Source organism: Rhizobium sp. X9, assembly GCF_018873185.1.
Lineage (GTDB): Bacteria > Pseudomonadota > Alphaproteobacteria > Rhizobiales > Rhizobiaceae > Agrobacterium > Agrobacterium oryzihabitans.
In genome coordinates this window covers 1,597,591-1,654,947 of record NZ_CP071312.1, presented here as the reverse complement: position 1 = coordinate 1,654,947, position 57,357 = coordinate 1,597,591, and the positions used below count along the sequence as shown (strand labels likewise).

At 59.3% G+C, this 57,357-nt stretch carries 52 protein-coding genes and 1 pseudogene (2 of these 53 cut by a window edge); 22 read left to right on the top strand and 31 right to left on the bottom strand.

The window, feature by feature from the left end; translation table 11 throughout:
* Together ptsP and JZY08_RS22505 are read right to left on the bottom strand one after the other, a co-directional pair.
* Positions 1-1,014, bottom strand: partial view of a phosphoenolpyruvate--protein phosphotransferase gene (gene ptsP, locus JZY08_RS22510; RefSeq protein WP_003498545.1) — the 5' portion only. The gene continues 1,254 nt to the left of window position 1, outside the view; the window shows 1,014 of its 2,268 coding nt (coding positions 1-1,014); its start codon is at positions 1,012-1,014; the stop codon falls past the left edge of the window.
* A gap of 175 nt (positions 1,015-1,189) precedes the next feature.
* The gene (locus tag JZY08_RS22505; RefSeq protein WP_035243307.1) at positions 1,190-2,467 is read right to left on the bottom strand and encodes an aspartate kinase; all 1,278 of its coding nucleotides are present in this window, start codon (positions 2,465-2,467) and stop codon (positions 1,190-1,192) included.
* Positions 2,468-2,855: 388 nt separating this feature from the next.
* Here JZY08_RS22505 and JZY08_RS22500 point away from each other — a divergent pair, with 388 nt between their 5' ends.
* Positions 2,856-4,703 (top strand): DEAD/DEAH box helicase, encoded by a 1,848-nt coding sequence (locus tag JZY08_RS22500; RefSeq protein WP_003498539.1) that lies wholly within the window; start codon positions 2,856-2,858, stop codon positions 4,701-4,703.
* Positions 4,704-4,800: 97 nt separating this feature from the next.
* Here the strand turns inward: JZY08_RS22500 and JZY08_RS22495 are convergent, their stop codons facing one another.
* Positions 4,801-5,250 carry a hypothetical protein gene (locus JZY08_RS22495; protein WP_216331761.1) on the bottom strand — a complete coding sequence of 150 codons (450 nt, stop codon included), beginning with the start codon at positions 5,248-5,250 and terminating at the stop codon, positions 4,801-4,803.
* Positions 5,251-5,353: 103 nt separating this feature from the next.
* Here JZY08_RS22495 and JZY08_RS22490 point away from each other — a divergent pair, with 103 nt between their 5' ends.
* The gene (locus tag JZY08_RS22490; RefSeq protein ID WP_216331760.1) at positions 5,354-5,995 is read left to right on the top strand and encodes a TetR/AcrR family transcriptional regulator; all 642 of its coding nucleotides are present in this window, start codon (positions 5,354-5,356) and stop codon (positions 5,993-5,995) included.
* A gap of 66 nt (positions 5,996-6,061) precedes the next feature.
* Here JZY08_RS22490 and JZY08_RS22485 read toward each other — a convergent pair whose 3' ends face one another.
* Positions 6,062-7,300 carry a saccharopine dehydrogenase family protein gene (locus JZY08_RS22485; RefSeq protein WP_216331759.1) on the bottom strand — a complete coding sequence of 413 codons (1,239 nt, stop codon included), beginning with the start codon at positions 7,298-7,300 and terminating at the stop codon, positions 6,062-6,064.
* A 60-nt stretch (positions 7,301-7,360) separates the two neighbouring features.
* Positions 7,361-8,458 (bottom strand): carboxynorspermidine decarboxylase, encoded by a 1,098-nt coding sequence (nspC, locus tag JZY08_RS22480; protein ID WP_003498532.1) that lies wholly within the window; start codon positions 8,456-8,458, stop codon positions 7,361-7,363.
* Between the two features lie 300 nt (positions 8,459-8,758).
* Between nspC and JZY08_RS22475 the strand changes: the two genes are divergently transcribed.
* From JZY08_RS22475 to galE, 3 genes are all read left to right on the top strand, one after another.
* Positions 8,759-9,103 carry a YqjD family protein gene (locus JZY08_RS22475; protein ID WP_003498530.1) on the top strand — a complete coding sequence of 115 codons (345 nt, stop codon included), beginning with the start codon at positions 8,759-8,761 and terminating at the stop codon, positions 9,101-9,103.
* Between the two features lie 9 nt (positions 9,104-9,112).
* Positions 9,113-9,547 (top strand): hypothetical protein, encoded by a 435-nt coding sequence (locus tag JZY08_RS22470; protein ID WP_003498528.1) that lies wholly within the window; start codon positions 9,113-9,115, stop codon positions 9,545-9,547.
* 196 nt (positions 9,548-9,743) lie between these two features.
* Entirely contained in the window at positions 9,744-10,727 is a 984-nt protein-coding gene (galE, locus tag JZY08_RS22465) for a UDP-glucose 4-epimerase GalE (protein WP_003498526.1), read from the top strand.
* Positions 10,728-10,834: 107 nt separating this feature from the next.
* Here galE and JZY08_RS22460 read toward each other — a convergent pair whose 3' ends face one another.
* Positions 10,835-11,410, bottom strand: coding sequence for a PRC-barrel domain-containing protein (locus JZY08_RS22460; RefSeq protein WP_003498523.1), 576 nt, complete (start codon positions 11,408-11,410; stop codon positions 10,835-10,837).
* Between the two features lie 238 nt (positions 11,411-11,648).
* Between JZY08_RS22460 and JZY08_RS22455 the strand changes: the two genes are divergently transcribed.
* Complete coding sequence (locus tag JZY08_RS22455; RefSeq protein WP_003498520.1) at positions 11,649-13,367, top strand: sensor histidine kinase; 1,719 nt, start codon at positions 11,649-11,651, stop codon at positions 13,365-13,367.
* A gap of 265 nt (positions 13,368-13,632) precedes the next feature.
* Here the strand turns inward: JZY08_RS22455 and JZY08_RS22450 are convergent, their stop codons facing one another.
* Both JZY08_RS22450 and JZY08_RS22445 read right to left on the bottom strand, forming a co-directional pair.
* Complete coding sequence (locus JZY08_RS22450; RefSeq protein WP_035243025.1) at positions 13,633-14,616, bottom strand: sensor histidine kinase; 984 nt, start codon at positions 14,614-14,616, stop codon at positions 13,633-13,635.
* A 101-nt stretch (positions 14,617-14,717) separates the two neighbouring features.
* The gene (locus tag JZY08_RS22445) at positions 14,718-15,512 is read right to left on the bottom strand and encodes a response regulator (protein WP_035243023.1); all 795 of its coding nucleotides are present in this window, start codon (positions 15,510-15,512) and stop codon (positions 14,718-14,720) included.
* Positions 15,513-15,649: 137 nt separating this feature from the next.
* On the opposite strand from JZY08_RS22445, the gene JZY08_RS22440 reads away from it, so the two are divergent.
* Entirely contained in the window at positions 15,650-15,856 is a 207-nt protein-coding gene (locus tag JZY08_RS22440) for a NepR family anti-sigma factor (RefSeq protein WP_035243021.1), read from the top strand.
* Positions 15,856-16,422, top strand: a complete 567-nt coding sequence (locus JZY08_RS22435) for an RNA polymerase sigma factor (protein ID WP_035243019.1) — start codon at positions 15,856-15,858, stop codon at positions 16,420-16,422. Before JZY08_RS22440 ends, JZY08_RS22435 begins: the two co-directional genes overlap by 1 nt.
* 67 nt (positions 16,423-16,489) lie before the next feature.
* On the opposite strand, the gene JZY08_RS22430 is transcribed toward JZY08_RS22435, so the two are convergent.
* The gene (locus JZY08_RS22430; protein ID WP_003498512.1) at positions 16,490-16,960 is read right to left on the bottom strand and encodes an Lrp/AsnC ligand binding domain-containing protein; all 471 of its coding nucleotides are present in this window, start codon (positions 16,958-16,960) and stop codon (positions 16,490-16,492) included.
* Positions 16,961-17,134: 174 nt separating this feature from the next.
* On the opposite strand from JZY08_RS22430, the gene putA reads away from it, so the two are divergent.
* The gene (putA, locus tag JZY08_RS22425) at positions 17,135-20,809 is read left to right on the top strand and encodes a trifunctional transcriptional regulator/proline dehydrogenase/L-glutamate gamma-semialdehyde dehydrogenase (protein ID WP_216331758.1); all 3,675 of its coding nucleotides are present in this window, start codon (positions 17,135-17,137) and stop codon (positions 20,807-20,809) included.
* A gap of 39 nt (positions 20,810-20,848) precedes the next feature.
* Here the strand turns inward: putA and JZY08_RS22420 are convergent, their stop codons facing one another.
* From JZY08_RS22420 to JZY08_RS22405, 4 genes are all read right to left on the bottom strand, one after another.
* Positions 20,849-21,676, bottom strand: a complete 828-nt coding sequence (locus JZY08_RS22420; protein WP_216331757.1) for an ABC transporter ATP-binding protein — start codon at positions 21,674-21,676, stop codon at positions 20,849-20,851.
* 8 nt (positions 21,677-21,684) lie between these two features.
* A complete protein-coding gene (locus tag JZY08_RS22415; protein WP_216331756.1) occupies positions 21,685-22,464 on the bottom strand; it encodes an ABC transporter permease subunit in 780 nt (259 codons plus the stop codon).
* Positions 22,465-22,486: 22 nt separating this feature from the next.
* The gene (locus JZY08_RS22410; protein ID WP_216331755.1) at positions 22,487-23,440 is read right to left on the bottom strand and encodes an aliphatic sulfonate ABC transporter substrate-binding protein; all 954 of its coding nucleotides are present in this window, start codon (positions 23,438-23,440) and stop codon (positions 22,487-22,489) included.
* Between the two features lie 254 nt (positions 23,441-23,694).
* Positions 23,695-25,224, bottom strand: a complete 1,530-nt coding sequence (locus JZY08_RS22405) for an aldehyde dehydrogenase family protein (protein ID WP_216331754.1) — start codon at positions 25,222-25,224, stop codon at positions 23,695-23,697.
* A gap of 211 nt (positions 25,225-25,435) precedes the next feature.
* Here JZY08_RS22405 and JZY08_RS22400 point away from each other — a divergent pair, with 211 nt between their 5' ends.
* Positions 25,436-26,338 carry a LysR family transcriptional regulator gene (locus tag JZY08_RS22400; RefSeq protein WP_216331753.1) on the top strand — a complete coding sequence of 301 codons (903 nt, stop codon included), beginning with the start codon at positions 25,436-25,438 and terminating at the stop codon, positions 26,336-26,338.
* A 4-nt stretch (positions 26,339-26,342) separates the two neighbouring features.
* Here the strand turns inward: JZY08_RS22400 and JZY08_RS22395 are convergent, their stop codons facing one another.
* Positions 26,343-27,320: a glutathione S-transferase family protein gene (locus JZY08_RS22395; protein WP_216331752.1), complete on the bottom strand. Its 978-nt coding sequence runs from the start codon at positions 27,318-27,320 to the stop codon at positions 26,343-26,345.
* Positions 27,321-27,435: 115 nt separating this feature from the next.
* Positions 27,436-28,321 (bottom strand): annotated as a pseudogene (locus JZY08_RS27805) (DMT family transporter).
* A 377-nt stretch (positions 28,322-28,698) separates the two neighbouring features.
* Here JZY08_RS27805 and JZY08_RS22385 point away from each other — a divergent pair.
* Complete coding sequence (locus tag JZY08_RS22385) at positions 28,699-30,030, top strand: UDP-glucose/GDP-mannose dehydrogenase family protein (RefSeq protein WP_003498488.1); 1,332 nt, start codon at positions 28,699-28,701, stop codon at positions 30,028-30,030.
* Positions 30,031-30,116: 86 nt separating this feature from the next.
* Positions 30,117-31,139 carry an NAD-dependent epimerase gene (locus tag JZY08_RS22380; protein WP_216331751.1) on the top strand — a complete coding sequence of 341 codons (1,023 nt, stop codon included), beginning with the start codon at positions 30,117-30,119 and terminating at the stop codon, positions 31,137-31,139.
* Position 31,140: 1 nt separating this feature from the next.
* On the opposite strand, the gene JZY08_RS22375 is transcribed toward JZY08_RS22380, so the two are convergent.
* The 3 genes from JZY08_RS22375 to JZY08_RS22365 are packed head-to-tail and all read right to left on the bottom strand — an operon-like array spanning position 31,141 to position 34,910.
* Positions 31,141-32,187 carry a glutathione synthase gene (locus tag JZY08_RS22375; RefSeq protein ID WP_216331750.1) on the bottom strand — a complete coding sequence of 349 codons (1,047 nt, stop codon included), beginning with the start codon at positions 32,185-32,187 and terminating at the stop codon, positions 31,141-31,143.
* Positions 32,188-32,205: 18 nt separating this feature from the next.
* Complete coding sequence (locus tag JZY08_RS22370) at positions 32,206-34,083, bottom strand: flavohemoglobin expression-modulating QEGLA motif protein (RefSeq protein ID WP_216331749.1); 1,878 nt, start codon at positions 34,081-34,083, stop codon at positions 32,206-32,208.
* A complete protein-coding gene (locus tag JZY08_RS22365) occupies positions 34,080-34,910 on the bottom strand; it encodes an N-formylglutamate amidohydrolase (protein ID WP_216331748.1) in 831 nt (276 codons plus the stop codon). The genes JZY08_RS22370 and JZY08_RS22365 overlap by 4 nt, the downstream gene beginning before the upstream one ends.
* A 290-nt stretch (positions 34,911-35,200) precedes the next feature.
* Here JZY08_RS22365 and JZY08_RS22360 point away from each other — a divergent pair, with 290 nt between their 5' ends.
* From JZY08_RS22360 to JZY08_RS22335, 6 genes are read left to right on the top strand one after another with little or no spacing between them, the layout of a single operon-like run.
* Positions 35,201-35,422 (top strand): hypothetical protein, encoded by a 222-nt coding sequence (locus tag JZY08_RS22360; protein WP_035223556.1) that lies wholly within the window; start codon positions 35,201-35,203, stop codon positions 35,420-35,422.
* 18 nt (positions 35,423-35,440) lie between these two features.
* On the top strand, positions 35,441-36,001 hold the full coding sequence (locus tag JZY08_RS22355; protein ID WP_216331747.1) for a DJ-1/PfpI/YhbO family deglycase/protease: 561 nt from the start codon (positions 35,441-35,443) through the stop codon (positions 35,999-36,001).
* A gap of 57 nt (positions 36,002-36,058) precedes the next feature.
* Entirely contained in the window at positions 36,059-36,499 is a 441-nt protein-coding gene (locus JZY08_RS22350; protein ID WP_080839048.1) for a PPC domain-containing DNA-binding protein, read from the top strand.
* Between the two features lie 52 nt (positions 36,500-36,551).
* Positions 36,552-37,412, top strand: coding sequence for a TIGR02587 family membrane protein (locus JZY08_RS22345; protein ID WP_216331746.1), 861 nt, complete (start codon positions 36,552-36,554; stop codon positions 37,410-37,412).
* Between the two features lie 7 nt (positions 37,413-37,419).
* Positions 37,420-37,830, top strand: coding sequence for a TIGR02588 family protein (locus JZY08_RS22340; RefSeq protein ID WP_216331745.1), 411 nt, complete (start codon positions 37,420-37,422; stop codon positions 37,828-37,830).
* Between the two features lie 19 nt (positions 37,831-37,849).
* Positions 37,850-39,076 (top strand): FAD-binding oxidoreductase, encoded by a 1,227-nt coding sequence (locus JZY08_RS22335; RefSeq protein ID WP_216331744.1) that lies wholly within the window; start codon positions 37,850-37,852, stop codon positions 39,074-39,076.
* A gap of 7 nt (positions 39,077-39,083) precedes the next feature.
* Here the strand turns inward: JZY08_RS22335 and JZY08_RS22330 are convergent, their stop codons facing one another.
* On the bottom strand, positions 39,084-39,539 hold the full coding sequence (locus JZY08_RS22330; protein WP_253204090.1) for an MgtC/SapB family protein: 456 nt from the start codon (positions 39,537-39,539) through the stop codon (positions 39,084-39,086).
* A gap of 198 nt (positions 39,540-39,737) precedes the next feature.
* On the opposite strand from JZY08_RS22330, the gene JZY08_RS22325 reads away from it, so the two are divergent.
* On the top strand, positions 39,738-40,238 hold the full coding sequence (locus tag JZY08_RS22325) for a ferritin-like domain-containing protein (RefSeq protein ID WP_216331742.1): 501 nt from the start codon (positions 39,738-39,740) through the stop codon (positions 40,236-40,238).
* Positions 40,239-40,315: 77 nt separating this feature from the next.
* Here JZY08_RS22325 and JZY08_RS22320 read toward each other — a convergent pair whose 3' ends face one another.
* The 11 genes from JZY08_RS22320 to JZY08_RS22270 form a co-directional block, all read right to left on the bottom strand.
* Positions 40,316-42,652 (bottom strand): glucose/quinate/shikimate family membrane-bound PQQ-dependent dehydrogenase, encoded by a 2,337-nt coding sequence (locus JZY08_RS22320; RefSeq protein ID WP_003498464.1) that lies wholly within the window; start codon positions 42,650-42,652, stop codon positions 40,316-40,318.
* 90 nt (positions 42,653-42,742) lie between these two features.
* Positions 42,743-43,099: a hypothetical protein gene (locus JZY08_RS22315; RefSeq protein ID WP_216331741.1), complete on the bottom strand. Its 357-nt coding sequence runs from the start codon at positions 43,097-43,099 to the stop codon at positions 42,743-42,745.
* An 88-nt stretch (positions 43,100-43,187) separates the two neighbouring features.
* Positions 43,188-43,973: a 3-hydroxybutyrate dehydrogenase gene (locus tag JZY08_RS22310; RefSeq protein ID WP_216331740.1), complete on the bottom strand. Its 786-nt coding sequence runs from the start codon at positions 43,971-43,973 to the stop codon at positions 43,188-43,190.
* Between the two features lie 4 nt (positions 43,974-43,977).
* A complete protein-coding gene (locus JZY08_RS22305) occupies positions 43,978-45,933 on the bottom strand; it encodes an acetoacetate--CoA ligase (RefSeq protein ID WP_216331739.1) in 1,956 nt (651 codons plus the stop codon).
* Positions 45,930-46,814, bottom strand: a complete 885-nt coding sequence (mmsB, locus tag JZY08_RS22300) for a 3-hydroxyisobutyrate dehydrogenase (protein WP_216331738.1) — start codon at positions 46,812-46,814, stop codon at positions 45,930-45,932. Before mmsB ends, JZY08_RS22305 begins: the two co-directional genes overlap by 4 nt.
* A gap of 13 nt (positions 46,815-46,827) precedes the next feature.
* A complete protein-coding gene (locus tag JZY08_RS22295) occupies positions 46,828-48,423 on the bottom strand; it encodes a GMC family oxidoreductase (protein WP_216331737.1) in 1,596 nt (531 codons plus the stop codon).
* A gap of 74 nt (positions 48,424-48,497) precedes the next feature.
* Entirely contained in the window at positions 48,498-49,505 is a 1,008-nt protein-coding gene (locus JZY08_RS22290) for a branched-chain amino acid ABC transporter permease (protein ID WP_035243012.1), read from the bottom strand.
* A 1-nt stretch (position 49,506) separates the two neighbouring features.
* Positions 49,507-50,394: a branched-chain amino acid ABC transporter permease gene (locus JZY08_RS22285; protein ID WP_082185075.1), complete on the bottom strand. Its 888-nt coding sequence runs from the start codon at positions 50,392-50,394 to the stop codon at positions 49,507-49,509.
* A 2-nt stretch (positions 50,395-50,396) separates the two neighbouring features.
* Positions 50,397-51,098, bottom strand: coding sequence for an ABC transporter ATP-binding protein (locus JZY08_RS22280; RefSeq protein ID WP_216331736.1), 702 nt, complete (start codon positions 51,096-51,098; stop codon positions 50,397-50,399).
* A 1-nt stretch (position 51,099) separates the two neighbouring features.
* A complete protein-coding gene (locus tag JZY08_RS22275; protein ID WP_216331735.1) occupies positions 51,100-51,885 on the bottom strand; it encodes an ABC transporter ATP-binding protein in 786 nt (261 codons plus the stop codon).
* A gap of 29 nt (positions 51,886-51,914) precedes the next feature.
* On the bottom strand, positions 51,915-53,123 hold the full coding sequence (locus JZY08_RS22270) for an ABC transporter substrate-binding protein (RefSeq protein ID WP_216331734.1): 1,209 nt from the start codon (positions 53,121-53,123) through the stop codon (positions 51,915-51,917).
* A 233-nt stretch (positions 53,124-53,356) separates the two neighbouring features.
* On the opposite strand from JZY08_RS22270, the gene JZY08_RS22265 reads away from it, so the two are divergent.
* Positions 53,357-54,274, top strand: a complete 918-nt coding sequence (locus JZY08_RS22265; protein WP_082185078.1) for a LysR family transcriptional regulator — start codon at positions 53,357-53,359, stop codon at positions 54,272-54,274.
* A gap of 134 nt (positions 54,275-54,408) precedes the next feature.
* Entirely contained in the window at positions 54,409-55,431 is a 1,023-nt protein-coding gene (locus JZY08_RS22260; protein ID WP_137039442.1) for an LLM class flavin-dependent oxidoreductase, read from the top strand.
* Positions 55,432-55,618: 187 nt separating this feature from the next.
* Here JZY08_RS22260 and JZY08_RS22255 read toward each other — a convergent pair whose 3' ends face one another.
* Positions 55,619-56,737, bottom strand: coding sequence for a mandelate racemase/muconate lactonizing enzyme family protein (locus tag JZY08_RS22255; protein ID WP_216331733.1), 1,119 nt, complete (start codon positions 56,735-56,737; stop codon positions 55,619-55,621).
* Positions 56,738-57,014: 277 nt separating this feature from the next.
* Between JZY08_RS22255 and JZY08_RS22250 the strand changes: the two genes are divergently transcribed.
* Positions 57,015-57,357, top strand: the 5' portion of a protein-coding gene (locus JZY08_RS22250; RefSeq protein ID WP_216331732.1) for a GntR family transcriptional regulator. It continues 332 nt past the right edge of the window; 343 of the gene's 675 nt are visible here — the first part of the coding sequence; it begins with the start codon at positions 57,015-57,017; the stop codon falls past the right edge of the window.

Below are 57,357 nucleotides of genomic sequence, written 5' to 3'. Positions count from 1 at the left end.
TGCCAGAACGATCGCGTCCAGCGGAAAATCCTGCTCCGGTCCACGCCCGCCGAAACCGATCAACTGGCGCAGCAAACGGTTGGCAAGATCGTCGAAATCATGCATGCGCTCGCGCAGATAGGGATCGGTCAGGCGCATCATGCGCGCCTTGGTGTCGCTCTGCACTTTCTCTACCGCGGCTTCCGCCGTCAGACCGTTGCGGATCGCCTCTTCCATGCGCCGCACCCAGCCCTGATCGTGGGCAAACATGCGGTAGGTTTCGAGAACCTCGCGATGTTCACCTTCGGTCGGCACATCGCGGCGCTGCAACATGTCATCGATCGACAGGCGCAACGATCCGATGGCATCGGCAAGACGCCGGATTTCCGTATCCGCATCCTCGTTCAAGAGATTGGTGACGACGATGCGCGGATCGTGCAGCACGACGTGGCCAAGACCGATGCCCTCGCCGTAAGCGTCGCCATCGATGGAGACGGCACGGGTGAGGTCCAGCTCCACACCGGGGCGGGTGATCTTCTTCAACTCGCCGCTCGCCACTATTTCAGCGATAAGCATCGCGGTTGTCTCGAGCGCTTCAACTTCATCCTCCCGGTATGTTCGGCTGGCCTTGTTCTGGACCACAAGAACGCCAAGAGTGCGACCGGAACGCAAAATCGGCACGCCGAGGAAGGAATGATAAATTTCCTCACCGGTTTCAGGAAGATAGCGGAAAGCGGGATGCGCCTGCGCATCGGAAAGATTGAGAGGCTGGGCAGAAGCGGCGATCGTGCCGACAAGACCCTGCCCCATTTTCAGCTGGGCAAGATGCACGGCATCCTTGTTGAGACCTTCTGTCGCGTAAAGCTCCAGCACGCTGTCGGAGCGCAGCACATAGACCGAGCAAACCTCCGCCACCATGTTGCTGGCAATCTGGCGAACGATCTGATCCAGGCGGTCCTGCGGCTCAAGGTGCTCCGCCATCATTTCGCGTAGCCGCTTGAGCAGGACGCGCGGACCTGCGGAAAGGTCTCTCATCGCGTTTGCTCCCCGACGCTTCCGATCCGAATGTCATAATATTCGAGAATCAAAACGTCATTTAAAAATTTATAGCGAGAGAAGCGCGTCCCGCAAGGGACACGCTTTCATGAAACGCCACATCGGAAGAACGCAACTCCGAAGAATCGGAGCATCGGAAACCGATGTCTCGGGTTCAAGCCTTATCGAGACCGTAGGCAGAATGCAAAGTGCGAACGGCAAGTTCGGCATAGGCACCGTCGATCAGGATCGAAATCTTGATCTCGGAAGTGGTGATTGCCTTGATGTTGATGTTCTTCTCGGCAAGTGCCTTGAACGCACTGGCTGCAACGCCGGCATGGCTGCGCATGCCGATACCGATGACGGAAACCTTGGCAAGACCCGTTTCGTTCTGAGCGACGTCGAAGCCGATCTGGGCCTTGTTCTCGTCGAGAACCTTCAGAGCCTTGGCAACGTCGCCCGAGGGAACGGTGAAGGTCATGTCGGTGCGCGAACCGTCTTCGGAGATGTTCTGCACGATCATGTCGACATTGATATGCGCTTCCGCCAGCGGCCCGAAGATCGCAGCGGAGACGCCCGGACGGTCGGCCACGCGGCGCAGCGAGATCTGTGCTTCATCCTTGGCATAGGCGATGCCGGTTACGACTTCCTGTTCCACGATTTCATCCTCGTCACAAATCAAAGTACCGGGCGGGTTGATGAGGTCGCCCATGCCCGGCGCATCGGGATCCTCGAAACTGGAGCGAACGAAGGTGCGCACCTTGTGTACCATGGCAAGCTCGACCGAGCGAACCTGCAGAACCTTCGCACCGAGAGACGCCATTTCGAGCATTTCCTCGAAAGCGATCTTCTTCATGCGGCGAGCCTTCGGCTCGATGCGCGGATCGGTGGTGTAAACGCCATCGACATCGGTATAGATATCGCAACGATCCGCCTTGACGGCGGCAGCGATGGCAACAGCTGATGTGTCCGAGCCGCCGCGACCCAGCGTCGCAATGCGGTTATCAGGGCCGATACCCTGGAAACCGGCAACCACGGCAACCTGGCCCTCGCCCATGCGGTGGACGATATCCGAACCGTCAATCTCGAGAATGCGGGCGGCGCCATGCGCATTGTCGGTGCGGATCGGAATCTGCCAGCCCTGCCAGGAGCGCGCATTGATGCCCATGGACTGCAGCGTGATCGCCAGAAGACCAGACGTCACCTGCTCTCCGGATGCGACGACCGCGTCATATTCGCGTGCATCGTAAAAGGAAGCGGCATTGGTGCCAGCCACCTTCGCGGCGTTCTGCACCCAGTCCACCAACTCGTTGGTTTTGCCAGACATGGCGGAAACGACAACAGCCACTTCATGGCCGGCATCCACTTCGCGTTTCACGTGCCTTGCGACATTGTGAATGCGTTCGAGGTTCGCGACGGACGTGCCGCCGAATTTCATGACAATGCGAGCCATAGCCTTGACCAGTACCATCCCTTTTTTCCGCCAGCCCGTTTGCCGGGTGCGGACAAGAACAAACCCAGTCGGCTCTTCCTGACAAAGAGCCTCAAGTTGCGGGTCTCTTAGCGAAAAGGCGGGGGGCACGCAATGCCGTTTATGAACCATGCGGTACGCCTTTTTTAATGGTGCCAGAGAAAGAAGATGGCGGTACGGAGCAGGCGACCGCATATCCAACCGTGAAAGAGCGTACCGCAGTGCACTGTACAAACGGGCCCATTCGCAGTATGAGCGCGGCAATGCAACCGGCCAGATGGCCGAAATGGCCTGTATCGGCTGCCCCGGAGACATTAGGACCTATTGGTTTCGGGCGGATGCGGGCAGCTTCATATCCGAAAGACGGTAGATGACAGACACCCAGGGTATCGCCCCGGCGATCGCGCAGGCGTTGGAAAAACGCGGCTACAAAGACTTGACCCCCGTGCAGCAGGCGATGCTGTCGCCGGAACTCGCCGACAAGGACGCGCTGGTTTCCGCGCAGACCGGCTCCGGCAAGACGGTTGCCTTCGGCATCGCACTTGCGACCACGCTGCTTTCGGAAAACACCCGTTTCGGTCAGGCTTCCGCACCGCTGGCGCTTGCCATCGCGCCGACCCGTGAACTGGCCATGCAGGTCAAACGCGAGCTGGAATGGCTTTATGAATTCGCCGGTGTGTCGATCGCCTCGTGCGTCGGCGGCATGGATATCCGCAGCGAACGCCGGGCGCTGGAGCGCGGTGCGCATATTGTCGTCGGCACGCCCGGCCGTCTCTGTGACCACATCAAGCGCGGCGCGCTCGATCTGTCGTCGCTGCGCGCCGTCGTTCTTGATGAGGCCGACGAAATGCTCGATCTCGGTTTCCGCGAAGATCTGGAATTCATTCTGGAAGAATCGCCGGATACCCGCCGCACGCTGATGTTCTCGGCCACCGTTCCGCGCAGCATCGCCAAGCTTGCCGAAAGCTACCAGAAAAATGCCGTGCGCATCGCCACCGCTTCCGAACAGAAGCAGCATGTGGATATCGAATATCGTGCCCTGCTGGTAACGGGTGCGGACCGCGAGAACGCCATCATCAACGCGCTGCGTTTTTACGAAGCCCGCAATGCCATCGTGTTCTGCTCCACCCGCGCTGCCGTCAACCATCTGACGGCCCGCTTGAACAATCGCGGCTTTTCGGTCGTGGCGCTCTCCGGTGAACTCACCCAGAACGAGCGCACCCACGCGCTGCAGGCCATGCGTGACGGCCGCGCCCGTGTTTGCGTGGCAACCGACGTTGCCGCACGCGGCATCGACCTGCCGGGTCTCGAACTTGTCATCCACGCCGACCTGCCGACCAACTCGGAAACGCTTCTCCACCGTTCCGGCCGTACCGGCCGTGCCGGACAGAAGGGCGTCAGCGCCGTCGTGGTGCCGATCAACCAGCGCCGCAAGGCAGAACGCCTTCTCGAGGGCGCCAAGGTCAGCGCGGCATGGGTTCGCCCGCCGTCCGTTGAAGAAATCGTCGAGCGCGACGGCGCCCGTCTTCTGGCCGATCCTTCGCTGACCGAGGCCGTGGCCGAGGACGAACGCGATTTCGTCACCCAGCTGCTCGAGCAGCACGGTGCGGAGAAAGTCGCCGCCGCCTTCGTGCGTCTTTACCATGCCGGACGCTCCGCTCCGGAGGACATCACGGAAGTCGCGCTGGACAATACCCGCAAACCGCGTCGCGACAGTTTCGAACCGGTCGAAAACAATGCGCCGCGCCGCGAACGGTCGGATTTCTCCGACAGCGCATGGTTTTCGCTGTCCGTCGGCCGCAAGCAGAGCGCCGAGCCGCGCTGGCTCATTCCCATGCTCTGCCGTTTCGGCAAGATCACCCGTCAGGATATCGGCGCCATCCGCATGCAGCAGACGGAGACCTTCGTGGAACTGGCGGCCGATGCCGTTGATCGTTTCACCTCCGCCATCGGCAAGGACATGATGCTTGAAAAAGGCATTCGCCTGAAGGCGCTCGAAGGCAAGCCGGAAATGACCGGCAACGTCCGCGAAGACACCCGCCCGGCCAAGGCCCAGCGCAAATTCACCAAATCGGACAATGCAAGCGCACCGCGCGATGACCGCAAGGCTGAGGACAAGCCCTGGAAAAAGAAAAAGGCCTTCGGCGACAAGCCGAAATTCGAAGGCAAGAAAGACAAGCCCTTTGAAAAGCGCGGGCCGAAGCCCACAAAGGGTTGAAGACTCACCCGCTTTCAGAATTTTCAAGACAAAGGTCCCGTTTGCACGGGACCTTTTTTATTGTGCCAACCTGCGGGATGGACGCCGTTCCCAGGGATCAGTCTTTTGTCGTCACTTCGACAAGCGCCGTCACGGGTTTGCCGTCTACCAGAACGGGCTGATGGTGATCATTGGCCAGCAGAATGCCGATGACATGCCGCCCGGTCGGGCTTGGGCAATGTCCAAAACGGGCCTTGATGAGATCGCCACCGAAGTCACTGTTCATGCTGTTATAGGCGCGGCCGGGAATGTTGCATGTATCGCCCGAGGGGTCGATTTTCATGTGCACATGGCCGCATTGGCCGTTTCCTCCGCATTGCCCGCCGGGAAGCAGTTTGAAGGTGCTTTTCACGACGACGCCGATCGCGCCTTCCGGATCATTGCCCAATTCGATGACATCGCCGGCCTTCGGCCAGACGATTTCCAGCTTCGGGCTTTCCTCGCCCTGGGCGGCGGCGATCGGAAGGAATGAAAATACGAGAGTGATTCTTAAAAACAAATGCAGCATTGAAATCTCCATAGCTCAATGTAATCGATGCTTACATAAGATTCACTCCGACGCAAGAAAATAAACAGTGATTACATCTGGGTTCGGTGCTAACCAAAGACCTATGGAAAAACGCCAGGATAAAAAGACGGGGCCAGACAGGCCCTACCACCACGGAAATCTTATCGATGAACTTGTCGCGGCGACGATCGCCATCATCGAGGAGCGGGGTGCTGAAAACGTCTCCGTGCGCGAGGCGGCCAAACGCGCGGGCGTCTCCCCCGGAGCACCATTCAGGCATTTCCGTTCAAAAACGGCACTGATGACGGCTGTCGCGGAGCAGGCCATGAATCGGCTGACCGAATCCGTCGAAACCGCGAGAGCACAGGCCGGCGATGAGGCCCCGCTTGTCATCTTTGAGGCCATTGGCCACGGTTATCTACGCTGGGCGCTGGCCAACCCGACGCATTTCGAGGTCATAAGTTCTCGAACACTGATCGACTTCAGTTCTTCCGATATTTTGCGTGAGCAGAATGACGCCATCCGGCGCCTGATGATCAGTCTGCTGACGCAGGCGCGCGAAAACGGCCAGCTGTCCCCAAGCCTCGACCTCGACCAGCTCGTACTGGGCGCTCGCGCACTGGTCTATGGCCTTGCCCGAATGGCAATCGATGGGCATTTTCCGGAATGGAATGGTGCAGAACCGCCTTCGGAGGCAATGCATAAAACGCTGCATCTCTTCATAAGGCAGCTCACCAAAAGCTGAGGTCACCATTAAAAAAGCCCCGCTTTTGCGGGGCTTTATTGTCTCGACAGATCGGAAGATCATCAATCAGAACGTCAGGGCGCGATCGCCGTTTTCATCCTTGATGCGGTTCGGCAGGCCGATCTTGTTCAGAAGGTTGAGGAACGGCTTCGGCGGCAGTTCTTCCACATTGGCCATCTGCTTCACGTCCCACTCGCCGGTGGCGATCAGCATGGCGGCAGCGACCGGGGGAACGCCGGCGGTGTAGGAAATGCCCTGCGAACCGACTTCCTCATAGGCTTCCTTATGGTCAGCCACGTTGTAGATGAAGACTTCGCGTTCCTTGCCGTCCTTGGTGCCCTTGACGATATCGCCGATGCAGGTCTTGCCGACATAGTCAGGCGCCAGCGAAGACGGATCGGGAAGGACAGCCTTGACCACCTTCAACGGCACGACTTCAAGGCCTTCAGCCGTCTTGACCGGCTTCTCCGACAGCAGGCCGAGGTTCTTCAGCACGGTGAAGACGTTGATGTAGTGATCGCCGAAGCCCATCCAGAAGCGCACATCGGCACCGTCCATGTTCCGGGACAGCGAATGCACCTCGTCATGGCCGGTCATATAGGCCTTCTGCTTGCCGACGACAGGCAGATCGAACTCCTGGCCGACTTCGAACATCTGGTTCGTCTGCCACTCGCCATTCTGCCAGGAATAGACGACACCAGTGAATTCACGGAAGTTGATTTCCGGATCGAAGTTGGTCGAGAACCAGCGGCCATGGCTGCCGGCATTGATGTCGACGATATCGACCGAGGTGACCTTGTCGAAATATTCATCCTTGGCAAGGCGGGCATAGGCATTGACCACGCCGGGGTCGAAACCGACGCCGAGAATGGCGGTCACGCCCTTTTCCTTGCATTCCGCGGCATGCTTCCACTCGTAGTTTCCGTACCACGGCGGCGCCTCGCAAATCTTGGTGGGATCCTCGTGGATCGCCGTGTCCATATAGGCAACGCCTGTATCCATGCAGGCCTGAAGAACGGACATGTTGACGAAAGCCGAACCGACATTGATGACGATTTCAACACCGGTCTGTTTAATCAAGGCTTTCGTCGCCTCGATATCCATAGCGTCAAGCGCATGGGCCTCAAGTTTCACATCTGTCTTGAGGCTCTTCTTTTCGCGTACGGACTCGACAATCTTGCGGCACTTTTCCAAAGTCCGTGACGCAATATGAATGTCTCCCAATACATCGCTGTTCTGGGCGCATTTATGCGCCACGACCTGTGCTACGCCACCGGCGCCGATGATCAGAACGTTCTTCTTCATTTCAGGTGATGCCTCCTTTTCCCCGCAGGGATGAGCTTCGTTTCATGTTAAAACAGGGGTTTAAGACAGGCTTTGCTCGAAATCGGCAAAGTCGAATTCGCGAACGGCGCGGACGGTGCCGTCGAGTTCCTTGATGGCGATGGTCGGCATCTTCACGCCGTTGAACCAGTTCTTCTTGACCATGGTGTAACCGGCCGCATCCTGGAAGGAGATGCGGTCGCCGACCTTCAACTCCTTGTCGAACCGGAAGTCACCGAAAATATCGCCCGCAAGGCAGGACTTGCCGCAGACCATGTAGGGATGCTCGCCCTCGTTCGGAGAAACCTTGGCGGTTTCCCGATAGATCAGGAGGTCCAGCATATGCGCTTCGATGGAGCTGTCGACGATGGCGAGGTTCTTGCCGTTGAAAAGCGTATCGAGAACCGTCACTTCCAGCGTCGTGCTCTTGGTGATCGAGGCTTCGCCCGGCTCCAGATAGACCTGTACGCCGTATTTTTCCGAGAACTCCCGGAGACGGTCGCAGAACTGGTCGAGCGGGTAATTGTCGCCGGTAAAATGAATGCCGCCGCCAAGGCTCACCCATTCCGCGCGCGACAGGAGCGATCCGAATTTCTCTTCGATCTGTGTCAACATGCGATCGAACAGCGAAAAATCGCCGTTTTCGCAATTATTGTGGATCATGAAACCGGAAATACGGTCCATGACCTTGTCGACCTTGGCGACATCCCATTCGCCAAGACGGCTGAAGGGACGGGCGGGATCGGCAAGATCGAAGCTAGAGGAGCTGACCTGCGGATTGAGGCGCAGACCCCGGGTGATGCCCGAGGCTTTCTCTGCGAAACGTTCCAGCTGGCCGATGGAATTGAAGATGATCTTGTCTGCGTTCGAGATCACCTCATCGATTTCATAATCGGCATAGGCGACCGAATAGGCGTGCGTTTCACCGCCGAATTTCTCACGGCCGAGACGGACTTCGTAAAGCGAAGACGAGGTCGTGCCGTCCATATATTGCGACATGAAATCGAACACCGACCATGTGGCGAAGCACTTCAGCGCCAGGAGCGCCTTGGCGCCGGATTTTTCCCGCACATAGGCAATCTTCTCCATGTTGCGAAGAAGTTTTGTCTTGTCGATGAGGTAATAAGGCGTCTGAAGCATGTCGTTTCACATATTGATTGAAGTCAAGGTACGTCTCGATGATGGGCCTTATATGATGCTTGTGACAGGAAAACAAATGTTCGGAACCGAATTCCCGGAAATTTGCCCCCGCCCTTAAATCTGCATGAAGAAAACATCGGAGACGCGGAACCAAGCATGCATCGGCGCGTTTGAATGGCGGACAGGCAGGTGTTTCGGTCGCCGGAACGAATGGTCTTGAGCGACAGGATACACCCGCAGCGGCGGTCGGTTTGGCCCGCCGCAATTTCCATCAACGATGTTCCAGGAAGGACTTCACCTATGGCAAGCGTGCGTAGCAGCGTTAATGACAAGATCCAGCAATCCCTCGAAAGCGGTGATGCAGCCGACGTGGCGGCACAGCTTGCCCAGCTTCGCGAAGATCTCGCAAATCTTGCCAAGAGCGTTAAGGCGCTAGGCGTTGGCGCCTCGCATGAGCTGAAGGCGCAGGCCGCTCGCGTTGCCGACGATGCGCTGACCGCCTCCGGCGAAATGGCCGACAGCGTTCGCAACGAAATTTCTTCGCTGAACGACAATCTGACGGATCAGGTCCAGAAAAATCCGCTCCAGTCCCTCGGCATCGCCGTCGGCGTCGGCTTCGTGCTCGCTCTTCTCACACGTCGATAAGGCCGCATCATGCTTGAGGCATTGCTGGTCTATCTGGGAGACACCCAGCGCGAAGGACGCGTGGTGACGCGGCGTCTGCGCGCCACCATCATCCTGTGGGTGCTGACCGGTGTCTTTTTCCTGATCGCCTTCGTCGCCGCTGTGGTTGCGGGGTCGATCTATCTTGCCCGGCATGTCGGCGCCGGTCCTGCCGCGCTTGTCGTCGCCGGCACGGCGTTTCTGCTCGGCGTCATCATGCTGGTGGCTCTGGCGATCGTCAAACGCCCAAGAGCCTATGCTGCACGGCCAGTCGCACCTTTGACGGCGGCACCCTTAACCGCAGCACCCCTCGCCCTGCAATCGCTGCTGACGCTGGCGATCCAGGCGCGGCCCTATGCAACGCTTGCTGTCGCCATGGCCGCCGGTTTTCTGGCGACACGGGCGAATACGAGGAAAAAGAAATAAACACGCCTCCGGGCGTGTTTTCGACACTTACTAACACTCTCATGCAGGCTGCGCATCCAGATGATGGATGCGCAGTTTTTTTTATGTTACCCGCGATGGATAGACTGGTTGCTGGCGCCTGCCGCCACGCCGCCCTTATTTGAACAAAGTGACATACAGTCTCGGCGCGTCCTCGTATTTTTCTGAAAGGCGATTGATGAAGAAGAAAGTCCTTGTCGTCGGTGGTGCCGGCTATATCGGTTCGCACACCTGCCTCCTTCTCTCCGAAAGAGGATATGAACCGGTCGTTTTCGACAATCTGTCCAATGGACATGAGGAATTCGTCCGCTGGGGACCTTTCGAGCAGGGCGATATTCGCGACCGGGCGCGGCTTGACGAAGTCTTTGCCAAACACCAGCCGGAAGCCGTTCTGCATTTTGCCGCGCTGATCGAGGTCGGCGAATCGGTGAAGCAACCGGTCGCCTTTTACGACAACAACGTCATCGGCTCGCTCAACCTTCTCTCCGCCGCCATCGATGCGGGTGTCACGGCCTTCGTCTTTTCGTCGACTTGCGCCACTTATGGTTTGCCGGAACAGGTGCCGATCGACGAAACGCACCGTCAGGCGCCGATCAACCCCTATGGCCGCACCAAATGGGTGGTCGAGCAGGCATTGAAGGATTACAGCACTTACAAGGGGCTGCGCTCGGTGATGCTGCGATATTTCAATGCTGCCGGCGCGGATTTCGAAGGCCGTATCGGTGAGTGGCACAAGCCGGAAACCCATGCGATCCCGCTTGCCATCGAGGCGGCACTTGGACGGCGTCAGGGGTTCAAGGTGTTCGGCACGGATTACGACACCCGTGACGGCACCTGCGTGCGTGACTATATCCACATTCTTGATCTCGCCGACGCCCATGTGCGGGCAGTGGATTATCTGCTGGCGGGTGGTGAAACGGTTGAACTGAACCTCGGCACCGGCACCGGCACGACGGTGAAGGAATTGCTGGCGGCGATTTCGGAAGTGTCCGGCCGCCCCTTCCCCGTGGAATATACAGACCGCCGCGATGGCGATTCCACCACCCTTGTGGCCAATAATGACAAGGCAAAGGCTGTTCTCGGCTGGGAACCGCGTTATTCGCTGGCCGACATCATCAAATCCGCCTGGGCCTGGCATTCCTCGCGCAACGCCGGGGACTGAACACCTGCAGGTGTAAAGAGCACAAAAAAGACACCGGCCTTTTGGCCGGTGCCTCTCGCGAGACGGCTGGTGTCAGCCAGTCTCGCTCCTGCCTCCCAGGTGTGGGATTAAGGTTTTGTAGCGGACGTGGTCGTGCTGTCGGGAGCAGCAGGTGTCGCGGCATTCTTTTCACTGGTCTTCTGCTCCAGCGTCTTGAATTCCGGAGCCGCCTTCAGCGTTTCCGCCGTCTCCGTCGTCGTCAGACGGATTGTCCCGTCCTGCGCGTTCCGCGTCATTGTCACCTTGTCCATGGGAACAGCCACATCCTTGGCACCGATGCCGAGGAAGCCGCCGACGCCGATCACGGCTGCGACAAGACCGCCATCTTCTTCCATGATGAGGTTGGTGACGTTACCGATGCTTTCATCAGCGGCGGTGTAAACCGATTTGCCGATATAATCATTGGCGCTGATCTGCGTTTCACCCTGCTCGGTGATGTAGGCGCCGCCGGTCGTTGCTGCCGCGCTGTCATTGGCCATAGGGGCCGCCGGGGCCATCGGGGTGGCCGGGGGCGTTGCCGGCTCGGTCTGCGCGCTCGGATTTGCAGGTGCGGGCTGGGTGGTGCCCTGAGCGATGGCAAGCGGCGCGAAAGCCGTCGTGCCCATCAGGGCGGCGGTGACGAGTATGTTCAGTTTCTTTGCCATTTTCGTACCTTCCTTTCATCGTTCTCAACTGGCCGGGCGGTGAATGAATTTCGTTTCCGCTCCATGACCGGTTCGTCTTGCAAACGGGTTGATCGTTGAAATAGTTCCGATTTTTTCAATCATGCCGATGCAATTGTGGCGTGTCGCGACAACCGGGGGTAAAAATCAGGCATTGCTAAAGGGGGCTGGCACGCTATTATCCCTGACGTAACAATGCAGTAACTGCCGGAGTTTTTGTATGCCTCAACCCGGCAAAAAAATGAAAGACGTGATCTCCGCTTTGCGTCGACGCAGCGCGAATTTTTTCCCGACAGCATCCATCGGCACCTATCTGGTGGTGATGGCAACCGTCATTACCCTGCCGCTTATTCTTTTCGGCGGCTATCTGATGCTGCGTCTCGAAGCGGAAAAACGCGATGACCTGCAACGCGAGACGATCGAGGATGCGCGGGTCGTCAGCCGCAATATCGATCGCCGCCTGCAGGAAATCGCCACCTCCCTCAATCTGCTGTCGCAATTCCCCGAGCTTGAAAGCGGCAATCTTTCCGCCTTTCAGGGACGTGTCGCCGAAAGTCTGAAGCGGGAAGGGCTTTTCGCCATTCTCGCCACCAAGGACGGCCAGCAGCGCCTCAATACCCGCGTGCCCTATGGCCAGCCCCTGGGCAAAGTGCCGGCGGAGGCCAATCTCGCCAAGGCGATCGAATCCCGCCGCATCACCGTCTCGGACATGTTTTTCGGCGCGACCAGCAAGGAATGGGTATTCAACGTCACCATGCCGCTCAACCCGGAACTGGGTTCGGCCGGAGACGCCCTGATCCTGACGCAGAATGCCAGCGACCTCAGCCGGCTCATCCCCACCGAAAACCTGCCGCGCAACTGGGTGGTCGCCATCATCGACGGTACAAGTCGCGTCGTCGTTTCCAGTTCGCAAGGTGAGGCGGAGGTGGGCAAACCCTTCGTCACCCCCGCCGTCCTTTCGGAAATGCAGGCCTTCAGCGGCAATTTTTTCGACGGCAAAGGCAATCTTTACGCTTACGCCCAATTGCCCGGCTGGCAATGGAAGATCGTGATGTGGGGACCGCTTGCCGCAAGCCAGGCGGCACTGGTGGATACCTGGCGGCAAATGATGATCGGCAGCCTGATGCTGGTGCTGATCGCCGTCGGCGGCGCGTATCTGGTCGGCCGGCAATTGCGGATGTCCATTCGCGACCTGACCCATATGGCCGAGCGCATCGGTGAGGGCGAGATCGTGGCACCCGTCGACACCAAGATCAAGGAGGCCAACCAGGTTGCCATTGCGCTCTCCAACGCCTCCTTCGACAGAAGTCAATCGGAAGAACGGCTGCAATTGCTGCTGCACGAACTGGTTCACCGCTCCAAGAACATTCTGACGCTGGTTCAGGCCATGATCCGGCAGCTGGGTCGCGAAAACAAAAGCATTCCGGAATTCCAGAAAGAAGTGGATCATCGACTGCGCGGTCTTGGAATGTCGATCCGGGCACTGGCCGAGGTTCAGTGGCAGGGTCTGCCGATCCGCAAGCTGATCGAGACACACCTCGACGTCTTCGGCACCGTATCGGAGCGTTTCGTGCTTTCGGGAGACGATTTCATGCTTTCGCCGGAAGCGGCGCAGAATTTTGGCCTCGTGGTACATGAGCTGACGACAAACTCCATCAAATATGGGGCGCTGTCAGTTGCGGCGGGGAAGATCAACGTCGGCTGGACGGCTTTCGAAAAAGACGGGCGGCAGATTATCCGTCTCGTCTGGACAGAAACCGGAGGCCCCCCTGCCATGGAGCCGACCCGAAAGGGTTTCGGCACCACCGTTATCAAACGGCACGCCGAAGGCGCATTCGGCGGACAGGTGACGACGGAATATCGGGAAACCGGGTTCGAATGGTCGCTTGAAGCACCCATGCGCTATTTCATTCCCAAGCGGGCCGAACAGCCGCACTGAAGGATAAACCACGGGCGAAATCTGGCCTTTGTCAAAAAAATGCATTTTATGGGAACCGAATCCGGCGACATGCATTTTTACTGCAGGCCAAGCAATTCCCCCGTCCCCGCCTGAAGCTTGGCTGAAAATAAACAGGTTTCGCCCCTGAAAACCTGTTATAAAAATAGCACGGCTCTCATACGAGCCGTGCTTTTTTATTGCGCATTTTGCACGATCAAAGCCGGGTCACGCCTGTCAGGCCCGACCTGCACATCCGGCAATCATCTCAAGAATCTACGCTGTCCCCGGTGGGAAATTTCAGCCGGTAGACGATCCGTTCCGGTGTCAGCTGATATTCGGCGCTTCCGCCCAGTGCGGATGGAACCACCTTTTCAAGCACAACGCTGCCGAAACTGCCGCGCCGGGCCTCTGCCGGCTCTTTCGACGGTTTGATCGGCTCTATCCATTCGACTATGTAGACATCATCTTCCTGGCGACACTGCAGCGATATCGGCGGATGATAGGCAAGATTGCCGCTGTGGCTCACCGTATTGACGACCAGCTCGTGGAAGGCGAGCCCGATATAAAGCGCACCATTTGGATTGAGCAGCAGGTTTTCCCCTTCCATGTGGATGAGGTTTGGATATTCCGGCACATAAAGATCGAATTGCTGGCGAAGAAGTTCGAAAATACGAGCGCCCCTCCAATCGGAATCGGTGATGAGATCCTGACTTTGGGCCAAGGCATGCAACCGCCCCCGGAACTTGCGCAGAAAATCATCCTTGGTGAGGCTGAATCGAGCCGTCTGGCCCGCAAGGCTCTGGATGATAGCCAGGAGGTTCTTGGAACGGTGACTGACTTCACGCAGCAGTGAGCGCAAAAGCTGCTCGCGCCGCCTTTCCGCTGTCACTTCCCGTATGGTCGTTTTCAGCACCGTCTGGTTCGACTGGTTGAAGGTGGAATAGACCTGAAACTGGAAGACCCGGTCATTCCCGGCATTGACCTCCAGCATGCCCCGGCTGCCCGCGGCATTCATGTCCTTTTTAAGTTCGGCAAGCCGCGCAGAGAGATCGTTGCCGAACAGGTTCTCATCGGTCGGATGGGAATCTGCCGGCAAACGCCAGACATCCGGCAGGTTGGCCACGAATATGTAATCGCGGTTCCAGTCCTGCAGCATGACTGTTTCACCCGAGTCGAGCAACGCAAGGACGAGCGAATCGTGAAGCTCGCTCTCGTTCCTTTCCGCGTTATGCCATGCCAGCCGATGCAAATTCGTCTCCTTGCAGAAAGCCGCGGGATAGCCCCACGACCGTAACCGCCAACGCCCGGGAACCCCACTGGTTCCCAGTTCGTCCGCGGTTTCGGCAAACTTCACGCTGCGACGCGAGAGCTTTCGTTAAAAAACAGAGCCTGGCTGATAAGTGCTTTTACCATATCCGGGTTAAACGGCTTGGTAACGAGGAAGGTCGGTTCCGGACGTTCACCCGTCAGAAGCCGTTCCGGGAAGGCCGTGATGAAGATCACCGGCAGGGACGTCATCTGAAGGATATCCTTCATCGCATCGAGGCCGGAGCTGCCATCCGCGAGCTGGATGTCGGCAAGGATCATTTTCGGCTGGGTGCGATGGAAGAGGTCGAGCGCCTCGGTGTGTGTGCGGGCAATGCCTGTGACGCGGTGGCCGAGGTCGGTGACCATCTGCTCGATATCCATTGCGATCAGAGGCTCATCCTCGATAATCATGATATCGGTCGCCACCTGGCGGGCGATTTCCGAAGCCGCCTCATCGATCAACTGACCGACACGCTCTTCAGACACTTTCAGAACCTCTGCGGCTTCCGAAGGCGTGAACTCTTCGACCGTTGTCAGAAGGAATGCCTGACGTGCCAGAGGCGGCACGGCGGAAAGGTTCGCGGAGGCGCGTTTTTCCCATCCCGACAGGTTTTCATCGGCCTTAATATTGATCGTGACGGAACTAAAAATCGATACAAACAATTGATAGAGCGAAGCCCGATCGCTGCTTGTCTGCGGGAAGATGCTGATATCGGCAATCAGAGCTTCGAGTGTTGCCGCAACATAGGCATCGCCCGTGGATTGTGAGCCGCAAACGGCACGCGCGAACCTGCGCAGATATGGCAGGTGCGGTGCGATGCGTGTAGAAACTGACATGGAATTCTCCCCTTTCATGCGGTCTGCAACGCAAACCCAAGATAGCAACGTGCGTATCGCAAAAAAAGTTCCGAAGCGTCGGAACTATTTTTTTCACCGCGCATTCTTTGCTCGACACAAAAGGAATACCGGACATTATGAACATATTTCAATCGGACCAAGACTCGCCGGACAATCCGGCCGCCCCCCAGGTTCCGCACTCCGGGCGGGCGGTGATTTCCCGCAAGCTCAGAGAACTTTACGATGCTGTTCAGGATGAAGGCATCCCAGATAAATTCCTCGATCTTCTCGAAAAACTTGATGAAGCCGAAAGCAAAGCCAAAATCAAGGCTTCGGAGGAATGATGGCGAAAGAGCCGGAGCAGACAGAATATAATTTCAAGCGGGAAATGCTGGCAGCGCTGCCAAACCTGCGAGCATTCGCGATTTCGCTTATCCGCTCGAGGGACCGCGCCGACGATCTTGTCCAGGATACGATCATGAAAGCCTGGGCGAAACAGGACAGCTATCAACCGGGCACCAATATGCGCGCCTGGCTGGTGACGATCCTCCGCAACGAGTTTTACAGCCAGATCCGCAAGTCCGGTCGCGAAGTGCAGGATACGGACGGGGTTTACACCTCGCGCCTGTCGGTGCCGCCTGAGCAGCATGGATCGGTCGACCTGCAGGATTTTCGCACGGCGCTCGCGAAGCTGCCGGACGACCAGCGCGAAGCAATCCTTCTTATCGGAGCCTCTGGCTTTGCTTATGAGGAAGCTGCCGAGATTTGCGGCTGCCCCGTCGGCACGATCAAGAGCCGCGTCAGCCGCGCAAGGTTGCGCCTGCAGGAGCTTCTCGGCATCGAGAACGAGAACGAGTTCGGTCCGGATGCACAGATGAGCGCGGTAACCGCTGCGGCAACGGCGCGTTGAAATAACGGGTTTGACCAAGCGATAAACGGGTAGGCCAACGCCCGCCCGTTTTTCGTTGCCCGCTTCGCTAGATGCCGGTTTCCTTGACCGACTGCATCACCACGAATGTGGAGGTGTTGGAAACCGATGGCAGGCTTGAGATTTTTTCGCCGAGCACCCTGCGGTATTTGCGAATGTCACTGGTGCGCACCTTCAGGAGATAATCGAAGGCGCCTGCAATCATGTGGCATTCCTCCACCTCCTTGATCTTGCGCACCGCCGTGTTGAATTCCTCCAGCGCCTTTTCCCGCGTATCGGAAAGCTTCACCTCGGCAAAGGCGATGTGATCGACCCCAAGTTTGTGCGGATTGAGAACGGCCCGAAAGCCGAGAATATAGCCCTCGTCCACCAACCGTTTCAGCCGCGTCTGGCACGGCGTCTTGGAGAGGCCCACCCTTTTTGACAGCTGCAGCACGGACATGCGCCCATCTTCACTCAGGGCCTCAAGAATCTTGAGATCGAAATGATCCAGATCGTCTGTTTTATGACTATTTGCCATTTAATTTCACGCCTAAATCGAGCAATAAAAGTTCATATTTCCTGTTTTAATCCAAAAATAGGGCCATAGCAATTTCCGCGACAATGGTATTGTACCCGCCAGGATGAAAAGCGGCGGGCGGAGGACACGCTGCCGCCGACGGTCTGTCTTCAACGCTTTTTCAGGATCTTCAGAATGGCCGATGGTGCAAGCAACGCCAGTGTAGCAGTGAACGGTATTTTCCAGAATTTTGCGCCGCCGGTGCGCGAACAGAGCCTGCTGCGCAAGGCGATTACCGCCGCCTATCGCCGCCCCGAGGAAGAATGCCTTGCGCCGCTGATCGAGGCTGCGACCGTCACGCCCGAGCAGGCGAGCGCCATTCGCGCCACGGCTGCCAAGCTGATCGAGGCACTGCGCGCCAAGACCAAGGGCACGGGGGTCGAAGGGCTGGTGCAGGAATATTCGCTTTCCAGCCATGAGGGCGTGGCCCTGATGTGCCTTGCCGAAGCGTTGCTGCGCATTCCAGACACCGCCACCCGCGATGCGCTGATCCGCGACAAGATCGCCCGCGGCGACTGGAAGTCCCATATTGGCGGCGGGCGCTCGCTTTTCGTCAACGCCGCCACCTGGGGTCTCGTCATCACCGGCAAGCTGACCTCGACGGTAAACGATAGCGGCCTTTCGGCGGCGCTGACCAAGCTGATAGCAAGAGCTGGCGAACCCGTCATCCGTCGCGGCGTCGATATGGCGATGCGCATGATGGGCGAACAATTCGTGACCGGCGAAACGATCGGCGAGGCGATCAAGCGTTCGAAGCCGCTGGAAGAACAGGGCTTCCAATATTCCTACGATATGCTGGGCGAAGCCGCGACGACCGCCAAGGATGCGGAGCGTTATTACAAGGACTACGAAAACGCCATCCACGCCATCGGCAAGGCATCGGCCGGGCGCGGCATCTATGGCGGTCCCGGCATTTCCATCAAGCTTTCGGCGCTGCATCCGCGTTACGCCCGCTCCCAGGCCGAGCGGGTGATGGCGGAGCTGCTGCCACGCGTCAAATCCCTGATGCTGCTCAGCAAGACATACGATATCGGCCTTAATATCGACGCCGAGGAAGCCGACCGGCTGGAACTGTCGCTCGATCTTCTCGAGGAACTGGCGCTCGACAGGGACCTTGCCGGCTGGAACGGCCTCGGTTTTGTCGTGCAGGCCTATGGCCGCCGCTGCCCCTTTGTTCTCGATTACATCATCGATCTCGCCCGCCGCGCCGGTCGCCGCATCATGGTGCGTCTCGTCAAGGGCGCTTACTGGGACGCGGAAATCAAGCGCGCACAGGTGGACGGGCTGGAGGACTTCCCGGTCTTCACCCGCAAGGTGCACACGGACGTCTCCTATATCGCCTGCGCCCGCAAGCTGCTCGCCGCGCGCGATCTGGTGTTCCCGCAATTTGCGACCCACAATGCGCAATCCATGGCAACGATCTACCACCTCGCCGGTCCCGATTTCAAACTCGGTGACTACGAGTTCCAGTGCCTGCATGGCATGGGCGAACCGCTTTACAGCGAAGTCGTCGGTAAAAAGAAGCTCGATCGCCCCTGTCGTTTCTATGCGCCGGTTGGCACCCATGAAACGCTGCTTGCCTATCTCGTCCGCCGCCTGCTGGAAAACGGTGCGAACTCTTCCTTCGTCAACCGCATTGCCGATCCCGCCGTGCCGGTGGATTCGCTGCTGGAAGATCCGGTCACCGTGGTCAATGCCTATCCCGTTCCCGGTGCTCAACACGATCGTATCGCCGCGCCAGCCGGTTTGTTCGGCCCCGAACGGACAAATTCCGCCGGTCTCGATCTTTCCAGCGAAACGACACTTGCGGCGCTGGACAACGTCCTGAAGGCAAGTGCGGCAACGGAATGGAAAGCTGCAGCACCACAGGCGGGCGGCAAGACACGCCCGGTTCTCAACCCCGGCGACCACAATGATATCGTCGGTTATGTGACCGAGCCGACAGAGGCCGATGTGGACGCGGCGATGCAGCGCGCCGCCGCTTCGAACTGGTCTTCCACACCGGTTGACGAACGCGCCGCCTGCCTGGAGCGCGCTGCCAACCAGATGCAGGCTGAGATGCCGGCCCTGCTTGGCCTCATCATGCGCGAGGCCGGAAAATCCATGCCGAACGCCATTGCCGAGGTGCGCGAGGCGATCGACTTCCTGCGTTATTACGCCGCTGAAGCCCGCAGGAACTTCAAATCCGGCGAAACACCGCTCGGCCCGGTCGTCTGCATCAGCCCGTGGAACTTCCCGCTCGCCATCTTCATCGGTCAGGTGACGGCGGCGCTGGTTGCCGGCAATCCGGTGCTGGCGAAGCCCGCCGAAGAAACGCCGCTGATCGCGGCGCAGGGCGTGCGCCTGCTGCATGAGGCGGGTGTTCCACAGGACGCCGTGCAGCTTCTGCCGGGCGACGGCAAGACGGGTGCCGCACTTGTTGGTTCACCATTGACGGCCGGTGTGATGTTTACGGGTTCGACGGAAGTGGCGCGGCTCATTCAGGGCCAGCTTGCCGGCCGGGTTCTGGCCAACGGCCAACCGGTTCCCCTGATTGCCGAAACCGGCGGCCAGAACGCCATGATCGTCGATTCCTCCGCACTTGCCGAGCAGGTCGTCGCCGATGTCATCGCGTCCGCTTTCGACAGTGCCGGCCAGCGCTGCTCGGCGCTGCGCATTCTCTGCCTGCAAGAGGATGTGGCCGACCGTACGCTCACGATGCTGAAAGGTGCGCTGCATGAATTGCGCATTGGCCGTACCGACCGCCTTTCCGTTGATGTCGGCCCCGTCATCACCGCTGAAGCCAAGGGCATCATCGAAAAACACATCGATGGCATGCGCACGCTCGGCCACCGGATCGAGCAGATTTCGCTTGCCGGCGAAACCGGCAAGGGCACCTTCGTACCGCCGACGATCATCGAAATGAAATCGCTCGCCGACCTGAAGAAGGAGGTCTTCGGGCCGGTGCTGCACGTCATCCGCTTCAAGCGCGACAATCTCGACCGGCTGATCGATGACATCAACGCCACCGGTTATGGCCTGACCTTCGGCCTGCATACGCGTCTTGACGATACGATCCAGCACGTCCTGTCGCGCGTCGCGGCTGGCAATCTTTACGTGAACCGCAACATCATCGGCGCCGTTGTTGGCGTCCAGCCCTTTGGCGGACGCGGTCTTTCCGGCACCGGCCCCAAGGCGGGCGGACCGCTTTATCTCGGTCGCGTCACACAAACCGCGCCGAAGATCGACCGTGTCGCCAGCCAGCAGGATCAGGCGGCCGTCGATCTTGCCCGCTGGCTAGATGAAAACGGTCAAACCGTGGCAGCCGAAGCGGCACGGCAGGCAGCAGCGCTTTCCGGCCTCGGCTTTGAAACCGAACTGGCAGGCCCGGTCGGCGAACGGAACGTCTATGCGCTGCATCCGCGCGGCAAGGTTCTGCTGATCCCCGCCACGGAACAGGGATTGTATCGCCAGCTGGCGGCAGCACTTGCCACCGGCAACTCGGTCGTCATCGACAATGCGTCGGGACTGGAAAAGGCGATCTACGGATTGCCGGCAACCGTTACCTCGCGCATCGTCTGGGCTGACAGCTGGGAAAAATCCGCGCCCTTCGCCGGCGCGCTGATCGAGGGCGATGCGGAACGTGTCGTTGCGCTCAACAAGAAGATTGCCGCCTTGCCCGGCCCGCTCGTTCTGGTTCAGGCCGCGACAACGGAAGCGCTTTCCGGGGAAAACCAGCCCTATACGCTCGACTGGCTGGTCGAAGAAGTCTCCGTCAGCGTTAACACCACCGCCGCCGGCGGCAATGCCAGCCTGATGAGCATCGGCTGATAAATAACCCGGCAGGGCCGAGGCCCTGCCGGCCAACTCCTATCCACTGATCTCGCCACGCCCGAAGAGCTGGTTCAGGACCTGCTCTTCCAGCTTTGCAAATTCCGCTGTGCCGTGCCGGCGCGGTCGCGGCAGTTTCACATCGAGATCAAGCGCAATGCGTCCTTCATCGATGACGACAATGCGGTCGGCAAGCGCAACAGCTTCCGAGACATCATGGGTGACGAGGACGGCGGTGAATTTCTGCTTGCGCCAGATGCGCTCGAGCAGAAGCTGCATTTCGATGCGGGTGAGTGCATCAAGTGCGCCGAGCGGTTCGTCCAGCGCTAATATTTGTGGATGGGCCACCAGTGCGCGCGCCAGCGCCACGCGCTGCTTCTGACCGCCGGACAGGACATAGGGCCATTCGCCCGCCCGATCCTTCAGCCCGACTTCGTCGAGAATGGCAAGCGCCTGCTCATTCGCGGCCTCGCCTTTGGCAATGCCGGTCAGGCCCACGGACACATTGTTTGCAATGCGCTCCCATGGCAGAAGGCGCGGCTCCTGAAACATCATGCGGGTGCGGCTCAATGCGTCTTTCGAAACGGTGCCGCTTGTGGGCGCATCGAGACCGGCCAGGATACGCAGAAGCGTACTCTTGCCGCAGCCGCTCTTGCCGATGATTGCCAGAAACTCGCCTTCCCGCACATCGAGATCGATGCCGCGCAGCACCGGCTTGTCGCCAAAGGTCTTGGTCAAATTTCGGAAGCTGAAGGCGACCTTGCTGTCGTCCTGCTTGCCGCGCTGTTCAACCTTCGGCTCTGCCCCGGGCGGGGAGGATGGCGGGGCATCGGGGCGTCTCAACGTCGTAACATTGCTGGTCGACATGGGTTACCTCAGACTTTCTTGAAGGCTGGATGCCATTGCAGGAAGATGCTTTCGAGGAAGCGGGCGAAACTGTCCGCCAGCTTGCCGAGAAGCGCATAGATGAGGATCGACAGCACGACGACATCGATCAGCAGGAACTCGCGCGCCTGCATGGCCATGTAGCCGAGGCCGGAGGACGAGGAGATGGTTTCGGCCACGATAAGCGTCAGCCACATGATGCCGAGCGCATAACGCAGGCCGGTGAAAATGGAAGGCAGCGCGCCGGGCAAGATTACTCGCCGGAACAGGGTGAAGGGCGACATGCCATAGGTGCGGCCCATCTCCACCAATTGCGGATCGACACCCTGAATGCCGAGCAGCGTGTTGATGTAGATCGGGAAAAACACCCCGAGTGCCACAAGGAAAAGCTTCGCCTCCTCGTCGATGCCGAACCACAGGATAACGAGCGGAATGAGCGCCAGATGCGGGATGTTGCGGATCATCTGCAGCGTCGTGTCGGTGAAGCTGCGGGAGAATTTGGAGAGGCCATTGGCCAATCCGAAAATGAAGCCGATGGAGCCGCCAATGGCGAAACCCACAAGCGCACGAGCGGAACTGACGCCGATATTGGCGATGAGTTCCCCTGACAGCAGAAGCCGCCAGAAGGCTTCCGCAACGGCGGAGGGGGCTGGAAGCACGTTTCCCGAAATAAGCCCGATGCGGGAGGCCGCCTCCCAGCCTGCGAGAATGATGGCGGGAAGCAGCCAGCCCGTGATGCTTCCGGCCTCGATGCGCCTTCTGATGCTCATGGCGAAGCCTCCGGACCTGCGATCAGTTGGTGGCGCCCGACCAGACGGCATCCTTGATGCTGATCTGTTTCGGGATCAGGCCGAGACGATAAAAGCGGTCGGCGGTTTCCTGCTGGCTGGCAACGATCTTGTCGTCGATCTTCGTAATCCCGAACTCAGAACGCTTGGCGGCAAGCGTCTGCGCTTCCAGCGGCACACCCGTCACCTCGTGCAGCGCTGCGGCAACCTTGTCACGGTTGGCAGCGGACCATTTGGCCGCTTCACCCAGGGCATCGATGGTGGTGTTGATGGTGTCCGCATGCGACTTTGCGTAGTCGCGATTGGCGAGGAAATAGGTGCTGACATCAAGAACGTCGCTGGTGCGGGCGAGCGTGACGGGCTTGTAGCGGGTCTCCGCAATCGCATAGAAAGGATCCCAGACGGCCCAGGCGTCGATCTTGTCGCTGGCAAAGGCTGCGGCGGCATCAGCCGGGCTGAGATAGATCACTTCGATATCGCTGAATTTCAGGCCGTTCTTCTCCAGCGCCGCCACCAGCAGGTTATGGGCGCTGGTGCCCTTGCCAACGCCGACCTTTTTGCCCTTCAGATCGGCAACCGACTTGATGCCGCTCTCGGGCTTGGTAAAGACCGCCTCGCCCTTACCGTTCGAGGGCAGGGCCGCAACATACACGATGGCCGAACCGGCCGCCTGACCAAAAATCGGCGGTGCATCACCCGTCCAGCCGACATTGATCGAGCCGACATTCAAGGCCTCCACCAGCGGCGGGCCTGCGGTGAATTCGACCCACGTCACTTTGACGCCCTTGGCTTCAAGCGCCTTTTCGATGACGCCCTGTTGCCTTGCGATCACCGGCAGGCCGGTTTTCTGATAACCGATCTTCAGCTCTTCCGCCGCCTTAGCCTGCAAAGGCAGACTGGATAATGCCGCAACGGCGAGAATGCTGGCGGAGAGGGTACGGCGGGTGATGACTGGCATTTTATCTCCTTATCACCGGCGCTGTGCCGGTTTGCGATATGGAGCAATGCTAGGGTTTTCCATTAAAACGATAGAGAGACGATAATTCAATATCAGCAATCTTGCGGGAATAAAATTCCGCAGAGAGGCCGCTTTCCCGCAAATCATCGCAGGCGCCCTTGTCTGAACCCTTTCGACAAGCAAATGCCGGTGCGGAACGAACCGCACCGGCATAATGGATCAATGTCACAATCGCGTTCAGACCTGCGAGCGATTTATTCGATGTCGAAGGACACGCCCTGCGCCAAGGGCAGAGCCTTGGAGTAATTGATCGTGTTGGTAGCGCGGCGCATATAGGCCTTCCACGCATCCGAGCCGGATTCGCGGCCGCCGCCGGTTTCCTTCTCACCACCGAAGGCACCGCCGATTTCCGCGCCCGAGGTTCCGATATTGACGTTGGCAATGCCGCAATCCGAGCCTTCCGAAGACAGGAAACGTTCCGATTCCTGAATGTCGCGGGTGAAGATCGATGACGACAGACCAGCGGCGACGGCGTTATGCGCGTCGATTGCCTGATCGAGATCGCTGTACTTCATCACGTAAAGGATCGGCGCGAAGGTCTCTTCCAGCACCGGTCCAGCCTGCTTCGGCATTTCGACCAGAGCGGGCTTGACGTAATAGGCATCCGGCGCACCCGTATCCACGCGGCCGCCGCCATTCACCACACCGTCATGCGCTTTGGCCGCTTCGAGCGCCTTCTGCATGCCGTCAAAAGCCGCCTTGTCGACCAGCGGCCCGACGAGCGCCGATGTTTCGAGCGGATTGCCGACGGAAACGGAGGCATAGGCCTTCTTCAGGCGCGGCACGAGCTGGTCGTAAACACTGTCATGCACGAAGAGACGGCGAAGCGTGGTGCAGCGCTGGCCGGCCGTGCCCATGGCGCCGAAGGCAATGGCGCGCAGCGCCATGTCGAGATCGGCAGAGGGGCAGACGATGCCGGCATTGTTGCCGCCAAGTTCCAGAATGGCGCGGGCGAAGCGTTTCGCCAGACGCGGACCGACATCGCGGCCCATGCGGGTGGAACCGGTAGCCGAAACCAGCGGAACCTTGGGATTGTCCACCAATGCTTCACCCACAGCGCGGTCGCCGATCAGAAGCTGCGAAAGGCCTTCCGGTGCGTCGCCGAAGCGGGCCGCAGCGCGCTCGAAGATACCCTGCACGGCAAGCGCCGTGAGCGGGGTCTTTTCAGATGGCTTCCAGACCACCGAATTGCCGCAGACGAGCGCAAGCGCCGCATTCCACGACCACACCGCGACCGGGAAGTTGAATGCCGAGATGACGCCGACGACGCCGAGCGGATGCCAGGTTTCCATCATGCGATGGCCGGGGCGTTCCGTGGCGATGGTGAGACCGTAAAGCTGGCGGGAGAGGCCGACGGCGAAATCGCAGATATCGATCATCTCCTGCACTTCGCCGAGACCCTCGGACGGCACCTTGCCCGCTTCCAGCGAGACGAGGCGGCCGAGGTCGGCCTTGAAGGTGCGCAGTTCTTCGCCCAAAAGCCGGATCAGCTCGCCACGGCGGGGTGCCGGCACGTTGCGCCATGTCTTGAAGGCCGCATCGGCCTTCTCGACCACGGCTGCGACACCTTCGACCGAAACGGTCTTGAGGCTGGCGACCTGTTCACCCGTAACCGGGCTGAAGGACGCCATGTCGCCACCGGTATAAAGATCGCGGGCAACACCCATCCGGTCGAGCAGGGCCGCGGCTTCCTTTTTCACGTCAAGCTTCGTGGTCGCATCCATGTCCAATTGTCCTTTTTGGCTCAAAGGGGAGGAAAGGCCGTTTTATACGGCTCTTTCAACTCCCGTCGCTGTTCTTTCCCCGAATTTGTCATTCTGTGAAACGACCTCCGCCGCAACCGGCAAAACACCATTCCATTCTTTCCCGTAATCATATATGGCCATAATGACCCTTTTCCAATGAGGAAAGCGGGTAAGTTGATGCGAGAATGGTATGGATCCGCGCAGAAGACTGGTCCCTGACATCGTCACCCTGCAAGCTTTCGAGTGTGCTGCAAGGCATGGGAATTTTACCCGTGCCGCAGAAGAACTCAACCTCACGCAAAGCGCCGTCAGCCGGCAGATCGGCGAACTCGAGGCGCAGACCGGGATGCAGCTTTTCGAACGCATCCGCCGGCGCGTCGTTTTATCGGAAGCGGGCCGCAAATTCCTGCCCGACGTACGGCGCCTGCTGCAGCAATCCGAACAGCTGATGGTGCGCGCGGTTTCGGCCGGAACATCGCACGCCTCGCTTTCCGTCGCCACTCTGCCAACCTTCGGCAGCCGCTGGCTGATGCCACGTCTGCACCGCTTCATCGATGCCAATCCGGACATGACGATCACCATCGCCTCGCGCTCGCACCCCTTCGATTTCGACGAGGAAGGTTTCGACCTCGCCATTCACTATGGCCAACCGGTCTGGGCACACGGCACCTGCACCTTTTTATGCAATGAGGTGATCGTGCCGGTCGCCAGCCCCACTCTGCTTCAGCGCGCAGGAATGAGAGGGCCCGGCGATTTCAACCGGCAGCCATTGCTGCATGTGACCACGCGCCCGAAACTGTGGACGGAATGGCTGGAGATGAACGGGGTAACGGCAGAGAATGCCTATAAGGGCAGCCGTTTCGACCAGTTTTCGATGATCATTGAAGCGGCCATAAGCGGCATCGGTTTTGCCCTCTTGCCGAAATATCTGATCGAGGCGGAACTCGCCTCCGGCCGCCTCGAAATCGTCTTCGATATCCCCCTGCAAACCGACAAGAGCTATTACGTTGCCTTGCCGGAAGGGCGGCAGGACAATGTCCTTGCCCGCGCCTTCCAGGCATGGCTTCTCGATCAGGTCGGCAAGCCGGCGTAGAGATTCACACAGTTCCCGCGGAAACCTCGTCAAGCCCCGGAAGATCGGGGCCGACCGGCACGATCCTGGTGGGATTGAGTGCCTTGATCGAATAATAACCGCGCTTGATGTGATCGATATTCACCGTGTCGCGCACGCCCGGAACAGTCAGCACCCGCATTATATAGGCCTGCAAGGCCGGACAATCGGCAATACGGCGAAGATTGCACTTGAACAGGCCGTAATAGGCAGCATCGAAACGCACCAGCGTCACGAAAAGCCGGACATCCGTTTCTGTCAGGCGATCTCCGAAGAGGAAAGGTCCGCCTGATGCGAGGCGGGTTTCCAGTTCCTGAAGTGTCGCGAAGACGTCGGCGAAGGCTTCCTCATAGGCAAGCTGGGTGGTGGCGAAACCGGTTCTGTAGACACCATTGTTGAGGCGCGGATAGATGTGGTCGTTGAGGGCATCAATCTCATCGCGAAGCGCCTCCGGATAAAGATCGATCCCGTTATCGGCCAGATCGCCGAAGCCGGAATTCAGCATGCGCAGAATATCGGCGGATTCGTTGTTGACGATGGTTTTCGTTTTTTTGTCCCACAACACGGGAACGGTGGCACGACCGGTATAGTGCGGATCGGCGCTGGTATAGGCCTCGTGCATATAGGTGAAGCCATTCAGCCCGTCGCGTCCCGAGCCCGGATAATCGCCGAACCTCCAGCCCTCATCGGAAAGCGCCGGCTCGACCACGGAAACCGAAATCACCTCTTCCAGCTTCTTCAGTTTGCGGCCGATCAGCGTGCGCGATGCCCATGGGCAGATCAGCGCGACATAGAGGTGATAGCGCCCAACCTCGGCCTTGAACCCGCCCTCACCCGTCGGGCCAACCGAACCATCAGGCGTCACCCAGTTGCGGAAACCGGATGTCTGGCGAACGAAGCCACCCTTCCTGTCGGTCGCCTGCACGGGATGCCACTCGGCCGTCCATTTTCCATCAACGAGCATTTAGGCTCTCCATTCATCTAAAGATGAAAAGCCTTATGGAGCCGCCTGCGGCCACCCCGCAAGCCGCGCTTCGGTTGACGCACTGTTTCCGATCATCACGATAACGGCGAAAGGGTCAGAGACGATTGCGGAAAAACGGGTTCCAGCGCACGGTGCCAAGCCTCACCTTTTCACGGATCATCGTCAGCAGTCCCGAGGCCGCAATGACGGCGAGACCGAGAACGGCAATCGCATCCGGATATTCGTGGAAGAAGGCCATGCCGATCGCCACGGCCCAGAGGATTTGCGAATAATGCGACGGCGCGATCTGGCTCGCCGGCGCGATGCGGGTTGCCACCAGAAGCGTTATCTGTCCCGTTGCCGTGCAAAGCCCGATGAAGGCAAAGGCAACAAGCTGGTGCAGATTGGGCATGACGAATTCAGGGATGGAGGCAAGGCCGTTGAAGGTGAGACCGTAGATCAACAGCACGCCCATGATCGAGGTGCGCTTTTCCTTACCCGCCAGCGAGCGCAGCAAAACGATGGTCATGGCCGCCAGAAATGCAACGCCGATCGCGGCGAAATGCCCGAGTTCCAGCGTCTTGAAGCCGGGCCGCACGACAAGAATGACGCCGACGATGCCGGCCAGAACCGCCGCCCAGCGCCACGGCCCGATATCTTCCTTGAGGACAACGGCCCAGCACGGTGACGAAGAGCGGCGACAGGAAGATCAGCGCATAGGCTTCCGCCAAGGGAATGGTGGTGAACGCGTAAATGCCGAGAATACCGGCAAACAGACCCGAGATCGCCCGGCCGTGCACGGCGAAGGGACGGCTCATGCGCCAGAATTCACGCCACCTTTCCTCGCGGGGTTTGCTGAAGAAGATGAAGATGCCGGAAAACAATATGCTGAAGAAGCCGATCTCGAAAACGCTGACCTGTGATCCAAGCGACTTGATCGTGGCATCGCCCCAGGAAAAGCTCGCATAGGCGAACAGACCGAGCAGAAAACCCTTTTGCATTTGAACTTCCCCGAACACCGACCGGAATGCAAAGCGCACCCCGGCCGCGTAAAGCGACCCGGACGCCCCTTAAAGGGACAGACAGTCTGGCAGATTTGATCCTCACCCTATGGCTAGACCCGGCTACCTATGAGTGCAAGCCGGAAAAACGGCAAAATTGCCCGATTGAACCCAACCGATGCAAATGGCTGCAAGGTGCGGCAAATTTGTCCCGCCACCGCCATCACATCACCGTCATGGAAAGAGGTTAGCCCGTGTTGATCGTGGCGCTTGGCGGCAAGCGCGAAGGCGGCTAAACATTGTGGTGTGATTGCACCCGCTGATTTCGCCTGAAGCTTGCTGCGCGAACATCGCCTCACGAACCGAAAGGAAGAAGAATGCGGATAGTGATGATCGGTGCCGGTTATGTCGGTCTTGTTTCAGGCGCATGTTTTGCCGATTTCGGCCATGACGTGATCTGCGTCGACAAGATGCCGGAAAAGATCGAAGCGCTGAAAAGCGGCCATATTCCGATCTTCGAACCGGGTCTGGAGACAATCGTCGCCAATAATGCCAGGGCCGGCCGTCTGAGCTTCACCACCGATCTTTCCTCCGCGGTCGCCAATGCCGATGTCGTCTTCATCGCGGTCGGCACGCCCTCGCGGCGCGGCGACGGCCACGCCGATCTCGGTTACGTCTACGCCGCGGCAAAAGAAATCGCCCATTCGCTTGATGGTTTTACCGTTATCGTCACGAAATCCACCGTTCCCGTCGGCACGGGCGACGAGGTGGAGCGCATCATTCACGAAGAAAATCCGTCGGCCGATTTCGCCGTGGTCTCCAATCCGGAATTCCTGCGCGAGGGTGCGGCCATCGAGGATTTCAAGCGGCCGGACCGTATCGTCGTCGGCCTTTCGGATGAGCGTGCGCGCCCGGTGATGACCGAGGTTTACCGTCCGCTTTACCTCAACCAGTCGCCGCTGCTCTTCACCACCAGACGCACGTCGGAACTGATCAAATATGCCGCCAACGCCTTTCTGGCGATGAAGATCACCTTCATCAACGAGATGGCGGATCTGTGTGAAAAGGTTGGCGCCAATGTTCAGGACGTGTCGCGCGGCATCGGCCTTGATGGCCGCATCGGCTCCAAGTTCCTGCATGCCGGCCCCGGTTATGGCGGCTCCTGTTTTCCCAAGGATACGCTGGCGCTCGCCAAGACCGCGCAGGATTATGACGCCCCGGTGCGGCTGATCGAGACCACCATCGCCATCAACGACAACCGCAAGCGCGCCATGGGCCGCAAGGTCATCAACGCAGTGGGCGGCGACGTGCGCGGCAAGAAGATCGCAGTGCTCGGTCTGACCTTCAAACCGAACACCGACGATATGCGCGACAGCCCGGCAATCGCCATCATCCAGACCCTGCAGGATGGTGGCGCCCGGGTGGTGGGCTACGATCCGGAAGGCATGGCGAATGCCCGCCATATCATGGAGGATATCGAATATGCGACGGGTCCTTACGAGGCTGCGGAAGATGCCGATGCCGTCGTCATCGTGACGGAATGGAACCAGTTCCGCGCGCTCGACCTGCCGCGCCTGAAAGCGATCATGAAGAGCCCTGTATTGGTCGATCTGCGCAATATTTACCGCACGGATGAAGTCGCCGCACATGGCTTCATCTATGCTGCGGTTGGCCGTCCGCACGAGAGCAGTTCCGGCAAAGAACTATAAAGTTTCGCCTTCGGCATTTCACTTAAAAGGTTTTCGCGCTTCCGGTTCGACCGCAAACGCACCAACGGATTCGGGATATAATCATCATGCGTTATCTGGTTACGGGCACCGCGGGCTTCATCGGTTTTTATGTTGCCAAGCGGCTTCTGGATGCCGGCCATTTCGTGACCGGTTTTGACGGCATGACTAAATATTACGACGTCAGCCTGAAAGAAAAACGCCACGCCATCCTTTCCCGCTCCAATGGTTTCAGGGCCGAAATCGGCATGCTGGAAGACGTGGACGCCCTGAAGCGGGCGGCGGAGGCTGCCGAACCGGAAATCATCATTCACCTCGCGGCACAGGCGGGTGTCCGCTACAGCCTTGAAAATCCACGCGCCTATATCGATTCCAATCTCATCGGATCGTGGAACATGCTGGAGCTTGCCAAGAACCTGCGTGTCAAACACCTGATGCTGGCCTCGACCTCCTCCATCTACGGCGCCAACGAAAAAGTGCCCTTTGCGGAAAGCGACAAGGCCGATGAGCCGATGACGCTTTATGCGGCCACCAAAAAATCGATGGAACTGATGGCGCATAGCTATGCCCATCTCCACAAATTGCCCACCACGGCCTTCCGCTTCTTCACCGTCTACGGACCCTGGGGACGGCCGGACATGGCGCCGATCAAATTCGTCGATGCCATATCGAATGGCCAGCCGATCGATATTTACGGCGAAGGCAATATGAGCCGCGACTTCACCTATATTGACGATCTGGTGGAGGGCATCGTCCGGCTGAGTGAGATCGTCCCGTCCGAGGAAAACCGGGTGACGCAGGAAGGCGTGACCGACACGCTGTCGCACCATGCACCCTTCCGCATCGTCAATATTGGCGGCGGCCAGCCGGTGGAACTGATGCGCTTTGTCGAAACGGTCGAAAAGGCGGTCGGCAGGCCGGCGATCCGCAACATGCTGCCCATGCAGCAGGGAGACGTTCCCCGCACCTTCGCCTCGCCCGATCTTTTGAGAGCCCTGACAGGCTACGTGCCGCAAACCCCGGTCGAAGAGGGCATCAAGGCCCTCGTCGCCTGGTATCGTGACATGCGCTCTACCGAATTGCGCGAATAACTCAGAGCGTCGCCAGCAGGCGATTGGAGAGCATGCCGCCGGACGCGCTCTGCATGGCAACTTTGGTCTCTATAGACTCTATGATCGTATCGCTGAAATCGACATCGGTGAGTTCGAGGATGTTCAAGAGACCGCCCGGCGAAAACACGTTCACCTCCAGTATCTTGTCGCCGACGATATCGAGCCCGACCAGAAACATGCCGTCTTCCACCAGCTTCGGCCGCATCATTTCGGCAAGCGCCACAATCTCGTCGGTCACTTTCACCGCCTCGGCGGTGCCTTTGGCGTGAATGTTGGAGCGCAGATCGCCTTTTGCCGGCACGCGGCGAAGTGCGGCATATTTTCCGTCGCGCATCAGCGGCCTGCCATTCATCATGAAGAAACGGACATCGCCATCCTTGGCAGCCGGCAGATAGGCCTGCGCAATCAGGTAACCCTCGAGACTGACGGCCTCGAAAATCTGGTTGAGATTGGCCTCCTTGCTGGAGCCGATCTTGAAGACATTCTTGCCGCCTGAACCCTGAAGCGGCTTGACGATGACACCCTTGGGATGAGCATCGGCGAATGCGCGGATTTCATCGACATTGCGCGAGATGATCGTGGTCGGACGGACGATTTCGGGGAAGCTCTGGAAATAGAGCTTGTTCTGCGCAAGCGCCAAACCTTCGGGATCGTTCAGCACCACGACGCCCCGTTGTTCGGCAAGCCGGCCGAACAGAATGCCGGCATGCACTGCCCAAGGCCTTGTCGTCTGGTCAAGCGAAGGATCGTTGCGCAGCATCAGCGCGTCGATTTCCTCCACATCCATCGTGCGCCGTTCCAGCGACTTGTCCTGAAGGGCGGCATGGAAAGCGTCGGCCTTCTTGTATTTCGCCTTCGGCAGCACAGAGGCATGAATGGTCAGACTGTCGTCCGACCGCAAGGTGAAATCACCAGGCGTCAGATAGACCACCTCATGGCCGCGATTGAGCGCAGCCATGGCCATAAGCCCGGTGGCGAAATTCGGCCCCTCGGTTTCGATGGAATTGACGAAAAATGCGATACGCATGTAGCCCCTCCTGTCATGTTATAGTGTCGCCAGTTCGGCGATGGATAATCCCGCCCGGATTTTTTCGAGCCGCTCATTGGCCTTGGCCGGCAGCAGAAAAGCGGGGCGTACGCCCGGCGGACGCAGGAGGCCGCGCAAGGCAAGCTCCTGCATCACCGGGAAATGGGCGGCGGCGATTTTGCCCATCCAGAATGGATCGAGCGCGCCGCCCTTGCGCAGATGTTCCAGCACCTCTGCCAGTCCGCGCAGATAAATTGCGTCCTTCGAAAGACCACCGCCCCGATAGATGCGCAGCACCATGTTGAAGGCGCCGGCCTCGTCGAAACCGTGATCCCGGGTCATGATCCGGAACGTCTCAACGAAAGTCGCGCCATCCAGCATGGCGGCGCAGCCGACGACACGGCCGGCGATCAGCCGCAGGCGCTCGCGTGTCATGCCACCGGCCAGGTGCTCCGCCAGCACCGCCAACCCCTCCTGCACGCCCTCGTAACCGGAAAGTCCGGTGCGGAAGAGCCTGAGGCCCTGAGACGAACCGTTGAAATAGGTGAGCAGATGCACGCCGATCTCGTGCGAGAGAAGCGCCTCGACCCGGCGCTGTTCCATGACGGTGTGGCGCGAGATCAGCAGTTTTTCGCCCGTCACCATCAGGCCGGGCGGCAGGTCGTCCCTGATTTCGACACGGGCCTTGAATTCCGGCTCCTCCGCCAGATAGGTCTCGACCATCTCGCGCGACTTTCTGGCGACCGCATAACAATCAACCATGGCGATTTCGCCGCTCTCATCCTTGCGCGGGCAATCCTCAAGCACGCTGAGGGCCAGTGTCAAAAGAGCGGGTTCAACGGCGCCGTAAAGGGCGCGGGAGAAATCTGTGAACGTGCGGCGATGCAGATTGGCGAGCATCGTCAGTTGCAGATCGATCTCCTGCTGCTTTTCCCGGTAAAGATGATAAAGCACCGGGTCTTCCAGATGGTCGAAAACCACGGAATACAGCTTGCGTTTCTGTTCCTCGACATCAACGCCGAGGGGCCGGTAAAGCAGGCGCGGCGCATATTGAAAGCTGCCGTCACGAAACTCCTCGAAGGCCCGGCGGGCATTGATCGGCGTGACGGACAGAAGAAAATCGAAGGAAGAGACGATGTCGTCGATCGAGCGATCGGCGCGCCTGACGGCATCGACGAAAGCCTTGCGGCCGAGCGCCCGGTGACTGGTGACCTTGAGGGCATCTTTACCGGCCGCGAATGACGAGAAGGCCTGTAAACCGGCATCGAAAATATCGGCAATCATCGTCTCGCGCAGGCCGGGATAATCCGCGCCGGATTCCGGTTGCCGGTAGATCGGCGCAAAACGCACACTGATGCAGGGGAAATCGAGGCCGGCATTCTGAAATCTAAGGATCGGATCCGCCGCCACTTCTGGCCTGGTGATGCGCGGCGTGCGAAACCGCACTTCGGCGTCGCAAACCGCCTTGATGAAAACACGGCGGGCGTTCTGTGTTTCGGGCTCGTCCGTCGCCGAGACGGAAACCTCATAATGCGGCAGAAAGGGCGAATCGTCAGCGAGCAGAATGTCATGTTCCAGTTCGCCGATATCGAGAACCATGAAGGCGCCGAAGCGTTGCCGCATGGCAGCGCCTACGGCCTCAATCAGCGGCGCAGCCTCCTGAATGGTCGATGCGATCAGATAGGACGCATGTGCAGACGCGATGTCGCGGGCCGCGAGATCCTTCGTACCGCCAGTCAGATGCAGGCAGAGAAACGGCAGCGGCCGGTCGATATGCAGCCTGCCAGTCTTTCCGACATCGCGACGGACCGCCTTGCCAGCTTCCAGACAGGAGACAACATCGTCTACCAGATCGGCGACCGGTGACGGTTCGCTGCGTGCGGAAGAGAGGTTCATCGCCGCGCCCTCAGGCACTCTTCAAGAACCGGTTGAAGTGCGGCCATCGTGTCGCGAATATCCGACACCACGCGTACGGCCGGTTTGCCGGTCCATTCATCCATGAAGAATTTCTTGAACTCCACCGCAATCGCACAGCCGTTCTGCGCAAAACGCTCGTGAATGAAACGTGTCTGCTCCCCCTTGCCCTGAAAGGCCACATTCTCGCGAACATCGAGACGGCGGCCGCCGATGGTCGCTGACGCAAAATGATGGCCAACGGCGCTGACGACATCGCTCCAGCGGCTGCGGTCCATGGAAAAGGTGCCGATATTGATATCAGGCGCTTCCGCCTGGGCCGTCGGCGGCGCGGCGGCACCCTGCCGGCGATGATTATAGCTGTGCACGTCCAGTACCACGAAAGCACCGTGCCGCCGTTCGACCGTTGAAAGAACGGTTTCAAGCATTGCGTAATAGTCGGCGTGAAAATCGAGCGATTGGCGGATGGATGCCGCGGGCGGCTCCTGTTTCCAGACCTCCAGTCCCCAGGATTGCTCCGGCTTGAGGTAGATTGCCTGGTCGGCCGCACGGTTGAGATCGATTTCGAAACGCGAATGATGGACGATGATGCGGTTGGTCATCCCCGCGATCATTTCGCCGGTAAAGGGATCTTCTTCCCGCAGGCGTTCGTCCGGGGAAAGCGCCATCAGATCGGCAATATCGGGGCGGATGCGATGACCGTCATGAATGGCCGTGCCGATGACGGGCGAATTGCCGAAGTCGATCGACCAGAAACCCTTGTTTTCGTTGTTGTCGCTGTATTCGCCGTCGCTCTGTCTGGCTGCCATGCTGCCTCCCCTGCATCACGGCTAAAACAACGTGACTTGCCCGTTTGTTCCGGGAAAAATTGCGCGCGATGTATTTGGCCCCGGCAATGACACCCCTTTAAAAAATGGGGAACCATACCGGAGAGCTCACGTTGTTCTGGCAGGAGGGCCGCCGTGTCAAACGGACGCGATGGCGCTGAAGAACATCGGGATTTTTCCGTTTTCTCCCGGTGGCCAACGAAATGGCAGCCGAGCTTCTTACCCATCCGGCGTCCCTCCGTCCCCGCTTTCCACGCACAAGGAGCCGCGACATGGAAAAGACCGAAACGCGCAAACTTGCGGAAGAATATCTGCGGCTCGGCGGAACCCGCCAGGTCATGATCGACGACAACAAGACCTTCGTGCGCCAATGGAAAGACGAACCGGCGGAAGCGGAGAGATTCTGGCAGACCAACATCGAAAATCTCGACGAGGAGCGCCTGAAGGACGTGGAATTTTTCCTCCCTTCCGTAAATTCCGACAAGGACGATTGAACCCATAAGGAGACAGATATGACTGCCATCAACGCTGCAAAGATCCTCATTCTCGCAACGGACGGCTATGAGCGCTCCGAACTGCGCGTGCCCTATGACCAGTTGAAGGCCAAGGGTGCAGACGTCAAGATCGCCTCAATCAAGGATGGCGAGATCAGGAGCTGGGATAAAAAGGACTGGGGCGACAGCATTGCCGTCGATCTTTCCGCCGGAAGTGTCAAATCGGATGATTTCGATGCGCTGGTTCTTCCAGGCGGCCAGATCAATCCGGACGTCCTGCGCCACGACGAGGATGCGATGCGCGTCGTTCGCGATTTCGTCAAGTCCGGCAAGGTCGTGGCCGCCATTTGCCACGCCCCCTGGCTTCTGGTTGAAGCCGATGCCCTGCGCGGCTGCAACGCCACTTCCTATTGGTCGATCAAGACCGACCTGAAAAACGCCGGCGCCAACTGGAAGGACGAAAAGGTGGTGACGGACAAGGGCATCATCACGTCCCGCAGCCCGGAAGACCTCGATGCCTTCGTTGCGAAAATCGTCGAGGAGGTCGAGGAAGGCCGCCACGAACGCCGTGCCGCCTGAGGTGCATGACATTCCTGTGCCGCCGCCTGCCGGCGGCACTTTTATTGGGAGACATCCATGAAAAGCAGATTGCTGGCCACCGGTGCCGAACGTACCTTCATTCTTGTCATCGACCCGGAGGAAGAGGCATTCGAGGCGATCCGCCGCTTCGCAAAATCGGAAAACATCAATGCCGCCTCGGTGACCGCGATAGGTGCCTTTTCAACTGCGACGCTTGCTTTTTTCGACCTTTCGACGCGAGAATATAAGGAGATCCCCGTGACGGAGCAGAGCGAGGTTCTGAGCCTGCTTGGCGATATTACGCTTGACGAAAACGACACGCCAAATCCGCACCTGCACGTCGTCCTGGGCTTTGCCGATGGTTCCACAAAAGGCGGCCATTTCCTGAAGGGGGTGGTGCGCCCGACGCTCGAAGTCGTCATTCGCGAAACACCTGCGGAATTGCGGCGCAGTTACCGCCGCGAATTCGGCATCGCCCTCATCGACCCCGCAAAATAACCAACGGAACCGGAAAAACGCCATTGCGTTATCCCTTCATGCAGGGGGACGCATGGCGGCGGCAATCATACGAAAAGATGCGGATAGTGATGAGGTCAGGCAATTTCTGATCGGTCTGGCACGTGGAACGGCAGGCGCACTGCTGTTTGCCCTGCCCATGCTGATGACCATGGAAATGTGGTTTCTGGGCCTCTATGTCAATTCCTGGCGGCTTCTGCTGCTCTGCATCCTGAACCTGCCGCTGCTTTTCCTGCTCGCCCGCCGCATCGGCTTTGAAAATATTCATTCCCGAACACAGGCGCTACGCGATGCGATAACGGCCTATGGGCTTGGCATTGCCGTCAGCGCCGCCGTGCTTTTGCTGTTCGGCATTTTTTACGATCAGCTCACCACCTCAAATCTCATCGCCAAAATCGCCCTGCAATCCGTGCCCGCCAGCATCGGGGCGCTGCTCGGCCGCAGCCAGCTCGGCGAACATTCCGACACCGAGGATGAGGAGGATGGCGAATATTCGGGCGAGACGGGTTATCTGCACGAACTCTTCATGATGATGGTCGGCGCGCTTTTTCTCAGCCTCAATGTCGCCCCAACGGAAGAAATGATCCTGATTGCCTACAAGGTAACCCCCTATCACATTCTGGCGCTTTGCCTGGTCTCGATCGCCATCATGCATGGCTTCGTCTATGCGCTTCATTTCAAGGGGTCGCACCAAGTGCACGAGGGGCAGGAATGGTGGCAGTCCTTCCTGCGTTTCACCCTGCCCGGTTATGTCATCGCCATTGCCATCAGTATCTACACGCTCTGGACCTTCGAACGTCTCGACCATACCTCGCTGTCGCAGATCATGAATGCCGCCGTTATTCTCGGCGTTCCCGCTTCGATCGGCGCTGCCTCTGCCCGGCTGATCCTGTGAGGACAAAATGACCATATCGAAGGGCCGCAAAAATGTGGAAAGCCCCGAACCGCATTGGGTGGAGTGGCTGACGGGCGCCGTCTGCACGCTTCTTGTCATCGCGATGCTCGGCTGGATCGGCTATGACATCTATCGCTACAAGCCGGACAGGGCACGCTTCGAGATTGCCGTCACGGACGTCGAGGCACAGGCGGGACAGTACCGGGTGAGTTTCCACATTCGCAACCTCTCCATGACGACGGCGGCGCAGGTGCATGTGCGCGGCGACCTGCAGCAGAATGCCGCCACGCTGGAAAGCGTCGACGTGACATTCGATTATGTCGCCTCGGAATCCCGCGACACCGGCACGCTCTTCTTCCGAAACAATCCCCAAAACGGAACACTCATCATCAACGTCGTCGGCTATACCGAGCCGTGAGACCTTTCAGGACACTTTCATGCCCACATCGGAACTGACGAAGGAACGGGACCTCAGGGAATCAAAACCCCTGTGGGCCGATACGCCCCGCATCGGCATTCGCAGCGGAAAGACCCCGGAAGCCAACCATTATGACACGATCGTGGTGGGTGCCGGCATCAGCGGCGCGCTTGTGGCCCATGCGTTGCACAGGCCGGGACAGTCGATGCTGATCGTCGACCGGCGTGACCCGGTAATGGGCAGCAGCGTCGCCAGCACCGCGATGATTCAGCACGAGATCGACACGCCTCTGACCGAGCTCAGAAAGATGATCGGCAGGGACGCTGCGGATCGGGCGTGGCAACGCTCGGCGCGGGCCGTCCTGCGTCTTGAGGAAATCGTTTCCTCGCTCGGCATATCCTGCAGCATGGCGCGCAAGCAGGCGCTTTATCTCGCCGGCGACGAAATGGGGTCGCGCGCGCTGAAGGCTGAAGCGGCAGCCCGGGAAGAAGCAGGAATTGCAGCGCGCCTCCTTGGCCCCGCCGAATTGAGGAGCGACTACGCCATCGATCGGACTGGGGCTATCCTCAGCGATATTTCGGCCTCCGCCAATCCCGCTCAGCTGACGGCCGGCCTTTTGCGCCACACGTCGGGCGCCGGTGCGGAAATCGTGTCCCATCTGGAAATCACCGATCTCAGAAACCTCGGTGACGAGGTGGTCGTCGCCACCGCACAGGGCAAAATCCTTTCCGCCCGCAATGTCGTTTTCTGCACCGGATACGAATTCCTGAAGTCGCTTGAAAGCCCGAAACATCAGATCATCTCCACCTGGGCGCTGGCGAGCAGGAAGGGCATCGATCTGCCGGACTGGCTGAAAAGCCATATCGTCTGGGAGGCTTCCGATCCCTATCTCTACCTGCGTACCGACCGTGACGGACGCCTGATCGCGGGGGGCGAGGATGAGGAAAGCCCGACATCGTACCTTTCTGAAGGAAAGCTCTTTACCAAACAGGACGCAATCCGGTGCAAGATGGAAAGTCTCCTTGGTATCGACATCGGAGAGCCGGAATATCGCTGGGCGGCGGCCTTCGGCACCACCACCACAGGCCTGCCGCTGATCGGCGCGGTTCCCGGCATGAGAAACGTCTACGCCGTCATGGGCTTCGGGGGTAACGGCATCACCTTCAGCCAGATCGCCGCCGAGATAATCGCTGCCGCCGTCAATGGCGGCAAGGATCCCGACGCCGATCTCTTCCGGTTCGATTGATCACCGTTCATTCGTCCTTGATGCCGGCCACCACCTGTATGCGGCGCAGCGTCCACAGGACGATAATGCCGATGCCGGCGGCAACAATGGCCAGCGGCCACATGCCGAGACCGGCGGCAAGGCCGATCGCCGCGGAGAGCCACATGCTCGCCCCCGTCGTCAGACCTTTGACATCGCCCCTGGTATAGACGACCACACCTGCCGCAAGAAAGGCGATGCCCGCCGTCACGGCCTCAACCAACCGGATGGGATCGAGCCGCGCGGCCTCATGACCTTCCGCCATCGTCTCCATCATATGGATGGTGATGACGCAGAAAGTGACCGCTGCAAGACCGATCAGCATATTGGTGCGAAGACCGGCAGTATTCTTGTGAAATTCGCGCTCCAGACCGATCAGGCCGCACAGGATGACCGCACCAAAAACGCGCACCACCAGCACCTCGAAGGGAATGGAAATATTCATGGAAAATTCTTCTGCAAGGCTTTGGGGCACAGTCGTGTCTCCTCCCGAAATTTCAGCACAGTAAGTTCGGGAAAGCCTGTTGGTTCCCTGCAGCAATATAAATGTTGCGCGCAACGGAGCCGGAACTATGGGAGCTGCGAAGGGTTTGTCTCCCGTGCGGGCGCACGCCACGCACTTTCACACATGGGAGAAGGACCAATGGCCGAGAAGAAACTCGACGACCTGTTTTACGACACGTTGAAGGATATCTACTACGCCGAAAGACAGATTCTCAAAGCCCTGCCGAAGATGGCACGGGCAGCGACCGATCCGAAGCTGAAACAGGCCTTCGAAAAGCACAGGGAAGAAACCCAGGGCCAGATTGAACGCCTGCAGGAAGTGTTCGAGATGATCGGCAAGCGGGCGCAGGGAAAGACCTGCGAGGCAATCCAGGGCATCATCGCCGAGGGCGAGGAAATCATGGATGACTTCAAGGGCACGGCCGCTCTCGATGCCGGTCTCATCTCGTCGGCTCAGGCCGTCGAACATTATGAGATCGCCCGTTACGGCACCCTCAAGGCATGGGCGGAGAAGCTTGGACACGCCAACGCCGCTTCCCTGCTGGATGCGACGCTCAAGGAAGAAACCAAGACCGACGACGCGCTGACCTCGCTTGCCAAGATTTCGATCAATGCGGCCGCTCAGAAAAAGGCAGCCTGATCACGGCAACAGCTGCACAAGCAAAAACCGGAATGGTCACCCATTCCGGTTTTTTATTTGCCTGAAGCGGCCGCGTTTTACGGCAGGGTATAGGCGATCACATAATCGCCCGGCTTGGTTCCGACGGAACCATGACCGCCGGCAACCATCACGACATATTGCTTGCCGCCGTCCAGCGCGTAGGTCATCGGCGTTGCCTGACCGCCGGCGGGCAGGCGCGCTTCCCAGAGTTGCTTGCCGGTGGTGAGGTCGTAGGCCCGCAGATAGTTGTCGACGGCGGCACCCAGGAAGGCAACGCCACCCTTGGTGATCATCGGTCCGCCAATGCCCGGCACGCCCACCTTGAAGGGCAGCGGCAGCGGCGTCATGTCATAGACCGTGCCGTTCTTGTGCTTGTAGGCGATATCGCCGGTGCGAAGGTCAGCGCCTGCCACATAGCCCCACGGCGGTGCCTGGCAGGGAATTTGCAGCGGGCCGAGGAACGGGCCCATGAACACACCATAGGGCGCACCATCATTACGGTTCAAACCCTGTTCGCTGCCCTTTTCGTCCTGCCCCTTCGGCGGAATGTCGGCGCGCGGCACGAGCTTCGAAGTGAAGGCAAGGTATGTCGGCATGCCGAACATGACCTGACGTTCGGGATCGACCGCCACGCTGCCCCAGTTGAAGGTGCCGAAATTGCCGGGATAGATGATCGATCCGGTCAGCGACGGCGGGGTGTAACGGCCCTTGTAGTTCAGCTGGTGGAAGCGGATACGGCAGGCGAGCTGATCGAACATGGAGACGCCCCACATGTCCTTTTCCTTCAGCGGCTCCGGCTTGAACGACAGCGCGGTCGTCGGCTGGGTCGGAGAGGTGAAGTCTTCAGGGATCGCGCCACTCGGAGCCGGTTCTTCCGTGATCGGCAGAAGCGGCTCGCCGGTACGACGGTCCAAAACGTAGATATCGCCCTGCTTGGTGGGACCGACGAGCGCCGGAACGCTCTGACCGTCCTTGGTGATGTCGAGCAGCACCGGCTGAGCGGGCACGTCCATATCCCAAAGATCGTGGTGAACCGTCTGGCGCACCCAGCGATCCTTGCCGGTATTGATATCGAGCGCGACAATGGAGGAGGAATATTTCTCCACATTCTCGCTGCGACCCATGCCGAGCTGGTCCGGCACCTGATTGCCCAACGGGACGTAAACGAGACCCAATCCTTCATCATAACTCAGCACGGACCAGCTGTTCGGCGAGTTCGTCGTATAGGTTTCGCCTTCCGCCAGCGGCTCGGTCTTTGTCGGATTGCCGGAATCCCAGTTCCAGATAAGTGCGCCGCTGTTCACATCGAAAGCACGGATGACACCGGACTGTTCCTGTGTGGAATAGTTGTCGTTCACCGCGCCGCCAATGATGATCTTACCCGCCGCGATCACGGGCGGCGAGGTCGAATAATAATAACCGGCGGGATTGTATTTCATGCCCTGTTCAAGATGCAGCACACCCTGATCGGCAAAGGAAGTGCAGACCTGACCGGTTGCCGCATCAAGCGCGATCAGCCGTGCATCCGAGGTCGGCAGGTAGACGCGTTCTGCGCATGCCGTACCCTGTGCGGCGTTAGGTTCGGCATAATAGGATACGCCGCGGCACGTCTGGTGTTGGCGGTCCGGGTTAAGGCCGACATTCGGGTCGTATTTCCACTTTTCCTTGCCGGTGGCCGCGTCGATGGCAATCGCCCAATTGTGCGGCGTGCAGATATAAAGCGTATTGCCGACTTTGAGCGGCGTGACCTGATAGGTGGTCTCACCCACATCATCCGGCAGCTTCACGTCGCCCGTCTGATAACGCCAGGCTTCCTTCAGCTGCGAGACATTGTCGACATTGACCTGCGTGAGCGGCGAATAACGCTGGCCATAGGGCGTGCGGCCATATTGATGCCAGTCACCGTCAGGCACGTTGCCGCCATAGACGGGTGCAGCAGACGCAGTCTCCTGCGGCAGGGAGCCCGGCTTGTCATGCGGATCCTGCGCCATGGAATATCCGGCCACCACGATGGAGGCCAGAACCGAGAGCGCAAGCGGCCAGGCATTCGGGCCGTAACTCAGCCCCGTCGGGCTCGCAAAACCAAGCGGTTTTCTGACCCAGGGCACCAGAAGCCAGAGGCCGATGAGAATGATGATACCGCCACGCGGGCCAAGCTGCCACCAGTCGAAGCCGACTTCCCAGACGGCCCAGGCGAGGGTCGCGACAATGAAGACGGCGTAGACGTGCAGTGCTGCGCGATTGCGCTTGAACAGGAGGATGGCCGTCAAAAGGAAGGCCAGCCCGGAAAGAACGTAATAAAAGCTCCCGCCCAGCATGACGAGCTGAGAGCCGAAACCGAACAGCGCAAGGCCGATCAGCGAGAGAATAACCGCAGTGACTGTGACTGCCATGAATGAGACCCCCGATTCCTGTCACTTTGCGTGAAATGAAATCGGGTGCGATCTGGTTCCATACAAACTATTCATTTGGCATGAAAAATTTCACGGCATGGTAGTCATGGGTTTTGCGGGGGCGCCGGTCGAGTCCTGCGGCGCAGGATTTTTCTCCGTCGATGACGGCGGTGCGGCACGGCCATTCGCCGGGTTGTTATCGAAGCTTCCGGATCCGGATGGCCGCTGCGGAACAGGCGCACTCTCGGTCTGAGAATTTGGTGGCCGGTTCTCATCGGGCTCAAAAACCGAATATTCGACCACGGCCCAGACCACCAGTGCGAGAAGCACGCTGACGATCAATATGACGAGGACAGGCCGTCCTCTGGCCCCTTGCCGCGCGCGCGTTGCCGTCTCGTTTTTCGGGGAATCCCGACCGTCGAGATAGCTGGCATTTTCTCTGGCCATGTCTTTTACTCCCTGTAACCCTGCAGATTTAATCCACGGGGCCACAGTTTGGTTCCAGACGTGGGAGCAGGCACCGGTTGCGCGAAGATTATTTTGCGGTCCAGCCGCCATCGATGGAAATGGTCGCGCCGGTAATCGAGCGGGCCATATCGCCGGTGAGATAAAACGCCATCTCCGCCACTTCCTCCGGCTGTATGAAACGTCTCGTCGGCTGTGGCGCAAGCATCACCTTCTTCACCACATCCTCCTCGCTCATGCCATGCACCCGCGCCTGATCGGCGACCTGAGCGGCCACAAGCGGTGTCCATACGTAACCGGGGCAGATGGCGTTGCAGGTAATGCCGAGCTCGGCCACCTCAAGCGCCACGCTTTTGGTCAGGCCCACCACGGCATGTTTGGTCGCCACATAGGGTCCCTTGAACGGTGAAGCGCGCAAGCCATGGGCGGAAGCGATGTTGACGATGCGTCCCCATCCCCTTTCCTTCATTCCGGGGAGGGCGGCACGGATCGTATGAAAAGCGCTGTCGAGCGAGATCGCGACAATATGGGAGAAATCGGCGAAATCGAACTCATCGATCGGCGCGACCTTCTGGATGCCGGCATTGTTGACGAGCACGTCGATGTGACCGAACTCGGCAATGACCTTTTCCGGCAGATGTGCACTCTCATCATAATTGGCAAGGTTGGCTGAAAAATAGACCGGGCGATGTCGCGCCACTTTCGCAACCGCCTCCAGTGCCTGCGCCGCTTCCTCCGACGTTTCAATGCCGTGGACGGCGACCAGAAATCCCTCCTCGGCGAAACGTTTGGCGATGGCGAGCCCGATGCCGCTGGTGGAACCCGTAACGAGAACGGTCTTCGGTTGATCTTCCATCGGCCTAGTCCTTCAGCTGCGGCAGGTTGCGGAAAAGATCGAGCGCTTCGGGATTGGCGAGCGCATCGGTGTTCTTCACCGGCCGGCCATGAATGGTGTCACGAACCGCGATTTCGGAAATCTTGCCCGAGCGGGTGCGGGGAATGGCGCTGACGGCGATGATCCTTGCCGGAACGTGCCGGGGCGTCGCGCCCGAACGGATGCGGCTGCGAATGGTCTTTTCCAGCGGCTCCGTCAGCTCAGCCCCCGCTTTCAGGCGCACGAAAAGGATGACCCGCTGGTCGCCGTCGAAATCCTGCCCGACGGCAATGGCTTCCTCGACCTCCGGCACGGTTTCCACCTGGCGGTATATTTCCGCCGTTCCAATGCGAACCCCACCGGGATTGAGCGTCGTGTCCGAACGCCCGTGAATGACATATCCGCCGGACGGACGCATCTCGGCAAAATCGCCATGCGCCCAGATACCAGGAAAGCGGTCGAAATAGGCGGCCTGATACCGCGAACCGTCCTCATCACCCCAGAACTTGACCGGCATCGACAGGTGGGCATTGCGACAGACGAGTTCACCGGCAACGCCGCGCACGGAACGCCCTTCGTCATCCAGCGTATCGATATCCATGCCCAGCATCGCGCCCTGCAATTCGCCGCGATGAACCGGCTGCAGCGGATTGCCGCCGAGGAAACAGGCGCAGATGTCCGTACCGCCGGAAATGGAGGCGAGATGCACGTCGGCCTTCCAGTCGCGATAGATATAATCGAAGGATTGCGGGATGAGCGGCGAGCCGGTGGAAAGGATCGTGCGCAAGGACGAAAGGTCATGACTTTCGCGCGGCTTTAGCCCGGCCTTCAGGCAGGCGTCGATGAATTTGGCCGAGGTTCCGAAGGTGGCGATCCGTTCGGCGTCGATGAGATCGATCAGCCGCGCAGGGTTGGGATAACCGGGATTGCCGTCATAGGTCACAAGCGTTGCGCCAAGCGCCAGACCGGAGACCTGCCAGTTCCACATCATCCAGCCGCAGGTGGTGAAGTAGAAGAAGCGCTCCCCTTGCTGAATATCACATTGCAGCTTCTGCTCCTTCATATGTTGAAGAAGCAGGCCGCCGCCGGAATGGGTGATGCATTTCGGCTTGCCTGTCGTGCCGGAGGAATAAAGGATTGCGAGCGGCGCCTTGACCGGCAGCCGGTTGAACGCAATTTCACCCGGCTCAAAGGGCGCGACGAAATCATGCAGCGTCACGCAGCCGAGATCGGAAAGGCTGGCCGGAACGGCATCGCCGATCAGCACGATCTTTTGAGGCGAAGCGCTTTCCGCCACCGCGCGGATGGTGGGGCCGACATCGATGCGCTTGCCGGCATAACCATATTCCGGCACGGCGATGAGGATTTTCGGATCGATCTGCGATAGCCGGTCGGAAGCTCCCGCCGGGCCGAAATCCGGCGAGCAGGACGACCAGATGGCCCCGATGGCGCTCGTTGCCAGATAGCTGACAATCGCCTCAATATCATGGGTGACGATGGCCCCGACGCGGTCGCCCTCCTTCACGCCGGCATGGACGAGCGCCTGCACCAGACGGGAGACATGTTCATAAAGCTGCCTGCGGCTTATCTCGCGCCTCGTGCCATCATCACGATGGGCGATGATCGCCAACCGGTCGTCGGCATCACGCAACAGGTTTTCGGCATAGTTGAGCCTCGCGCCCGGATAAAACTCGGCCTCGCGGATCGTCGCGCCGGGTTTGAAGGCCGCTTCACCGCGTGTGCCGATAATCCCGAGCTCATCCCACAAGGCGTCGTAAAAGGTATTCGGTGCTTCGATGGACCAGCGCAGCAGACCGGAATAATCATCGGCAGCAATCCCGTGCTGCGACGCCGTCCTTACAGCGAAGGTAAAAAGCGAGGAGCGCTCCATCCTTTCCCGAGGCGGCACCCATAGAATATCCGACGGCGTAGCGTCCATCATGCCTCGCCCCCGCGTAGCATCTCGACGATGGCGGAGAAATCACGCGCCCCGCCGCCCTCACCGACAAAGTTCTCATAAAGCGCAGCCGCAGCCGCACCGAGCGGGGTGGAGGCCCCGGCTCCATTTGCAGCCGCCTGCGAAAGCTTCAGGTCCTTCAGCATCAGGGCCGCCGCAAATCCCGGCTGATAATCCTTGTTGGCGGGCGATGTCGGCACCGGTCCCGGAACCGGGCAATAGGTGGTGAGCGACCAGCATTGGCCTGACGAGGTGGATGCGACATCGAACAGCGCCTGATGCGAAAGGCCGAGCCTTTCACCCAGCACGAAGGCTTCGGAAACCGCGATCATGGAAATGCCGAGGATCATATTGTTGCAGATCTTTGCCGCCTGCCCGTTGCCGCCCTTGCCACAATGGACAATCTTCTTGCCCATCGCTTCCAGCACCGGTTTTGCCGCCGAAAATGCCTCTGCCTCGCCGCCGCACATGAAGGTCAGGGTGCCGGCGGCCGCGCCACCCGTGCCGCCCGAGACAGGGGCATCGACGGAGGGGCAACCGGCGGAAGCGGCCAGTTCATGCGCTTTCAGGGCGCTTTCCATATCCACCGTCGAGCAATCGATGAGCAGCGTTCCGGCAGAGATTTTCTGCACCAGATCACCATAAACCGAAACGACATGTTCCCCTTTCGGCAACATGGTGACGATCACCTCCGCCGCTGCAATGGCTTCGGCAGTATCAACTGCCACGGGAATGCCTGCCTCCCTTGCCGCCGCACGGCAGGCCTCGGAAAGGTCGAAACCCCTGACGGCGTAACCCGCTTTGACAAGATTGGCGGCCATCGGCAGGCCCATATGTCCAAGTCCGATAAAAGCGACGGTCTTCATGGGAACGCTCCTCTTAACGATTATCCGCAAGGATCATGTCGGCGGCCTTTTCGGCAATCATGATCGTCGGCGAATTGGTGTTTCCGGACGTGATCCTCGGCATGATGGAGGCATCCGCGACGCGTAAGCCGGCAAGTCTGCGGAATTTCAGTCGCGTATCGACGACACTTTCGGCGTCCGATCCCATGCGGAGCGTGCCGACGGGATGGAAGATCGTGGTGCCGATATCCCCTGCCGCTTTGGCAAGATCGTTGTCGTTTTCGAAAGACGGGCCGGGCCGGTATTCCTGCGGCTTGAACCGGGCAAAGGCCGGCTGGGAGACGATGCGGCGCGTCAGCCGCATGGAATCGATGGCAACCTGGCGGTCGCCTTCCGTTGAAAGATAGTTCGGGCGGATTTCCGGCTGCATGGCGAAATCCGGTCCTTTCACATGCACTGAGCCGCGGCTTTCCGGCCGCAGATTGCAAACACTTGCCGTAATGGCCGGAAAAGTGTGAACCGGATCACCGAACTTGTCGAGAGAAACCGGCTGGACATGATATTCCAGATCCGCGGTCTCCTTTTCCGGCGAGGAGCGGGTGAAGACGCCAAGCTGGCTCGGCGCCATCGACATCGGCCCGGAGCGGGTCAGTGCATATTCGAGGCCGATCCTCGCTTTGCCGAACAGGGTGGAGGCCCTTTCGTTCAGCGTGAGAACATCGGAGACCTTGTAGACCATGCGCAATTGCAGATGGTCCTGCAGGTTCTCGCCCACACCCTGAACTTCCGCCACGGTATCGATACCGGCTGCCTGCAGGATGTCACCCCGGCCAATGCCGGAAAGTTCCAGAACATGCGGCGAGCCGACCGCTCCTGCGGACAACACCGTCTCGCGGCGCGCGCGCATCTTTTTCAGGACACCGTCATGATGAAACTCGACGCCCGTGACCCGGCCCTCCTCGATGATGAGACGCTTGACATGGGCCTTGGTCATGACTGTCAAATTCTTGCGGCCAAGCGCCGGTTTCAGAAAGGCCTTGGCCGTGTTCCAGCGCCAGCCGGCGCGCTGGTTCACATCGAAATAACCGGCACCTTCATTGTCGCCCCGGTTGAAATCATCCGTCGCGGGAATGCCCGCCTCGCCCGCCGCCTTCTGGAAAGCGTCCAGCACGTCCCACCGCACGCGTGCCTTCTCCACCCGCCATTCGCCGCCGGTGGAATGCATGTCGCTCTTGCCGCGATAGAAATCCTCAGACTTCATGAAATAGGGCAGGATATCGTTCCAGCCCCAGCCCTCGCAGCCAAGCTGGCGCCAGACATCGTAGTCCCGCGCCTGGCCACGCATATAGATCATGCCGTTGATGGAAGAGCAGCCGCCCAAAACCTTGCCGCGTGGATAGATCAATGACCGGCCGTTAAGCCCCGGCTCTTCCGCCGTCTTAAAACACCAGTCCGTGCGCGGATTGTTGATGCAATAGAGATAACCGACCGGAATATGGATCCAGTGATAATTATCGTTGCCGCCGGCCTCCAGCAGCAAGACGCGGTGGTTCGGATCTTTCGAAAGGCGGTTGGCGAGAACGCATCCGGCACTCCCCGCTCCGATGACGATATAGTCATATTCGCCCATGCTCTTCTCCATGCGGCGCCCTTGCCGCGTCGCCCGGGACGCAGGAGAGGCCTTTTGCTTGTTGTAAAAAAATTCTAGCCGCGGTGTTGAAAGCCCAGTTTTCGCCCCAGCCGCGAAGCGTAAAATTCACCGATCAATCCGCGCCGGAACACCAGGACACAGGCCATGAAAACGAGGCCGGTGATGATGGTGACCGGAAAATCCGATGTCGCGAGATAGTTCTGCAAGGTAACGACGAGGCCCGCGCCGAAGATCGGGCCGATCATGGTGCCGATGCCGCCAAGCAGGGTCATCAGAATGACCTCGCCGGACATCTGCCAGGTCACGTCGGTCAACGTCGCGAACTGGAAGACCAGCGCCTTCAGGCCGCCCGCAAGACCAGCCAGCGTCGCCGACATGACGAAGGCGCCGAGCTTGTAGCGCTGAACGCTGTAACCCAGCGAAATGGCGCGCTGCTCGTTTTCGCGGATGGATTTCAGGATCATGCCGAAGGGTGAATTGACGAAACGCCAGATGACGAGAAGGGCGAGCACGAAAAAGGCCAGCACCGTATAATAGATATTCAGCGGCGCATTAAGATCAAGAAGACCGAAGAGATGGCCGCGCGGCACGCCCTGCAGACCATCCTCACCATGGGTAAACGGCGCCTGAAGGCAGAAGAAATAAAACATCTGCGACAGCGCCAGCGTGATCATGGCGAAATAGATGCCCTGACGGCGAATGGCGAAAAAGCCGATGACGAGACCGAGCAGGGCCGCACCCGCCATGCCGATGACAAGGCCGATCTCCGGCGTCACGCCCCATTCCTTCACCGAATAGGCGGTGAAATAGGCTGCACCGCCGAAAAACGCCGCATGGCCGAAGGACAGCAGCCCGGTATAACCGATCAGCAGATTGAAGGCGCAGGCAAACAGCGCAAAGCAAAGCAGCTTCATCAGAAAGATCGGATAAACGAACATCGGCGCGGCGATCAAAACGACGAGACCAGCCAGTATGAGCACGGTCTTGATGGTTGCGGCGGTCGTTGAAACCTGCGCCTGCGGCATCGCGCCGGCAGTGGGGCTATGGGTGGCTTTGGACATATCAGGCGTCCTTTCCGAAAAGTCCGGCGGGGCGGATGAGCAGCACAAAGGCCATGATGACGAAGATGACGATGTTGGACGCCTCCGGGTAGAACACCTTGGTCAGGCCTTCGGCGATGCCGAGCATGTAGCCGGTCACGATGGCGCCCATGATCGAACCCATGCCGCCGACCACGACAACGGCGAAGACGACGATGATGAGGTTGGTGCCCATCAGCGGCGAGACCTGATAGATCGGCGCGGCGAGAACCCCGGTGAACCCGGCAAGGCCCGCACCCAGCGCGTAGGTCAGCGTCAGGAGCACCGGCACGTTGATGCCGAAAGCCTGCACAAGCGTCGGATTTTCCGTCGCCGCGCGCAGATAGGAGCCGAGCCGCGTCTTTTCGATCAGCGCCCAGGTGGCAAGGCAGGCGACCAGCGAGATGACGACGACGAAAGCGCGATAATTCGGCAGGAACATGAAGCCGAGATTGGTGCCGCCGGCAAGCTGCGGTGGAACCGAATAGGGCTGGCCGGCAGCGCCATAAAGCCAGCGGAACGTGCCTTCAACCACCAGCGCCAAGCCGAAGGTGAAGAGCAACCCGTAGAGCGGATCGAGATCGTAAAGCCTGGATAGCATGAGGCGTTCGACGATCGCGCCAAGGAGCGCCACGACCAGCGGCGTCACCACCAGCGCCACCCAGAAGCTGATGCCGAAATATTGCAGTCCGAGAAAGGCGACGAAAGCGCCGAGCATATATTGCGCGCCATGGGCGAAATTGATGACACGCAGCAGGCCGAAAATGACGGCAAGGCCGAGCGACAGCAGGGCATAAAACGACCCGTTGATGAGGCCGATCAGCAATTGCCCGAGCAGAGCCTGAATTGGAACGCCGAAGAGCATCGTCATCGTTAAACCCCCAGCACTTTATTGAGTTCGCCCATGCGGTCGGAAAGCTCGCTCACCGGAAAATTGCTGACCATCTGGCCATGATCCATCAGGTAGAAACGATCCGCGATGCGGCTGGCGAAGCGGAAATTCTGCTCGACCAGAACAACGGTCATGCCCCGGCTTTTCAGTGTCTTAAGCACCTCGCCGATGCGCTGCACGATAACAGGTGCAAGCCCCTCGGTCGGCTCATCGAGCAGGAGAACCTTGACCCCGGTGCGCAGGATGCGCGCCATGGCCAGCATCTGCTGTTCGCCGCCGGAGAGCTTCGTACCGGGGCTCGCCCGACGTTCATAAAGATTGGGAAACAGCTCGTAGATTTCATCGAGCGTCATGCCGCCGGATGCGACGACGGGCGGCAGCTTCAGGTTCTCCTCGACGCTCAGCGTCGCGAAGATGCCGCGCTCTTCCGGCACGAAACCGATGCCGTATTTTGCCGTGCGATGCAGCGGCACCGGCATCATATCCTTGCCGCCGAGCTTGATGGAACCCTTGCGGTTGCGGATGATGCCCATGATGGTGCGCAGCGTCGTGGTCTTGCCCACACCATTGCGGCCAAGAATGGTGATGGTTTCACCTTCGCCGACGGTCAGATCGACGCCGTGCAGCGCCTGGCTTTCGCCGTACCAGGATTTCAGGTTGGAGACTTCGAGCATTGCCGCCATATCAAGCCTCCTCCGTGCCCATATAGGCCGTGCGCACACGCGGATCGGCGGAAACGGCGGCATAATCGCCCTCCGCCAGAATTTCACCGCGTTGCAGGACCGTGACGTGGTGGCAGATATCGGCCACGACCTTGAGATTGTGTTCGACCATCAGCACCGCGCGGGTTTTGGCCACCTCGCGGATGAGTTCGGCCACATGCGAGACATCTTCCCCGCCCATACCGGCCATCGGCTCATCCAGCAGCAGAACCTTTGGATCAAGCGCAAGCGTGGTTGCGATTTCCAGAACCCGCTTGCGGCCGTAAGAAAGATCGGCCGCAAGCGCATGTTTTTCCCGCGTCAGACCGACCATGGCGATCAGTTCCTCGGCACGGGCGTTCAGCCTGTCGAGCGAAGAGAGCGGCAGCCAGAACTGCGTTGCAAGGCTGTTGGGCCTTTGCAACGCCACCCGCACGTTTTCCAGAACCGTCAGATGCGGAAACACCGCCGATATCTGGAACGACCTGACGAGGCCGAGACGCGCCACCTTGTCTGGTGGCGTCCTTGTTATGTCCGTTCCCATGAAGGTGATCGCCCCGCCTGTCGGCTGGAGAAACTTGGTCAACAGGTTGAAGACCGTAGTCTTGCCAGCGCCGTTCGGACCGATCAGCGCATGCACGCGGGCATGATGCACGTCGAGATCGACGTTTTTCACAGCTGCGAATGCACCGAAGGTCTTGGTGAGACCACGCGCCGAAAGAACGACGCGAGGTTCGGCCTGCCCGGCAGGGGCGGGAGCGATCGTCATGAAACTTTCCCCTTTATTGCATCTGTCTTTTATTGGGTCACCAGCGGGCAACCGCTCTTTGCCGGGTCCATGAAGGCTTCCTTGCCGGGGATCGTGGCAAGCACCTTGTAATAGTCCCACGGCTGCTTGCTCTCATCCGGCTTCTTCACCTCCATGAGATACATGTCGTGGATCATACGGCCGTTCGCTGCCACATGGCCGTCCTTGGCGAAAACGTCGTTGACCGGCATTTCCTTCATGGCCTTGGCAACGGCGTCGGCATCATCCGTCCCGGCCTTTTCGATGGCTTTCAGATAGTGCAGGACGGCGGAATAAGTGCCTGTGTGCACCATGTTCGGCATGGCGCCGGTGCGCTCCTTGAACCGTTCGCCGAATTTGCGCGATTCATCGTCGCGGTCCCAATAGAAGCCTTCCGTCAGCGTCAGGCCCTGGGCTGCCTCGAGGCCGAGGCCATGCACTTCGGCAAGCGTGAAGAGAAGGGCCGCAAGACGCTGGCCGCCCGCCACGATGCCGAATTCGGCCGCCTGCTTGATGGCATTGGAGGTATCGAGACCCGCATTGGCAAGGCCGATGACCTTTGCGCCTGATGACTGCGCCTGCAACAGGAAGGAGGAATAATCAGTCGTCGCCAGCGGATGGCGCACGGAGCCCAGCACCTTGCCGCCATTGGCCTTGACGAAATTGGCAGTGTTTTCTTCCAGCGAATAACCGAAGGCGTAGTCGGCGGTCAGGAAGAACCAGCTGTCGCCGCCCTGCTTCACCAGCGCGCCGCCGGTGCCGACTGCGAGCGAATAGGTGTCGTATGCCCAATGGAAACCATAGGGGCTGCATTGTTTGCCCGTCAGCTCCGTCGTTGCCGCACCCGTGTTGACGGTGATCTTCTTCTTGTCCTTGGAGAGCGCCTGCACGGCCAGACCCACCGACGACGAGGTCAACTCCATGATGGAGTCGACCTGTTCCGTGTCATACCATTGCCGGGCGATGTTGGACGCGACATCCGCCTTGTTCTGGTGGTCGGCGGTCACTACCTCAACCGGCGCATTCAGCACCTTGCCGCCGAAATCCTCAACCGCCATCTTCGCGGCCTCATAAGAGTACTTGCCGCCGAAGTTGGCGTAGACGCCCGACTGGTCGTTCAGGATGCCTATCTTGACCTTGCCGTCGGAAATCTCGGCAGCATAGGCGGCGGTGCCCGCGGCCAGTGCCATGGCCGTGGATAAAACGATACTCTTGCGCATGACTTCTCCTCCCAGAGATGATTGCGAGCCTCAGATGGGTCTGTGCAACGGTGAACGAAACCGCATGGCGGAGTTTTTCGCCATTGCACCCGAATGGTCACACCGCCCTCCTCAAAGCGGTGCATCCTGAGCCTAGAGTTCTCGAATTCGGTCGTTGACACAAGAGCAGGGCATCATCAAATTGCGAACAGGAACTGTTCATTTTTGAACAGAACTCGCAATGGGGGACGGAATTGGCCACGCCTTTTACCTGGGATGACCTGCAATATTTTCTGGCCGTGGCCCGCACCGGGCAGCTCTCATCGGCAGCCAGAAGCCTGCGCACCAGCCACGCCACCGTCTCCCGCCATATCGACCGGCTGGAATTCTCGCTTAAAACCAAGCTGTTCGAGCGAAACCCGCGCGGTTATGAACTGACGACGGTCGGGCGGCGTCTGGTCGATACCGTCGAGCGCATCGAGGCCGAAGCGGAAAGGCTGCAGTCGGATATTTCCGAAAGCGGCAGCCTGCTGCGTGGCGTGGTGCGGCTCAGCGCGCCTGAAGGTTTTTCCAATTTTTTCTTTGTGGAGAGACTGAAGGACTTCGCCATCACCCATCCGCACATCATGGTGGAGATGGTGACGATCCAGCAGATCATGGCGCTGTCGAGAAAAGAGGCGGATGTGGCGGTCACGCTCGATCCGCCCAAAGCCGGTCCCTATATCAACGAACAGATCATCGACTACACGCTGCATATCTACGCATCACGATCCTATCTCGCCGGACATCCAAAAATCACGCGGCGCGAAGACTTACCCGATCATTTCTTTATCGGTTACGTGCAGGACCTCATCTTCTCGCCGGGTCTCGACTATATGCGTGATGTGCTGCCGGGCCTCAGGCCCAACTTCCAGTCATCGAGCATTTTCGCGCAGTTGACCGCAACGCTGAGCGGCCGTGGCCTTTGCATATTGCCGAACTTCATTGCCGCGCGCTTCCCCGATCTGCAGATGGTGCTTGCCGGTGAAGTGGAACTGCGGCGGGGTTACTGGCTGACGAGCCATCAGGACCTTGCCAATGTGCCGCGTGTCCGCTCCCTGATGGACTTCATTCTTACCACGGCGCGCGCCCACGAAAATCTCTTCATCCTCGACCGCAGGACGATTGCCTGAAACGGCCATCGTTCACATTTCGGCGACACCCTGTCTACGGGTGGCGCATTGGAGGATGTGCGCGGTTGCTTATATGACTGACAACAACGACGCCGGCTCAAACGGCCGCGTCCTCCAACATTTGGAAGGTCATCATGAAAAAGATCGGATTTTTATCCTTCGGACACTGGACGCCCTCGCCCCAGTCGCAGACCCGCTCGGCTGCGGACACGCTGCTGCAATCGATAGACCTTGCCGTCGCCGCGGAAGAGCTGGGCGCCGACGGCGCCTATTTTCGCGTGCACCATTTCGCCCGCCAGCTGGCTTCCCCCTTCCCGCTGCTCGCGGCGGTCGGCGCCAGAACGAAGAGCATCGAGATCGGCACCGGCGTCATCGACATGCGCTATGAAAACCCGTTCTACATGGCCGAAGATGCAGGTTCTGCCGATCTCATAGCGGGCGGTCGCCTGCAGCTCGGCATAAGCCGCGGTTCGCCGGAACAGGTGATCGACGGCTGGCGTTATTTCGGTTACCGCCCGGCCGAAGGCCAGAGCGAAGAGGATATGGCGCGGCAGCATACCGAGGTCTTCCTCGAACTGCTGAAGGGCGAAGGTTTCGCTGAGCCGAACCCGAGACCGATGTTCCCCAACCCGCCCGGTCTTTTGCGGCTGGAGCCACATTCCGAAGGTCTGCGCGAGCGCATCTGGTGGGGTTCCAGCTCCAACGCCACGGCAGTGTGGGCGGCAAAGCTTGGCATGAACCTGCAAAGCTCCACCCTGAAGACGGATGAGACGGGTGAGCCTTTCCATGTCCAGCAGGCGCAGCAAATCCGCACCTTCCGGGAGGCTTGGAAGGAAGCCGGGCACGGCCGCGAACCCCGTGTGTCGGTCAGCCGCAGCATCTTCGCTCTCGTCAACGATCGCGACCGGTCCTATTTCGGTTACGGCAACGAGGGCGATGACAAGATCGGTTATATCGACGACAAGACGCGCGCGATCTTCGGGCGCAGCTATGCCGCCGAGCCTGAAAAACTGATCGAACAGTTGAAAGCCGACGAGGCCATCGCCGAGGCCGACACGCTGCTCCTCACCGTACCGAACCAGCTGGGCGTGGACTACAACGCCCATGTGATCGAGACGATCCTCAAGCAGGTGGCGCCCGCACTTGGCTGGCGCTAAATTTGGCAGAATTGCATCACCCGCACTCCGTCACCCCGGACTTGATCCGGGGTCCAGCGCGATCAAGTCTTTGATAGCAAGAGAGTCCTTTCACGGCGCGGACGCGCCGTGGCTGGATGCCGGATCAAGTCCGGCATGACGGAGTACAGGCTTTCCCCTCCTTAAAATCTGGACTGTGTACCGCTGCTCATTTTACCGACTTGCCGTAACGGGCGAAGCTTTCCGCCAGCGGCGTGGTGCTGGCGCCCGGAAGCTCGGGCCGCTTGTAAACGCCGTCGCGGACATGGATCGGTTCTTCGAAATGATCCTTGATCCACGGAATATATTCGAGAATGGTCGAGGCCGGATGCCAGTAGCTCAGATGCACATGCACCTGGCTCATCTCGCCGGCATGCGGCACGACGGGCAGGCGATGGGCGAGCGCGAGATCGGCGACCTGGATATATTCGGTGATGCCGCCGAGCCGGGTCACATCCGGCTGGACATAGGCAACCGCACCCGCATCGATGAATGAGCGGAACGCATCCACCGTATAAAGCTGCTCCCCGAGCGCGATGGGAATGGACGTATTCCGCGCCAGCCGCGCATGGCTCGTGACATCGTCATACCAGAGTGGCTCCTCGAACCAGTAGATATCCAGATCCTTCGCCGCCGCGCAGAAGCGCTGGCAGGTCGGCAGGTCCCACTTGCCATTGCCGTCAATCGCAATCCTGACGGAAGAGCCGACGCGTTTGCGGACGGCTGCAAGCCGCGCAATGTCGATATTCGGATCGTCATGCCCGACCTTGAACTTCAAGCGGGTGAAGCCATCTTCCTCCACCGCCTTGGTGCTGCCAGCCAGCAGATTTTCCAGAGTGAAGGAAAGCCAGCCAATATCGGTATTATAGGCTTCCACTCCGGCCGTGCGCGCGCCGCCAAGGTAATGCCAGAGCGGAACACCCGCCTTTTTCGCCTTCAGGTCCCAGAGCGCCACGTCCACGGCGGCCAGCGCAAGATGTGTGATCCCCGCCCTGCCGACCCATTGCAACGCGGGATAACGGGCAAGTTTCGTCCACAGCCGCGAATGATCGGAGGCATCCTCACCCACCAGAAGCGGCGCATAACAATCGCTGATGCAGGATGTGATCAGCCTGTCGGATGGCAAATGTGCATGGGTGCCGGTGAAGCCGTAGCCCTCCAGGCCATCACTCGTCGTGATCTTTGCGCCAACAACGCCCCAGTGAGTGATGCTGTGTGTGGAATCGGAAATCGACTCCGAGGTCAGCGGCAGATGCAGGATGAAAGGTTCGACAGCGGTTATTTTCATGATCGGTCAGTTCCTCGACGCTTGAGCGGCCTTTGAGGAGGAATAAACGGATGCCCCTTCCTGATCGAAGCCCGACGGCTGGCCGCCGGAAAATCCTCACCCCGCAGTCATTAACCGCAGGAGCGCCCTTCAGGGGAATGCCAGACCGCCCTCCTCCAGCAGCCAGCTTCCGATGACCGATAGAGCTAACGGAAAAACGACCATTGTAAAATAAAAAATTTTTTATTTTTAATATTTGACCATTGTCTGCCTCGTAAAGCTGAGCGATGATGTTTCCATGAACACGCTGGTCAAAGTCACACTCGCCGAACAGGCGCATCAGGAATTGCGGGCACGCATCGTCAGCGGCAGATTGCGCGGCGGCGAGCGCCTGCTGCCCAATGAGCTTGCCGCCGATCTCGGCATCAGCCCCACGCCGGTCAAGGAAGCCTGCCTGAAACTCGAGGCGGACGGGCTGGTGGTCAATTCCTCCCGGCGCGGCATGGTGGTGCGTGATTTTACGGTGGAGGACGTGGAGGAACTCTACGCCGCCAGAATGCTGCTGGAAAAAGGTGCCGTGGAAGTGGCTTTCGATGCCGGGCAACTGGACCGGGCGCTGCATGCGCAGCTTCTGGAAAGTC

Coding starts and splice junctions, on each gene's coding strand:
- JZY08_RS22505 (WP_035243307.1), bottom strand. CDS start 2,467: ATGGCTCGCATTGTCATGAAATTCGGCGGCACGTCCGTCGCGAACCTC.
- JZY08_RS22500 (WP_003498539.1), top strand. CDS start 2,856: ATGACAGACACCCAGGGTATCGCCCCGGCGATCGCGCAGGCGTTGGAA.
- JZY08_RS22495 (WP_216331761.1), bottom strand. CDS start 5,250: ATGCTGCATTTGTTTTTAAGAATCACTCTCGTATTTTCATTCCTTCCG.
- JZY08_RS22490 (WP_216331760.1), top strand. CDS start 5,354: ATGGAAAAACGCCAGGATAAAAAGACGGGGCCAGACAGGCCCTACCAC.
- JZY08_RS22485 (WP_216331759.1), bottom strand. CDS start 7,300: ATGAAGAAGAACGTTCTGATCATCGGCGCCGGTGGCGTAGCACAGGTC.
- nspC (WP_003498532.1), bottom strand. CDS start 8,458: ATGCTTCAGACGCCTTATTACCTCATCGACAAGACAAAACTTCTTCGC.
- JZY08_RS22475 (WP_003498530.1), top strand. CDS start 8,759: ATGGCAAGCGTGCGTAGCAGCGTTAATGACAAGATCCAGCAATCCCTC.
- JZY08_RS22470 (WP_003498528.1), top strand. CDS start 9,113: ATGCTTGAGGCATTGCTGGTCTATCTGGGAGACACCCAGCGCGAAGGA.
- galE (WP_003498526.1), top strand. CDS start 9,744: ATGAAGAAGAAAGTCCTTGTCGTCGGTGGTGCCGGCTATATCGGTTCG.
- JZY08_RS22460 (WP_003498523.1), bottom strand. CDS start 11,410: ATGGCAAAGAAACTGAACATACTCGTCACCGCCGCCCTGATGGGCACG.
- JZY08_RS22455 (WP_003498520.1), top strand. CDS start 11,649: ATGCCTCAACCCGGCAAAAAAATGAAAGACGTGATCTCCGCTTTGCGT.
- JZY08_RS22445 (WP_035243023.1), bottom strand. CDS start 15,512: ATGTCAGTTTCTACACGCATCGCACCGCACCTGCCATATCTGCGCAGG.
- JZY08_RS22440 (WP_035243021.1), top strand. CDS start 15,650: ATGAACATATTTCAATCGGACCAAGACTCGCCGGACAATCCGGCCGCC.
- JZY08_RS22435 (WP_035243019.1), top strand. CDS start 15,856: ATGGCGAAAGAGCCGGAGCAGACAGAATATAATTTCAAGCGGGAAATG.
- JZY08_RS22430 (WP_003498512.1), bottom strand. CDS start 16,960: ATGGCAAATAGTCATAAAACAGACGATCTGGATCATTTCGATCTCAAG.
- putA (WP_216331758.1), top strand. CDS start 17,135: ATGGCCGATGGTGCAAGCAACGCCAGTGTAGCAGTGAACGGTATTTTC.
- JZY08_RS22420 (WP_216331757.1), bottom strand. CDS start 21,676: ATGTCGACCAGCAATGTTACGACGTTGAGACGCCCCGATGCCCCGCCA.
- JZY08_RS22415 (WP_216331756.1), bottom strand. CDS start 22,464: ATGAGCATCAGAAGGCGCATCGAGGCCGGAAGCATCACGGGCTGGCTG.
- JZY08_RS22410 (WP_216331755.1), bottom strand. CDS start 23,440: ATGCCAGTCATCACCCGCCGTACCCTCTCCGCCAGCATTCTCGCCGTT.
- JZY08_RS22405 (WP_216331754.1), bottom strand. CDS start 25,224: ATGGATGCGACCACGAAGCTTGACGTGAAAAAGGAAGCCGCGGCCCTG.
- JZY08_RS22400 (WP_216331753.1), top strand. CDS start 25,436: ATGGATCCGCGCAGAAGACTGGTCCCTGACATCGTCACCCTGCAAGCT.
- JZY08_RS22395 (WP_216331752.1), bottom strand. CDS start 27,320: ATGCTCGTTGATGGAAAATGGACGGCCGAGTGGCATCCCGTGCAGGCG.
- JZY08_RS22385 (WP_003498488.1), top strand. CDS start 28,699: ATGCGGATAGTGATGATCGGTGCCGGTTATGTCGGTCTTGTTTCAGGC.
- JZY08_RS22380 (WP_216331751.1), top strand. CDS start 30,117: ATGCGTTATCTGGTTACGGGCACCGCGGGCTTCATCGGTTTTTATGTT.
- JZY08_RS22375 (WP_216331750.1), bottom strand. CDS start 32,187: ATGCGTATCGCATTTTTCGTCAATTCCATCGAAACCGAGGGGCCGAAT.
- JZY08_RS22370 (WP_216331749.1), bottom strand. CDS start 34,083: ATGAACCTCTCTTCCGCACGCAGCGAACCGTCACCGGTCGCCGATCTG.
- JZY08_RS22365 (WP_216331748.1), bottom strand. CDS start 34,910: ATGGCAGCCAGACAGAGCGACGGCGAATACAGCGACAACAACGAAAAC.
- JZY08_RS22360 (WP_035223556.1), top strand. CDS start 35,201: ATGGAAAAGACCGAAACGCGCAAACTTGCGGAAGAATATCTGCGGCTC.
- JZY08_RS22355 (WP_216331747.1), top strand. CDS start 35,441: ATGACTGCCATCAACGCTGCAAAGATCCTCATTCTCGCAACGGACGGC.
- JZY08_RS22350 (WP_080839048.1), top strand. CDS start 36,059: ATGAAAAGCAGATTGCTGGCCACCGGTGCCGAACGTACCTTCATTCTT.
- JZY08_RS22345 (WP_216331746.1), top strand. CDS start 36,552: ATGGCGGCGGCAATCATACGAAAAGATGCGGATAGTGATGAGGTCAGG.
- JZY08_RS22340 (WP_216331745.1), top strand. CDS start 37,420: ATGACCATATCGAAGGGCCGCAAAAATGTGGAAAGCCCCGAACCGCAT.
- JZY08_RS22335 (WP_216331744.1), top strand. CDS start 37,850: ATGCCCACATCGGAACTGACGAAGGAACGGGACCTCAGGGAATCAAAA.
- JZY08_RS22330 (WP_253204090.1), bottom strand. CDS start 39,539: ATGAATATTTCCATTCCCTTCGAGGTGCTGGTGGTGCGCGTTTTTGGT.
- JZY08_RS22325 (WP_216331742.1), top strand. CDS start 39,738: ATGGCCGAGAAGAAACTCGACGACCTGTTTTACGACACGTTGAAGGAT.
- JZY08_RS22320 (WP_003498464.1), bottom strand. CDS start 42,652: ATGGCAGTCACAGTCACTGCGGTTATTCTCTCGCTGATCGGCCTTGCG.
- JZY08_RS22315 (WP_216331741.1), bottom strand. CDS start 43,099: ATGGCCAGAGAAAATGCCAGCTATCTCGACGGTCGGGATTCCCCGAAA.
- JZY08_RS22310 (WP_216331740.1), bottom strand. CDS start 43,973: ATGGAAGATCAACCGAAGACCGTTCTCGTTACGGGTTCCACCAGCGGC.
- JZY08_RS22305 (WP_216331739.1), bottom strand. CDS start 45,933: ATGATGGACGCTACGCCGTCGGATATTCTATGGGTGCCGCCTCGGGAA.
- mmsB (WP_216331738.1), bottom strand. CDS start 46,814: ATGAAGACCGTCGCTTTTATCGGACTTGGACATATGGGCCTGCCGATG.
- JZY08_RS22295 (WP_216331737.1), bottom strand. CDS start 48,423: ATGGGCGAATATGACTATATCGTCATCGGAGCGGGGAGTGCCGGATGC.
- JZY08_RS22290 (WP_035243012.1), bottom strand. CDS start 49,505: ATGTCCAAAGCCACCCATAGCCCCACTGCCGGCGCGATGCCGCAGGCG.
- JZY08_RS22285 (WP_082185075.1), bottom strand. CDS start 50,394: ATGACGATGCTCTTCGGCGTTCCAATTCAGGCTCTGCTCGGGCAATTG.
- JZY08_RS22280 (WP_216331736.1), bottom strand. CDS start 51,098: ATGGCGGCAATGCTCGAAGTCTCCAACCTGAAATCCTGGTACGGCGAA.
- JZY08_RS22275 (WP_216331735.1), bottom strand. CDS start 51,885: ATGACGATCGCTCCCGCCCCTGCCGGGCAGGCCGAACCTCGCGTCGTT.
- JZY08_RS22270 (WP_216331734.1), bottom strand. CDS start 53,123: ATGCGCAAGAGTATCGTTTTATCCACGGCCATGGCACTGGCCGCGGGC.
- JZY08_RS22260 (WP_137039442.1), top strand. CDS start 54,409: ATGAAAAAGATCGGATTTTTATCCTTCGGACACTGGACGCCCTCGCCC.
- JZY08_RS22255 (WP_216331733.1), bottom strand. CDS start 56,737: ATGAAAATAACCGCTGTCGAACCTTTCATCCTGCATCTGCCGCTGACC.